We start from the raw sequence: 57671 nt of genomic DNA, 5'->3' as shown, positions 1-57671 counted from the left end.
GAACTGGGCATCGTTCACCCACGTCATGTTGTCGAACGCGGCTACGCGGAAGTTCGCCGGCACGATACCAAGTGCGCGCGGGTTGATGTCCCAGCCCGTCATCGTGACCGTCATGTCGCGCGAACCTTCGCCGATTTCCTTCATCACCGCGGAGGTTCCGCCCGGGTAATAGGGAACGCACTCGTTCAGTTGCTTGAGGAACGCCCACGTCTTGTCCCAGCCCTTGTCCGGGTCCTGAGGATCCTTGTCGCCGAGCAGATACGGCAACCCCATCAGCCAGGCACGGCCCGGCCCCGAATTCGCAGGGCGCGCATAGATCAGCTTGCCCGGATGCGCCTTGCACCACGAGAGCAACTGGTCGGGCGTCTTCGGCACTTCGTTCGGCTTCACGTGATCCGGGTTGTATTCGAGCAGCGGGCCGGCCGGCGAGTAGACCACTTCGAGACCATAGCCTTGCGCGAGATCCTGCATCTTGCGCGGACCCGGTGCGTAACTGTCGAGCACGCCGGGGAAGTGCGCGGCTTGATCGGGCAAGAGCTTCACCCAGAGCTTCTGCTCGATGCCCGCTGCCAGCGCATCGGTGCCCGTCAGCACGAGATCGATATCAGAGCGGCCCGCCGCCTGCATCGCCTTGATCTTGCCCGGCAACTGCGGCGCCGGTGCGTTCGTGTACGTGATGTTGCCGACCAGATCCGGATACTTCGCCTTGAACGCCTCGAAGCCGGCTTTCGTCAGCGCTAGATTGCCCGCCACGTCGACGATGTTCAGCGATACCGGCGCGGCGAAGCTCGCCGTCGCCGCCACCGACAAACTGAGCGCCGCAGCGATGCAGCCGATACGACGCGCGATAGTTGAACCTGCCATGTCTCCTCCAAAGGTTATCGGGATGTCCCGTTTCGTAGATTCGTGTTGCTGCCTGCCTGCTTGCTTGCCTCTGCCTGCTTGCATCGCGTTGCTTCCCTCCTTGCCCGCCCGCTATGCCCCGCCCGCCCGCGTCGCATCGCTCGGAAGCCGCAGCATGGGCTCGGGCAATCCTTCGACGCCGGCATCGAGGGCGAACGTCGCGCCCGACAGCGCGTCGCCTTCGACGCGGATCGACGTGACGAACAGCGTGTCCATCTGCGCGCCGCCGAACGCGCACATCGCCGGCTTGGCGACCGGCACCGCAATGCTGCGATCGAGCTTGCCCGACGGCGTGAAGCGATGCACGAGGCCCGCGTCGTTGCCGCAGATCCAATAGCATCCTTGCGCGTCGACCGCCGCGCCGTCGGGGCGGCCCAGGTGCGACGACGCGGGCATCTCGACGAATACGCGCCGGCCGTGCGGCACGCCGTCGTCGACGTCGTAATCGAACGACCAGATCACGCGCCGGCTCGGATGCGAGTCGGACAAATACATCGTGCGGCCGTCGGGGCTGAACGCCAGGCCGTTCGGCACGATCAGGTCGTCGCAAAGCACATGCAGCTTGCGCCGCCCCGCGTCGAGCCGATACAGACGCCCCGCCGAGCTGGCGAGCGCCATATCGCGCACCATCGTCCCGCCGATGAAGCGTCCTTGCCGGTCGCAGCGCCCGTCGTTGAAGCGCATGTCGTCCGCCGCGTGCACGACCATCGCCAAACAGCCGCCGCTCGTCATCGGCTCGTCGGGCGTGGGCTGTGCCATCAGATAGACGCCGGTCTCCATCGCCAGCGCGATCCCGCCTTGCTCGACCAACGCGAACGAGCCCGCCATCTCGGGCAGCGCCCACGCGTGCGTATGGCCCGTGCAAGCGTCCCAGCGCCATAGCCTGCGCCCGACGATGTCGGTCCAATAGAGCGCGCGCTCGGCCCGATGCCAGATCGGGCTCTCGCCGACACTGCAGTGCATCTCGCCGATTCGTTCGATCGATGTCGTCGCTGCCATGGCGGTCAGTCTCCGAACGGCCCGGCCGTCACGAACGAGCCTCCCTGGAACAGGCGAACGGGGTCGTCGTCGGGAAGCGGCGGCTGCTCGCGTTCGATGCGCTCGCGCCACGGCTCGCTCGACTGGGTCGGCACGTAACCGAGCAGTGCGGCTTGTGCGTTGTCCCACCAGCCATCGCGATTGGCCGATACGCCATAGACGATCGTGCATGCCACGTTCGGCACGAACATGGCGCGCCGCACGAGCTGTTCGAGATCGTCGTAGCCGAGCCAGGTGCACAGCATGCGGCGATCCTTCGGCTCGGGGAACGAGGAGCCGATCCGCACGCACACGCTTTCGATGCCGTAACGGTCGAAGTAGAAACGCGCGAGCTGCTCGCCGAACGCCTTGCTCAAGCCGTAGTAGCTATCGGGTCGCGGTGCGGCCGTCGCATCGATCACTTCCCCTTGCCGATAAAAACCGGTCACATGGTTCGAGCTTGCGAATACGACGCGACGTACGCCATGGCGGCGCGCAGCTTCGTACAAGTTGTAAGCGCCTTGGATATTGGCCGGCAGCACTTCTTCGAATGGGCGCTCGACCGACACGCCGCCCAGATGCACGATCGCGTCCACGCCTGCCACGAGCGCATCGACGGCAGCGGCATCGGCTAGATCGCAGACGAGCGCTTCCTCGCCCTCGCGCGGCTCGCCGAGCGGTGCGATATCGGAGATGCGCAGCACGTCGGCATAACGCCGCAACCGCTCGCGCAATACGCGGCCAAGCCCGCCCGCCGCGCCCGTCAACAAGATGCGGCCGCAGTGCGTGCGAATGCCGTCCAAGGGATCGGCGATGTGAGACGCTTGCGTCATGTCAGGTCACCGGCGCGGGGTTGAACAGCACGAGATCGTTGTGCAGGCCGAGCTTGTCGGCACACACCTGGCGGCGGCCGCTCGCCACTTCCAGAATCATATGGAAGAGCTCCCAGCCGACATCGGCAATGCTCGCCTCGCCCGTCGCGATGCGGCCCGCGTCGAGGTCGATGAGGTCGTACCAACGCTCGGACAGCGACTTGCGCGTCGACACCTTGATCACGGGCGCCATCGCCAAGCCGTAAGGCGTGCCGCGGCCCGTCGTGAAGACCTGCAAGTTGATGCCGGAAGCCAGTTGCAGCGTGCCGCAGACGAAGTCGCTAGCGGGCGTCGCCGCAAAGATGAGGCCTTTGCGCCGCATTCTTTCGCCGGGGCCGAGGACGTCCACGATCGGGCTCGTGCCCGATTTGACGATCGAGCCGAGCGCTTTCTCGACCACGTTCGAGAGCCCGCCGCGCTTGTTGCCCGGCGACGGGTTCGCGCTGCGATCGGCGCGGCCGCCGCTCAAGTAATCGTCGTACCAGGCCATCTCGCGCAAGAGCGCACGGCCCACCTCTTCGTCCACTGCGCGAGGCGTCAGCAGATGGATGGCGTCGCGCACTTCGGTCACTTCCGAGAACATCACCGTGCCGCCCGCGCGCACGATCAGATCGGCCGCGAAGCCGACGGCGGGGTTGGCCGTCACGCCGGAAAACGCATCGCTGCCGCCGCACTGCACGCCGATCACGAGATCCGATGCGGGGCACGTCTCGCGGCGACGCTCGTTCAAGCGCGCGAGCCGCTCGTCGGCCATCTCGAGAATCGCATCGACCATCTCGCCGAAGCCCTCGTACGCCTCGTCCTGCAGCGACAGCACGGGCGATTGCGGCTTACCCGCCACTTCGATCGGAATGCGTCCGCCCGGCGCGAGCTTGGCGGGCACGAGCCGCTCGGGCACGAGCTTTTCGCAGCCCAAGCCGATCACCATCACCTCGCCGCCGAAGTTCGGGTTGACGGCGAGGTTCTGCAGCGTGCGGATCGGCACGATCGCTGCCGGCGCGTTGATCGCGACGCCGCAGCCGTAGGTATGCGTGAGCGCCACCACGTCGTCGACGTTCGGATAGCGCGGAAGCAACTCGCGCTTGATGCGCCCGACCACGTACTCGGTCACGCCCGCCACGCACTGCACGCTCGTCATGATGCCGAGCACGTTCTTCGTGCCGACGGTGCCGTCGGCGTTGCGGTAGCCTTCGAACGTATAGCCTTCGAGCTTGGGCAGCTCCGGCGCTTTGCGCGTGGCGAGCGGCAAGGCGTCGAGCGCCGGCGGCTGCGGCAATTGCACCGCGTTTTCGTCGACCCAGCTGCCGCGTGCGAGCGTCTTGGTCGCGTAACCGATGATCTCGCCGTAGCGCACGATCGCATCGCCTTGCGCCAAGTCGGCCAGCGAAACTTTATGGCCTTGCGGCACGGCCTGCGCGAGCACGGTGCCATCGTCGAGCACCGCCCCCGCCGCAAGACCGCGCGCATTCACGACGATCGCGACGTTGTCGCGCTCGTCCAAGCGAATCGTGAGCGCGCGTTCGGCGGCCGGTTCGGGCGCGGAAGTTGAAGCAGACATTGCAAAAGACCTCATCGTTTAACGTGCTGTCAGCGCACCAGGCACGGACGCTTGTTGTCGAACGTCCAGCCGGGAATCAAATACTGCATCGCGGCCGCGTCGTCGCGGCTGCCGAGGCCATGTTCGAGATAAAGCGCATGCGCACCGGCAAGCGCCTCTTCGTCGAGCTCGATCCCCAGCCCCCCGCGCGCGGGCACGGCAACGCGTCCTTGCTCGATCGTGAAAGGCTCGCGCGTGATGCGCTGGCCGTCCTGCCAAATCCAATGCGTGTCGATCGCCGTGATCTCGCCCGGCGCTGCCGCCGCGACATGCGTGAACATCGCGAGCGAAATATCGAAGTGATTGTTAGAATGCGAGCCCCAGGTCAGGCCCCACTCGGCGCAAAGCTGCGCGACGCGCACCGAACCGCGCATCGTCCAGAAGTGCGGATCGGCGAGCGGAATGTCGACCGCGCCGAGCGTCACGGCATGGCCGAGTTGACGCCAATCGGTCGCGATCATGTTCGTCGCCGTGCGCAAGCCCGTCGCGCGCCGGAATTCGGCCATGACCTCGCGCCCCGAATAGCCGTTCTCCGCGCCGCACGGGTCCTCGGCGTAGGCTAGCACCTCGTCCTTGCCGCGGCACAGGCGAACCGCCTCCGCGAGCGACCACGCGCCGTTCGGATCGAGCGTGATGCGCGCGTCGGGGAATCGCTCGGCAAGTGCGGTCACCGCCGCGATTTCCTCTTCGCCGGGCAGCACGCCGCCTTTGAGCTTGAAGTCTTGGAACCCGTAGCGTTCGTGCGCGGCCACGGCCAGCCGCACGACCGCCTCGGGCGTGAGCGCCGGCTCATTGCGCAGATGGAACCACGGATCGGCCGCATCGGTTTCGCTGCGATAGTTCAGCGGCGTGCGCGTGCGCTCGCCGACGTAGAACAAGTAGCCCAGCATCGGCACATGCGTGCGCTGCTGCCCCTCGCCGAGCAACGCGGCGACGGGCACCTCCAAGTGTTGCCCCAACAAATCGAGCAGCGCCGCCTCGATGGCCGTCACCGCATGCACGGTCACGCGCAGGTCGAACGTCTGTGTGCCGCGGCCGCCCGCATCGCGATCGGCAAAGCGCCGGCGCACCTGGTTCAGCACGTCCTGCCAGCGGCCGAGCGATGCGCCGACCACGAGCGCGCCCGCCTCTTCCAAGGTGCGCCGAATCGACTCGCCGCCGGGCACCTCACCCAGGCCCGTGCGCCCGTCGCTATCTTCGAGAATGACGATGTTGCGGGTAAAGAAGGGGCCATGCGCGCCGCTTAGATTGAGCAGCATGCTGTCGCGCCCGGCCACGGGCACCACGCGCATGCGCGTCACCACCGGGGTCGACTGCGTCGGAGAATGCATCGTCGGATTCGTCATTGCGTCTTGCTCATCGATTTCAAGGTCTAGCCGCTTCGAAGCGGGTTTTCATCGAAGCGAATTCAATGCCGTCGAACGCGGCCGTCAGCGGCGAGCATTCGCGCCGCCGCCACGCACTGCTTTGCCGAAGCTCGGCCGTTTCGGGTCGTAGGTCCAGCCTGGCACGAGATAGCGCATCGCCGCCGCGTCGTCGCGTGCGCCATTGCCGAGCGTGCGATAAAGCGCATGCGCCTGCTCGACGCGATCGAGGTCGATCTCGATGCCCAGTCCCGGCCGGGCCGGCACCGACACTTGTCCCGCTTCGATCGCAAACGGCTCGCGCGTGAGGCGCTCGGCGCCTTCTTGCCAAATCCAGTGCGTGTCGATCGCGGTGATCGGCCCGGGCGCCGCGGCAGCGACGTGCGTGAACATGGCGAGCGACACATCGAAATGATTGTTCGAATGCGAGCCCCACGTGAGGCCGAACTCGCTGCACAACTGCGCCACGCGCACCGAGCCCTGCATCGTCCAGAAATGCGGATCGGCAAGCGGAATGTCGATCGCGCCGAGCACGAACGCATGGCCCAACTGACGCCAATCGGTGGCGATCATGTTCGTTGCCGTCTGAATGCCGGTCGCGCGCCGGAACTCGGCCATCGTCTCGCGGCCCGAGTAGCCATGCTCGGGTCCGCAGGGATCTTCCGCGTAGGCGAGCAAGTGACCTTGCCCGCGGCACAGAGCGATCGCCTCGTCGAGCGACCATGCGCCGTTCGGATCGAGCGTCGCGCGTGCGTGCGGAAAGCGCGCCTTGAGCGCCGCAATCGCTTCCATTTCCTCGGCGCCGTCCATTACGCCGCCCTTCAACTTGAAATCGACGAACCCGTAGCGCTCGGTCGCCGCTTCGGCCAGGCGCGCGATCGCGGCGGGCGTGAGCGCCGCCTCGTGACGCAAGCGCAGCCAGTCGTCGCGCTCGCCGCTACCGTCGACGTACGGCAGGTCCGTCTTCGCGCGATCGCCGACATAGAACAGATAGGCGAGCATCGGCACGCGCTCGCGTTGCTGGCCGCCGCCGAGCAGGTGCGCGACAGGCACGCCCAGGCACTGACCGAGCAAATCGAGCAACGCCGCTTCGACGGCGGTCAGCACGTTGTCCATGCGCAAGTTGATTTCGTGCGGCTGACGCAGCACGGCCGACTCCGCTTCCGAACCGACCTCGTACACGGTGCCCCGATGCGCCTCGCCGCTGCCGCCGGCCAGCGCGCGGCGTATCGCATTGAGCGTGCCGTTCATGCGCCCGAGCTCACTGCCGATCACGAGCGGGGCGATGCGTTCGAGCGCCCCGCGAATGCCCTCGCCCCCGGGCACTTCGCCCGCGCCCATGCGCCCAGCCGAGTCCGTCAACAACACGAGGTTGCGCGTGAAGAACGGGGCATGCGCGCCGCACAGATTGAGCAGCATGCTGTCGCGGCCCGCCACGGGGATCACGCGCATGCTCGTCACGCGCGGCGTGCCGCTTTGCGTGAGGGAATCGGTCGTTTGCCCGTCCACCTTGGTGCTTCTCCTTTTCGATTCGATGCGTTCGATCAGTTCGACGAAGGGATCGATCCGAGCTTCACGCGCTCGATCTTCCCAACCACGAACAGATAGCAGACGCAGGCGACGAGGCCGTGCAGGCCGACGAACACGAGCGCGCCATTGAACGAGCCCGTGTGGCCGACGATATAGCCGACGGCGATCGGCGTCGTGATGCTCGACAAGTTGCCGAACGTATTCATCAAGGCGCCGCTCAGGCCCGCGATCTCCTTGGGCGCGGTGTCCGAGTTGACGGCCCAGCCGAGGGCGCCCAGGCCCTTACCGAAGAATGCCAGCGCCATGACGGCCACGATGATGGCCTGCGCGTCGACGTAATTGCAGATCACCATGCTCATCGACAGCAGCATGCCGAGGACGATCGGCAGCTTGCGTGCGAGCGAGAGCGATGCGCCGCGTCGCAGCAACGCATCGGAAATGATGCCCCCGAGCACGCCGCCCAAGAAGCCCGCGATGGCGGGGACCGATGCAACGAAGCCCGCCTTCAGGATCGACATGCCCCGCGCCTGCACGAGATAGACCGGAAACCAAGAGATGAAGAAATACGTCAGCGCATTGATGCAGTACTGTGCGAGATAAATGCCCATCAGCATGCGGCTGCGCAGCAACTGCTTGATGTGGCGCAGATCGGGGCCTTGCTTGCGCGCACCGCGCACGCCGCGATCCAGATCGACGAGTCCGCCGCCCGCCTCGATGTATTCGATCTCGGCGCGATTCACGCGCGGATGATCCTTCGGGTCTTTCATGAACAAGCGCCACGCAAGGGCCATGGCCATCCCGAGCACGCCCATCACGACGAACACCGAATGCCAGCCGAACGAATGCACGAGCCAGCCCATCAACGGCGCGAAGATGACGGTGGCCGCATACTGCGCAGAATTGAAGATGGCCGATGCCGTGCCGCGCTCATTGGCCGGAAACCATGCGGCCACGATGCGGCTGTTGGCCGGAAAGGAAGGCGCTTCGGAGAAACCCACGAGAAAGCGCAACGCAAACATCGCCGCGATCGCGGCCCCGCCTGCGAGAAAACCGATGGTGCCCTGAAACAGGGTGAACAGCGACCACAGGAAAATGCTGACGCCATAGACGCGGCGCGAGCCGAACCGGTCGAGCAACCAGCCGCCCGGCAACTGCGCGATCACGTACGACCAGCCGAACGCCGAGAAGATATAGCCGAGCGACACGGCGCTGATGCCGAAGTCTTTTTGCATCGCCGAGCCGGCGATCGAAATGCTCGCGCGGTCGGCGTAATTGATCGTCGTCGCAATGAACAGCATCGCGAGAACGAGGTAGCGCACGCGCGTGGCGCGCAAGGCCTGCGGCACAGCCGTCGCGCCCGCTGTCGTGGTTTTGGTTTGCATCGTCCCCTCCTTCGCGCAAGCGCCTTTGATATGCGCCGCGGATGAGTCTTGCGTCCAGGCTCGACGGCCCGGGTTCTATTCATCGGCGCACGCCGGGCGCGCGCCGGTCACGTGAGCCAACGCCTACGCGATGCGAGCGATGAGCGTCTTCAGCTCGGCCTGCTCCGCTTCGGTCAAATCGGTCAGCGGTGCGCGCACCGGACCGGCGCTGCGGCCGATTGCCTTCATGCCGGCCTTCACGATCGACACCGCATAGCCGCGCTTGCGGTTGCGCAGCGCGATGTAGGGCAACACGAATTTGTTCAGGTCGGCATAGACCTTCGCGTGATTGCCCGCGCGCACGGCCGTATAGAAATCGAGCGCGAACTCGGGCACGAAATTGAAAATCGCGGACGAGTACGTGGTCACGCCCAGCGTCAGATACGGCAGCGCGAACGTCTCGGCCGTCGGCAAGCCGCCGACGTAGGTGAAGCGATCGCCCAAACGCGCGTGAATGCGCGTCATCAGTTCGAGGTCGCCCACGCCGTCCTTAAAGCCGACGAGGTTCGGGCACCGCTCGGCCAAACGCTCGAGCGCCACTTCGTCTAGCACTTGGTTGGCGCGGTTGTAGACGATCACGCCCAGGCGCGTCGATTTGCACACTTGTTCGACGTGCGCCGCCAGGCCGTCGGCGGGCGCTTCCGTCAGATACGGCGGCAGCAGCAAGATACCGTCGGCGCCGGCCGCCTCGGCCGAAGCGCACAGTTGCGTTGCGATCGCCGTGCCGTAGCCGGCCGGTGCGATCACGGGCACGCGCCCGCCCGTCTGCTCGACCGCCGCGCGCACGACGCGCTCGACTTCGTCCAGCGTCAGCGAGAAGAATTCGCCTGTGCCGCCCGCGGCGAAAAGGCCCGCGGCCGGATGGCTGAACAACCAATCCAGATTCGCGCGATAAGCGGCATTGTCGAACGAGAAGTCGTCCTTGAAATGGGTGACGGGAAACGAAAGCAGACCGGTGCCGATCTGGCGGGCGAATTCGGTGGGCGTGTAACGTGACATGGCGGGTGGCGCAACGAAGCGCAAGAAAGCGTTGAGTGATGTAATGCAATGCGACGATTCTTGCACCGCGAACGATTCACGTCCAAGATAACGAATGTTTCGATTGATTCATGTTTTGTATCGATGTTCGAACTGAGCCACCTCCGCTGCTTCGTCGCCGTCGCCGAAGAACTGCATTTCGGCCGCGCCGCCGAGCGGCTTCATATGACACAGCCGCCGCTGTCGCGGCAGATCCGGCTGCTCGAGCATCAGGTCGGCACCGAACTGGTCGCTCGCTCGAGCCGCTCGGTCAAGCTCACGGCCGCGGGCCGCAGCTTTTTGCCCGATGCCGCGCGCATCTTGCGCCTGGCCGACGAGGCCGCGGCCACCGCACGCCGCGTGGCGGCGGGCTCTTCGGGCACGCTGGCGATCGGCTTTACCGCATCGGTCGGCTACGGTGTGCTGCCGGCGCTCGTGAGCGCGGTGCGGGCGGCCTCGCCGGGCGTGCGGCTCACGCTCAAAGAGATGGTGAGCGGCGCGCAGTTGGAGGCCTTGGATTCGCGCGAAATAGACTTCGGACTGCTGCGGCCGCCCGTCGAGCACGGCGAGCTCGTCGATCGGCCCTGCCCGAACGATGCGCTCGTGCTGGCGTTACCGGCGGCGGCGGCAAAAGAGTGGCCTGCGCGGCCCACGCTCACCGATTGTGAAGGGCGGCCTTTGTTGATGTATTCACCGTATGAGGCGCGCTACTTTCATCAGCTCGTGAGCGGGCTGCTCGAACGCGCCGGGGTGTTGCCCGACATCGTGGAATACGTGAGCCAGATCCATTCGATGCTCGCGCTCGTGCGAGCCGGCATCGGGGTGGCGTTGATCCCCGCGGCGGCGGCCATGCTCCATTTCAAGGGGGTCGCGTACAGGCCGGTGCGCACGACGCCGCTCAAGCCTGTCGAGTTGCGCTTCGTCTATCGCAAGGACAACGACAACCCGGTCTTCGACGCCTTGAAGGACGATTTGCAGAAGGCCGTGGCGCGTGCGCGGTAAGGTGCGGCGTCGGTCCGCTGCTGCGATGGTGGCGGCAGCGGCGCAGCGTACAATCGCGGCCATTGTGGACCGACGCATGCCATGGACCTCGAAAGCATTCTTTTCACTCAAGGCTTCGGCTCGCGGCGCCAATGCCGCGCTTTGATCGCGCAAGGACGTGTGGCGGTGGCAGGCGGCATCTGCCTAGATGCCGACGCCGATTTCGCGGTGGAGGAATTTACGTTTGAGGTCGATCGCGCCCCGTGGCGTTATCGCGAGCGCGCCTATGCGATGCTCAACAAACCGGCCGGATACGAATGTTCGCGCGAGCCGCAGCATCACAATAGCGTGTTCAGCTTGTTGCCCCCGCAACTCGCGGCACGCGGCGTGCAATGCGTCGGCCGCCTCGACGAAGACACCACGGGCTTGCTGTTGCTGTCCGACGACGGCCAATTCGTCCACACCTACACCTCGCCCAAGCGCAAGGTTCCGAAGACGTATCTAGCGACCACGCGGCACCCGCTCGACGAGCGTCAGTTGCAAGCGCTGCGCGAAGGCGTCCTGCTCCATGGCGAAAAAACGCCGATCGCGGCCGCCGCCGTAGCGATGCGTGACGAAAGGCAACTCGAAATCACCGTCAACGAAGGCAAATACCACCAAGTCAAGCGCATGATCGCGGCGGCCGGCAATCGTTGCGAGGCGTTGCACCGGGAGCGGATCGGCGCGCTCGCGCTCCCTCGAGACCTTGCCCCCGGTGCGTGGCAATGGCTCGACGACGCGCAACTGCAAGCGTTGCGCGGCGCATCGAGCCCAACGCCGGCGTAACGCGCGCCTTCGCCCAGAAGCGTTGCAGGCGCCATGAGTGCCCATAGGCGCCGTATAGGCATCCGAACGCCAACCTAGCGATGCCCCGCACCGAGCTCGAGACGCACGCGCCAAAGGTGCGTCAACGCACGGACCAACGCAAAAGCCCGGCCATATCGGGTCCGCCCCCTATGGGGCGGCGCAGGCGGCCCGCCTATACTGGCCTCAAACGCGGTAGACCGACGCCGGCGCGGGTGGTCTGCCGACAATGAGCTTTGCAGGGGAGGCTGCCGTGGTCATCAACGGTACGTTCGAGATTTCGTACGTCGTACTTGCGTTTGCCGCGCTGGGTGCGATTCTCATCGGCGCGCTGCTGACCGTCATGCATGTTCGGCGCCGGTACGATCCGAACCTCATCGGCGCGTTGATCGGCGCGCTGTTTTGCTTTCTGCTGCTAGAAGCGTTGCCCGCGCTCATTTAGCCTCAGACGTACCCTCGTCCCGACCAACGCCACTCAAAAAATCGTCGACGCTCGGGTAGCGCAGCGCGATGCGCAACTCGCGCCTCAAGCGCGCGTTGGACAAACGCCGAGATTCACGCATGAAAGAGAGCGCCATCGGATCGAGCGTGCGCTCGGCCGCCTCGCGCGAAATGCGCGGCACACGCGGCAAGCCGAACGCATCGGCGACGCGATCGAAATAAGCGCCCATTTTCAGCACGGTATCGTCCGACGCATGAACGACGCGTCCGATGCGCCCGTGCGTCGCCACGCGCAGCATGATCGCAGCGAGATCGTCGGCGTGGATGTGGTTCGTATAGACATCGTCCGCTTCGTTCAATGCGGGTTTGCCTTGCTCTATGCGCGCGAGCGGTAGCCGGTCGCGCGCATAGATGCCGGGAATGCGAACGATGCTCGCAGCCATCGCGCCGCGCACGTTGGCTTGCCGCAACCGCCGCTCGGCCGCCACGCGCCGCTTCGCGCGCGCGCTGGCTGGGCGCACCGGCCGCGTTTCGTCGATCAGCGCGCCCGCGCAATCGCCATAGACCCCAGTCGTGCTCGCATAGACGAGACGGATGGGCGGGCGCAAGTCGGCCGCCCGAAGTGCCTCGGGTACAATACCCCGGATGTGCGGCAAAGGCATGCCGAGCGCCGAGCGCCGCGATGCTGGCCCGCGCGATGCTGCACTACGTTTGAGCAACGGCCTCACGGCAGGCGCGGCGGGAACCGCCGCCCGGTGGCGCTTGCGAGCGCCGAGGGCCGCGATCAACGCGCGTGTGCGCGGATCGTCGGCGCCGCTCGAAGGCGGCGGTGCGAGATGCAGTACGGTGCGTGCAAGTCCCGCCAAGCGGCGCAGGCTGCGCGGCGCGTCGAGATCGCCCACGATCGGCGTGAGCCCATGTGCGCGGAGGGCCGCAGTGCGGTCCGGGCGAGTGGTGAGCGCGAATACGCGCGCTTGCCCGGCGTGCGCGAGCAAGTGCGCTGCGCATCGCAGTCCGACATCGCCGCACCCGACGATCAGCAAGCGGGGCCGGCGCAAGATTCGTGTGGCGTTCATGTGCGCGCATTGTAGCGGTCAACCGTGCCACGCGCCTGCGCCCAAGGTTTTTCGTTTTTTGTTTCGATCGAGCTATGGCATACAACGTGACGATCCGGCAAAGCGGCCGGCAATTTCAAGTGGAACCCGACGAACCCGTGCTCACCGCGGCCTTGCGCCAAGGCGTCGGGGTTCCGTACGGCTGCAAAAACGGCGCCTGCGGCTCGTGCAAAGGCTCGGTCGTCTCGGGTGAAATCGAGCAAGGCTCGCACTCGTCGTCGGCGCTTTCGAACGATGAGAAAACGCGCGGGATGGCCCTGTTTTGCTGCGCCACGGCCCAATCGGACCTCGTCATCGACGTGCGCGAAATTGCAGGCGTGGGCGACGTCCAAGTCAAGAAGCTGCCTTGCCGCGTCAACGCGATCGAGCGCCGCGCCGACGATGTCATCGTGCTCAAGCTGCAATTGCCGGCGAACGAGCGGTTGCAATACCTCGCGGGGCAGTACATCGAGTTCATCCTGAAGGACGGCAAGCGCCGCAGCTATTCGATGGCGAGCGCCCCCAGTCAAGAAGGCCCGATCGAGTTGCACATCCGTCATATGCCGGGCGGCGTGTTCACCGATCACGTCTTCAACACGATGAAGGAGCGCGACATCCTGCGCTTCGAAGGCCCGCTCGGCACGTTCTTCCTGCGGGAAGACTCCGACAAACCGATCGTCCTGCTCGCCTCCGGCACGGGCTTCGCCCCGATCAAGGCGATCGCCGAACACGCGTTCTTCAAGAACGTCGAACGCCCGATCACGCTCTACTGGGGCGCGCGCCGCAAGAAAGATCTCTACATGCTCGAGCTTGCCGAAGGCTGGGCCAAGGATCACCCGAATTTCAAGTTCGTCCCGGTGCTGTCCGAACCCGATCCGAGCGACAACTGGACCGGGCGCACCGGCTTCGTGCATCGCGCCGTCGTGGATGATCTGCCCGATCTGTCGGGCTATCAGGTCTATGCGTGCGGCGCGCCGGTGATGGTCGAATCGGCCCAGCGCGATTTCACCGCACATCACAACCTGCCGGCCGACGAGTTCTACGCCGATTCGTTCACGAGCGAGGCCGATCTCGTCAATGCCGTTTGATGAGGAAAAAATACGACAGCGCAAACGTGGCTGCGATTGCATCTAGGTACACGCTGTCGTATTCTTGCGCCCATGACCTGCCACCTGCCCGCCCTCCGACGTCGCCGCTCGCTCCCGCCAAGGGAAGCCGTCGGCTCGTAGCGGACGCGCGCCTCGCCAGCAGCAAGCGAGCAGGCGCCACCGGTCAAACCGCGAAAGCCACGGACTACCGTGGCTTTTTTCATTTCTCCTTCACTCTTTCTTCATTTTTCGCGGAGCCGTGCCATGCAATCGACAGAGAACGCGACGCAGTCGCTGATGTACATCACCAACCGGCCGGACATCGTATTCACGCGCGGCGCGGGTTCGTGGATCTTCGATAGCGAAGGCAAGCGCTACCTCGACTTCATTCAAGGTTGGGCCGTCAATTGCCTCGGTCACTGCCATCCGGCGATGATCGAAGCGCTGGAAACGCAGGCGCGGCAACTCATCAATCCCTCGCCGGCGTTCTACAACGAGCCGATGGCCAACCTCGCCTCGCTGCTGACCGAGCATAGCGTGTTCGATAAGGTCTTCTTCGCGAACAGCGGCGCGGAAGCAAACGAAGGCGCGATCAAGCTCGCACGCAAGTGGGGCAAGAAATTCAAGAACGGCGCTTACGAAATCATCACGTTCGATCACAGCTTTCACGGCCGCACGATCGCGACGATGTCGGCGAGCGGCAAAGCCGGCTGGGACACCATGTATGCGCCGCAGGTGCCGGGCTTCCCGAAAGCCGAGTTGAACGACATCGCATCGGTGGAGAAGCTGATCGGGGATAAAACCGTGGCCGTCATGCTGGAGCCGATTCAAGGCGAAGGCGGTGTCATTCCGGCTACGCGCGAATTCATGCGCGAACTGCGTGAGCTAACGAAGCGTCACGGCCTGCTGCTCATCGTCGACGAAGTGCAAAGCGGATGCGGGCGCGCCGGCACGCTGTTCGCCTATGAGCTCTCCGGCATCGAGCCCGATATCATGACGCTCGGCAAAGGCATCGGCGGCGGCGTGCCGCTCGCGGCGTTGCTGTCAAAAGCCGAGGTCGCCGTCTTCGAAGCGGGCGAGCAAGGCGGCACCTACAATGGCAATCCGTTGATGACGGCCGTCGGATACGCGGTCATCAAGACGCTCACCGCACCGGGCTTTCTCGAAGGCGTGCGCGCACGCGGCGAGTATCTGCGCGCGCAGCTGCTCGAGCTGTCGGCCGAGCGCGGCTTCGAGGGCGAACGCGGCGAAGGGTTGCTGCGGGCGCTGATGCTCGGCAAGGACATCGGACCGCAGATCGTCGAGAAGGCGCGCGAGCTGCAACCCACCGGCGTGCTGCTCAACGCCGCTCGGCCGAATTTGCTGCGCTTCATGCCGGCGTTGAATGTGACGGACGATGAAATCGATCAGATGATGGCGATGCTGCGCACGGTGCTCGATTCGCTGTAAGAAGGCGTCGCCAGACGGCCGGTTCAACGGTAAAAAAGCCGCATGCGCTCTCGCGCATGCGGCTTTTTACATCGAACCGCTCATCTACATCGATGGCTTACATCGAGACCTTGTTGATGAAGGTCCGCTTGCCTTCCTTGTAGCCGTAGATCGAGATCACGCCGTGCTTCAGGTCGCCCTTCGCATCGAACGTCGTCTCGCCGATCACGCCCTTGTGATCGGTCGTAGGCATCGCGGCAAGGATCTTCGCCGGGTCGACCGAATTCGCACGCTTCATCGCATCGACGACGATATACACGGCATCGTACGTGTACGGCGAATACAACACGACGTCCTGGTTGTAACGCTTCTTGTACTTGGCCGCGAAATCCGAGCCGCCCTTCATCTGGTCGAGGCCGATACCGGCTTGCGAGCAAACGATGTTGTCGGCGGCAGGGCCGGCCAGGTCGACGATGTTAGCCGTGCAAACGCCATCGCCCGCGAGGATCTTCGCGCGCAGGCCCAACTGCTTGGCTTGCTTGGCGAAGGGGCCACCCGTCGCGTCCATCGCACCCACCATGATGGCGTCGGGGTTCTCGCCCTTGATCTTCGTCAGAATCGCGCGGAAGTCGACGGCCTTGTCGTTCGTCGCATCGTGCGACACGACGTTCAAGCCGGCAGCCTTCGCGGCCTTCTCGAACTCCTGCGCGAGACCTTGGCCGTACGCCGTCGAATCGTCGACGATCGCAACCTTCTTCACGTGCAGGTCCTTCGCGGCATAGTTCGCCAGCGCCGGGCCTTGCTGCGCATCGGTCGCGACGACGCGGTAGGTCGTCTTGAAGCCCTGCAGCGTGTACTTCGGATTCGTGGCCGACGGCGAGATTTGGACGATGCCCGCATCGCTGTAGATCTTCGAAGCGGGAATCGACGTGCCCGACGTTTCATGGCCGACAACGGCAACGACCTTGTCATCGACCAGCTTTTGCGCAACTTGCGTGGCTTGACGCGGGTCGCCCGCGTCGTCTTGCGGGTCGAGCGCCAGCGTGACCTTCTGACCGCCGATCACGAGGCCCTTCGCATTGATCTCTTCGATCGCGAGACGAGCGCCGTTTTCGTTGTCCTTGCCCTGGTGAGCCGAGCCGCCCGTGAGCGGCGCGACGTGGCCGATTTTGACGATCGTATCGGCTTGAGCGGAATTGCAAAGCGCGAAAGAAAGCGCGGCTGCTGCTGCGCAGCCGGTGAGAAGCGACTTATTCACTGTTGTAGTTCCCTTTTTTTAGATCGGGTTTTAAAACGATGCTGCTGCGGGCCGTGGCGGCCCTTTGACGGCGCCCGTGCTGGAATGCACGGGCGCGCGAGAGAGTGGCGTTATTCGCCGAGATAAGCGGCCCGCACCTTCGGATCGTCGAGCATTTGCTTTGCATCGCCCGACATCGTGACCATACCAGAATCCATCACGTAACCGCGGTTAGCCGCCTGCAGCGCAAGGCGTGCATTCTGCTCGACGAGCAGCACGGTCAAGCCTTCCTTCGAGATGTCGCGCACGACTTCGAAGATCTTCTCGACCATGATCGGCGACAGGCCCATCGACGGCTCGTCCAAGAGCAGCAGCTTCGGACGGCTGATGATGGCCCGCGCCATCGCCAGCATCTGCTGCTCGCCGCCCGAGAGCGTCCCGGCCAATTGCTTCGCGCGCTCCTTCAAACGCGGGAAGTAGCCGAACATGCGATCGACGTCCTTTTGGATACCGTCGTTATCGCTGCGCAAATACGCGCCCATTTGCATGTTCTCGATGATCGACATGCGCGCGAAAATGCCGCGGCCTTCCGGCACCATCGCCAAGCCGCGCTTGAGCAGTTCATGCGCCGGCACGCCCTTGATCGACTGGCCCATGTACTCGATGTCGCCCGCCGAATACGGCTTCAGACCGGTGATGGCCTTCATCGTCGTGGTCTTGCCCGCGCCGTTGGCGCCGATCAACGTGACCAGCTCGCCTTGCGCGACTTCCATGTCGACGCCCTTGACTGCCTGAATGCCGCCGTAATTGACTTGCAGGCCCTTGATTTTCAACATTGCCGTAGCCATCAGTGGACCCCCGCGCCCAGATATGCCTCAATCACCTTCGGGTCCTTCTGCACGTCTTGCGGCAGACCCTCGGCGATCACCTTGCCGTAATCGAGCACCGTCATGCGATTGCACAGGTGCATCACGAGCTTCACGTCGTGCTCGATCAGCAGAATCGTCCTGCCGTCGTCGCGGATCTTCTCCAGCAAGCGCGTAAGCTCGACCTTTTCCGTCGCGTTCATACCCGCAGCCGGCTCGTCCAATGCCAAGAGCTTGGGATCCGTTGCGAGCGCGCGGGCGATTTCCAAGCGGCGCTGGTGCCCGTACGAGAGATTGCGCGCCGTGTAATCGGCGTACTGCAGCACCCCCACGTATTCGAGCAGTTCGAGCGCGCGCTCCTTGATCTCGCGCTCTTCCTTACGCTCGGCCGGCGTTTGCAGCACCGCGCCGATCAGCCCGTGCTTGGTCCGCACGTGGCGGCCCACCATCACGTTCTCGAGGGCAGTCATGCCGCCGAACAGGCGAATGTTTTGGAACGTCCGGGCGATGCCGGCTTGAGCCACTTGGTGCACGGCGGTGGGCGTGTAGTTCTCGCCATCGAGCTTGAACTCGCCCGAATCGGGCGTGTACAGGCCAGTGATCACGTTGAAGAACGTGGTCTTGCCGGCGCCGTTCGGGCCGATGAGGCCATAGATCGTGCCTTCTTCGATTTGAAGGCCCACGTCCGACAGCGCTTGCAAGCCGCCGAAGCGCTTGTTCACGCCCGTCACGGACAAACGAATGCTTTTGTTGCTCATTTTGCGTGTTCCTCCGCTCTTTACGCGCGCACAGGTTTCTTGGCGCTGCGCTTGGCCAATTTTGCGATCTTGTCCTCATGCTTCGGCGCGGGCCACAGGCCTTCCGAGCGATACAGCATGATGAGAACCATCGCCAGGCCGTAAAGCAGCTGACGAATCACTTCCGTGTCCAGAATCTGGTGGCCGAAGATCCAATGTTGCAGCGGACCCATCGTCGAGCGCAGGAATTCCGGGAAGATGGCGAGCAGCACCGCGCCGAGAATCACGCCGGGAATGTGACCCATACCGCCGAGCACCACGCAAGCAAGCACGACGACCGATTCCCAGAAGGTGAACGACTCGGGCGACACGAAGCCTTGGAAGCCGCCGAACATCGCACCGGAGAGGCCGCCGAACGACGCCCCCATCGCAAAGGCGAGCAGCTTCACGTTGCGCGTGTTGATGCCCATGGCCTTGGCTGCGATTTCGTCTTCGCGGATCGCCGCCCAGGCGCGACCGATACGCGAATGCTGCAAACGGGTGCACACCCAGATCACGAGCAACGAGCAAAGCACGAACAGGTAGTAATAGAGATAGACCGAGGGCAGTTGCACGCCGAAGATCGTGTGCGTTTGCGCGAGACTGAAGCCTGCGACATGCACCGGATCCACGCCGGTAATGCCTTGCGGCCCGTTCGTGATGTTGACCGGACGGTCCAGGTTGTTCATGAAGATCCGCACGATTTCACCGAAGCCGAGCGTCACGATAGCCAGGTAATCGCCGCGCAGACGCAGCGTCGGCGCGCCCAGTAGCACCCCAAACAGTGCCGCGAGACCCATTGCGATCGGCACGACCAGGAAGTACGACAGATGCAGGCCGTTGGGCCAAATGTTGTGGATCCACTCGAACTGGGTGGACAGATGTGGCGAGGTCAACAGGGCCGCCGTGTAGGCGCCGACCGCGTAGAACGCGATGTAACCCAAGTCGAGCAGACCGGCGAAGCCCACCACCACGTTCAGGCCAAGGGCCAGCATGACGTAGAGCATCGCGAAGTCGAGCACGCGAACCCAGTAGTTGCCGCCAGCGGCGCCGATGATCATGGGCGCCGCGATGACGAAGATGGCGGTCAGCACGCCGACGACGAGCGTCTTGGTGGCGTTTTTCTCGGGAATGAGCGTCGTGGACGGCTCGATCGGTTGAATTGAAGTCATTTTCTAGCTCCTTGCCCTTACGCGCGGTCCGCCACACGTTCGCCGAGCAAGCCCGACGGACGGAAGACCAAGACGATGATCAGCACGATGAATGCGAACACGTCCTGATAGTTGCTGCCGAACACGCCACCGGTCAGATTGCCGATGTAGCCCGCGCCCAGCTGTTCGATCAGACCCAGCACCACGCCGCCGACCATCGCGCCGCCGAGGTTGCCGATCCCGCCGAGCACGGCCGCGGTGAACGCTTTCATGCCGGGAATGAAGCCCATGTAGAAGTGGACGTTGCCATATTCGGAGGCGATCATCACGCCGGCCAACGCGGCCAGGGCCGAGCCGATCATGAAGGTCGCGGAGATCACGAAGTTCGGGTTCACGCCCATCAGGCTCGCGACGTTCGGATTCTCGGCGATCGCACGCATCGCGCGGCCCAGCTTGGTCTTATGCACGAGCAAGAGCAGGCCGGCCATCACGAGGAACGCGACGGCGATGATCGTGATTTCCGTGGCCGAGATCACGGCGCCCACGCTCGTGTCGGTCGCCTTGATCACGTTGAGCGGATCGGTGGAAATCAACTGCGGGAACGGCAGCGGATTGCGCGACCAAATCATCATGGCCAGCGTTTCGAGCAGGATCGACACGCCGATCGCGGTGATCAGCGGCGCCAAGCGCGGCGCGCGGCGCAGCGGCCTGTAGGCAGCCCGCTCGATCACGTAGCCCACGATCGCGCAGACGATCGCCGCAACGATCAAACCAATGATGAGCGTCGGGATGTTGCCTAGCCCGGGGAAGTGATTGTGCAGCACGTTGATGGTCGATAGCGCGACCATCGCACCCACCATCAAGACGTCGCCGTGAGCAAAGTTGATGATGCCCAAGATGCCGTACACCATCGTATAGCCGAGCGCAATGATGGCGTAGACGCTACCAAGCACCAGACCGTTGAGGATCTGCTGGATGAAGATATCCATTTAAAGCTCCTTAGCCCGTGCGACTGGATTTTCGCTTCGCGCCGGTTGTAACGCGGACGGTCGACGAAAACCGCAACGGCACTGCGGGTACTGATAAAAAAACCGGTAAGGGTTGGCCGCCTCACGGATACCGCTGAAGCCGTGATTCGGCGGCAGACCCAGTGAGGCGGATGCAAAAACGGCACCGTCGGGTATCCGGTGCCGTCGCGTTCCATGCTCCGTCACTACACTTGCACGACGTCGAGGACCGCGCGTGCGCCGTCCTTGAAGTCGTGAAGCGTAATGGCGCTTTTCTGCGAACCGCCGTCGCCGCCAAATGCGATGGCGCCCCGTCGCTCGCTTGCGCGCGCGGTGGACATCGCCTTTTGCATCTTGGGCGTTTCGCTCGAGTCAGCGCACTTCTTCGCGCTCGATGCCGCGCTAGCGGCATCGAACGCTAACGGCGCCGCTACCGACGCCAATATGCGGGTGCTCGCTTCGCCATGCCGCACGAAGTCCGCATCCGGCCGCCGGCACGCAGCGGCCGAGGCCGCCTGCAAACCGGCGCGACGCAACGGCGCATCGAGCGCCGGCGACGTCACCTTGCGGGCACGCACACCGCCTGCAAGGATTGTTGCTCCGATTTCGAGCGTGGCCTGCGCTGCAGGCAACACACTCGCCGAAAAAATTCTGCCATACCTGCGTGCGCTGGGCCGGGCGCGTCCGATGCGGGTGGGTAGAAGCGCCGGCGCCCTCGCACGCGACATGCTGCGCCGGCAAGGCGGCCGTGCGCGTCGATCCGACCGCGATGCCGCCCGCAGTTTATTTTTTTTCTCCTGAACGAAAGGCGCGGACTCGACCGCCCACCCCTGGATGCTTTCCAAGGTGGCAATAGCCGCCGTCTCACTCGTCGGCGCCGCGACGGCCCGTGCCGCGTCACCGATGCTCGCCTCGCCGCCTCTCGTCTTGCTCGATGCGGCGTAAGCAAACTTGACTTGCATTAACTAGGTCTCCCGCGCCTTACTCAATACCGGTGCCAAAAGGCCCAGGGACCTTGAGGACGCGCGCATTGTAACTCCAATTGCCGAGCGGCCAATATGCTGAATCGCCAGGGTTTTCCTGCATTGCAACCTTTTTTTGGGACCCTTATTTGGTGCACGTCGCAACCTAGTTGCGACATTTCCTCGTTTATTGGGAGCAACCTTCGGATTTACGCGCTTGCGGAAAATAAAAAAGCGCACCGCAAGGGGCGCGCTTTTTTGGGAAAAACACGGTAATCAGGGGAAACCCCAACGCCCGCAACGAGGTTCCCACGCGGCGCACATTCGCCCGCGTGCACGTCAGTTCGGGAGCGAGAGCCCGCGCGGCAATGGAAAAGCAATGTTCTCCTCGATGCCTTCGAGCGCGCGCACGTTGCGCACACCGAGTTCGCGCAGCCGCCCGATGACCGCTTGGGCGAGCACCTCCGGCGCCGAGGCGCCAGCCGTCACGCCGATGCGCTGCTTGCCTTCCACCCAGGCCGGATCGATTTGATCGGGCGAGTCCACCATATAGGCGGGGACGCCGCGCTTCTCGGCCACTTCGCGCAACCGGTTGGAATTGGAACTATTGGGACTGCCGACCACGATGACGACATCGCATTGCGGCGCCATGAACTTGACGGCGTCTTGCCGGTTCTGCGTGGCGTAGCAAATGTCCTGCTTCTTCGGTTCCCGGATGTGCGGAAAGCGCGCCTTGAGCGCGGCGATGATGTCCGCGGCGTCATCCACCGACAAGGTCGTCTGGGTGACGAATGCAATGCGCGACGAATCGGATAGTTCTAGCGCATCGACGTCTTCTGCGCTCTCGACGAGATACATGCCCTCGCCCGACTGCCCCATGGTGCCCTCGACCTCGGGATGCCCTTTGTGCCCGATCATCACGATATCGAGTCCCTCTTGGCGCATCTTCGCCACTTCCATGTGAACTTTCGTCACGAGCGGACAGGTAGCGTCGTAGATGCGCAGCCCGCGCGCCTCGGCCTCTTCCCGCACGGCTTTGGACACCCCATGCGCGCTGAAGATGACGGTGCTGCCCGCCGGGAGGTCGTCGAGCTGCTCGACGAAGACAGCGCCCTTCTTGCGCAAATCTTCGACGACATAGGCGTTGTGAACGATCTCGTGGCGCACGTAAATGGGCGCGCCGAACAGCTTGATGGCGCGCTCGACGATCTCGATAGCACGGTCCACCCCCGCGCAGAAGCCGCGCGGCTGGGCGAGCAAGACTTCCGCCTCGACAGCGGCGATGGAGGTATCCGACGGACTCATGTTTACAGAATTCCGATGATTTGCACTTCGAACGTCAGCGCCTGACCCGCGAGCGGATGGTTGAAGTCGAACAGCGCTGACGTTTCGCCGACTTCCTTGAGCACGCCGGCGTACCGTCCGCCGCTCGGCGCATTGAATTCGATCAGGTCGCCGGGCGCGAAGTCCTCGCCCACCATGCCGTTTTCTCGCAGGGTGGCGAGCGACACGCGCTGAATCAACTCGGGATTGCGCGGACCGAACGCTTGCCCTTCGCCTAGCCGGAAAGTCGAATGGTCGCCGGCCTTCATCCCTATCAGAATGTCTTCCAGCGGCTCGGCGAGTTGGCCCGCGCCGAGCAGCAGGGTCGCCGGCTTATCGCCGAAAGTGTTCACGATGTCGGCGCCGTCGGCGAGTGCCAGCCGGTAGTGAAGCGTCACATGCGAACCCGCTTTCACTTCTGAAATATCGATGATGCTCATGGGATAGCTCGTAGGACGAACGCGACATGCGCGTTGCGATTGGGCCGCGTTGCGGCGGGCTTGGCGCGCACGCTGCGCGTTTCGGCGCCCGGCCTACGGGCGCCCGCACAAAGGCTCCATTGTAAGCCACCTCGCGCCGGGCAGCGCGCGCCTAATGCGCGCACAGTCCGTGCCCAACCCATCAAACGCTTCTATGAGAGATGCATATGCCGGTTAGTTCCGACCTGCTTGGCCCCTTGAAAGCGCTAGCGCCGCGCCGCCCGCGCGGGGCGGCGGCGCGCGACATGCCGCGCGAGCGGCTGTTCGGGCGCGGGGCCGCCTCGCTGTCCGACACGGAACTCGTTGCAATTTTTTTAGGCTCGGGGCTGCCCGGGCACAACGTGTTCGACCTCGCGCGCTCGCTTCTGGCTCGCTTCGGCTCGCTGCGCGGTATCCTCGACGCCACCCCGCGCGACTTCGACGGCGTGCACGGCATCGGGCCGGCAAAGACCGCGGTGCTGCTGGCCGTCATCGAGATGGCGCGCCGCGCCCTGGCCGAGCGGGCGCGCGAGCAGCCGCTCGTCGATTCGACCGAAGCGGTTCACGACTACGTACGCCTTTTGATCGGCGCGCGCCCGTACGAAGTGTTTCTCTGTCTGTATCTAGACGCTCGGCATCGACTGATCGACAGCGAGGAAATCTCGCGCGGCTCGTTGACGCGCCTGGCCGTCTATCCGCGCGAAATCGTGCGCCGCGCGCTCGAGGCCAATGCCGCCAGCCTCGTCGTCGCGCACAATCATCCGTCTGGGGCGGTCAAACCCAGCGCGAGCGACCGTCAGCTCACGCACGTGTTGCGCGATGCGCTCGCGCTGATCGACGTGCGGCTCGTCGACCATCTCGTGGTGGGGCGCCACGACGTCTTCTCGTTCGCCCGCGCCGGCTGGCTGTAGGGTCCGGCTGCCGTTTGTTCGCCGGCAAAATCGCCTGTCCGCAAATTCGGTTTGATTTTTCGGCGCTTTTTCTGCTAGAATCGCCGTCTGCCTGTTTCCAACCTCGTTCAGAAGCTTGGGGGAGGTCGCCGCACTCAGTTGCTGAGCGGCTTCCTTGTGCCCTTTCCTGTTAGGCCCCGACCAGGCTTGAACCCCGAATTTAAGCGTTTTAGGAGTGCTCTCATATGGCACGCGTATGCCAAGTAACTGGGAAAGCGCCGATGAGCGGCAACAACGTTTCCCACGCCAACAACAAGACGAAGCGGCGTTTCTTGCCGAATCTGCAATCCCGCCGTTTCTGGGTGGAAAGCGAAAACCGTTTCGTGCGTCTGCGCGTTTCGAACGCCGGTCTGCGCTTGATCGATAAGAACGGCATCGACACCGTGCTGGCCGATCTGCGCTCGCGCGGCGAAATCTAAGGAGTCCAGTCATGGCCAAAGGCGCACGCGACAAGATCAAGCTGGAGTCGACCGCAGGTACGGGTCACTTCTATACCACGACGAAGAACAAGCGCAACATGCCGGAAAAGATGGAGATCATGAAGTTCGATCCCGTCGCCCGCAAGCATGTCGCGTACAAGGAAACGAAGATCAAGTAATCGGTCTCGTTCGAGCCGAATACAACCAAAAGCCCCGCCACGCGCGGGGCTTTTGCTTTGGTGCGCCCCCATTGCGTCGCGCGCCGCGGTATCCTCCCAAGCTTACCCACGCGATTTTCACACGGCTGCACTCTGCTGCGCGTACGCGCGGGGGATCGGGGACAAGGGAAACACAGATGAATTTCGACGTCGTAATCGTAGGCAGCGGCCTGGCGGGCCTGACCGTTGCGCTGAATCTCGCCGAGAAGCGGCGCGTGGCCGTCATCGCCAAACGGTCGATGACGGAAGGCGCGAGCGACTGGGCGCAAGGCGGAATCGCCGCCGTGCTGGACTCGGCCGATAGCGTCGAAAACCACGTCAACGATACGCTCGTCGCAGGCGCAGGGCTGTGCGACGAAGGCGCCACACGGTTCATCGTCGAACATGGCCGCACGTCCATCGAGTGGCTGATCGATCAGGGCGTGCCGTTCACGCGCGACGATGCGGCCGAGCTGGGCTTTCATCTGACGCGCGAGGGCGGCCACAGCCATCGCCGCATCATTCATGCGGCGGACGCCACCGGGCACGCGGTCGTAGCCACGTTGTCCGAACGCGTACGCCAGCACCCGAATATCACGCTGCTCGAGGATCATTACGCGATCGATCTCATCACATCCGATCGCCTCGGTCTGCCGGGCCGCCGCTGCCATGGCCTCTATGCACTCGACATCGATAGCGGCCGAACGGTCACGCTGGAGGCGCCCCATACGATCCTCGCAACGGGCGGCGCGGGCAAGGTCTATTTGTATACGACGAATCCCGATACGGCCACGGGCGACGGCATTGCAATGGCGTGGCGAGCCGGGTGCCGGGTGTCGAACATGGAGTTCATCCAATTCCACCCGACCTGCCTCTTTCACCCTTACGCGAAGTCGTTTTTGATCACGGAAGCCGTGCGCGGCGAAGGCGGCAAGTTGCTGCTGCCCGACGGCACGCGCTTTATGCCCGCTCACGATGAGCGGGCCGAGCTCGCTCCACGCGACATCGTCGCGCGCGCGATCGATTTCGAGATCAAGAAGCGCGGTATCGACTGTGTCTATCTCGACATCAGCCATCAGCCCGCCGCCTTCTTGCACGAGCATTTCCCGACGATTCTCGCGCGCTGCCTCGAGTTCGGTATCGACATCACGAAAGATCCGATCCCCGTCGTGCCCGCGGCGCACTACACCTGTGGCGGCGTCGTCACCGATTTGGCGGGACGCACCGACCTCGCCGGCTTGTATGCCGTGGGCGAAACTTCGTACACAGGCTTGCATGGCGCAAACCGGCTCGCCAGCAACTCGCTGCTCGAATGCCTCGTCATCGGCCGTTCCGCCGCGGACGCGATCGAGCGCGAAGGCTTCGACGCAGCCGCTCATGCCCCGCTGCCCGACTGGGACGAAAGCCGCGTCTCCGATCCCGACGAGGAAGTCGTCGTCGCCCACAACTGGGACGAGCTGCGCCGGTTGATGTGGAACTACGTGGGGATCGTGAGGACGGACAAGCGCTTGGCCCGCGCCAAGCACCGCCTCGCGCTGCTGCGAGACGAGATTCAGGAATACTACGCAAACTTCAAAGTGAGCCGCGACCTGCTGGAGCTGCGCAATCTGGTCGATGTCGCTTCGTTGATCGTCGACAGCGCACGCTCACGGCGGGAAAGTCGCGGCTTGCACTTCTCGCGCGATTGGCCGTCCGCCCTGCCCAAAGCATTGCCGACCGTGCTCGCGCCCGAGCGCGTTCCGAACCGGCAAGTGTGAGCCGCACACCGTGCGAGGCGGATCGCGCGAAACGCTACCCGCCACACATACCCTATCGGAACCCGTCCTCTGTCAAGCACGGCGGCAGCGGCGGGCGGGGGCACACGCCTCTTTAGCGCCAGAGCCTGTTCACGCCAATTCCAGTTCTTGCGAACGCGCGTTGCCTGGCGTGAAGAGGGCTAAAGAGGCCTAAAGCAACCGCATCGAGAAATCGGTCGCGCGCACGTCTTTGGTCAGCGCGCCGATCGAGATCCGATCGACGCCCGTCTCTGCAATCGCGCGCACGGTGTCGAAATTGACGCCGCCCGATACTTCGAGCAGTGCGCGTCCAGCGGTGAGCTTGACGGCGGCGCGCATCGCCTCGAACGAAAAGTTGTCGAGCAGGATCGACTCGGCCCGGTGCGCGAGCGCCGATTCGAGCTGCTCGAGCGTTTCGACTTCGATTTGAATCGAAACCCCGGCGTTCAATGCGTACGCGGCCTCCAACGCCGGCCCGACACCACCCGCCGCGGCGATGTGATTTTCTTTGATCAGGATGCCGTCGTACAGCGCGAGGCGCTGATTCGCACCGCCGCCCACGCGCACGGCGTACTTCTGCGCGAGGCGCAGCCCAGGCAACGTCTTGCGCGTGTCGAGAATATGGGCGCGCGTGCCCTCGATCGCATCGACATACCGGCGCGTGGCGGTGGCCACACCCGAGAGCAATTGCAGAAAGTTCAAGCCGTTGCGCTCCGCCGTGAGCAATGCGCGCGCCGGCCCGCGCAGAAAGCACACCGCAGAATCGGCCGCCATCCGCTCACCCTCGCGATAGCGCCAATCGATTTCGATCGACGGATCGACCTGTTCCATCACGGCGACGAACCACGGCACGCCGCACAGCACAGCCTCTTCGCGCACCAGAATGCGCGCATCGCGAATCGAGTCGGCCGGCACGAGCCGCCCCGTCAAATCGCCCTCACCCACGTCTTCCGATAGCGCGTCCGCGACATTGCGCGCGAGCGCGGCATCGAACGCGGCGCCGTACTGCGCGTGAATCTCCGCAAAAAGCGGCGATATGACGTCACGGGCCGCCGTAGCTTGTTGCACGGTCATATGATCAATAGTCCTTTGCGCCGCAGCTGGCCGCACCGGCCGCCGCGACATGCGAATGTCGAACGAAGGGATGCGGACGCAAGCCGCGTCACGCTGCGCCGACGTTGGCAAACAGCGACGTGTCGCGCGCGAGGTCGCCGCTTGCTTGCACGCGCTTCTTGTGAGCCGCCGCGAACGCCAACATCCGATCGATCGGCACGCGGGCGCGCTCGCCGACGGATGGATCGATGAAGATCTCGTTGTGGCCGCGCTCGAGCACGTCGACCAAGTTCGCAAGCCCGTTCATCGCCATCCACGGACAATGCGCGCAGCTCTTGCAAGTCGCACTATTGCCGGCCGTCGGTGCTGCGATGAAGGTCTTGCCCGGCGCCGCGAGCTGCATCTTGTGCAAAATGCCGAGGTCGGTCGCAACGATGAAGTGCGTCGCATCGAGGCGCTTGGCGGCGTCGATCAACTGCGTCGTCGAACCGACGACATCGGCCTGCGCCACCACGCTCGCGGGCGATTCAGGGTGCACGAGCACCTTTGCCTGCGGATGCTCGGCCTTCAACAAATCGAGCTCGATGCCTTTGAACTCGTCATGTACGAGACACGATCCTTGCCATAACAGCATATCGGCGCCCGTCTGCTTCCGAATGTAATCGCCCAGATGGCGATCGGGCGCCCAAAGAATTTTCTCTCCGCGCGCGTGCAGATGCGAGACGATCTCGAGGCCGATCGAGGATGTCACCATCCAATCGGCGCGCGCCTTCACGGCGGCGCTGGTGTTCGCATACACGACGACGGTGCGATCTGGATGCGCATCGCAGAACGCCGAGAACTCGTCGGCCGGGCAGCCGAGATCGAGCGAGCATGTCGCATCGAGATCGGGCATCAGAATGCGCTTGCCGGGACTCAGGATCTTCGCGGTCTCGCCCATGAAACGTACGCCCGCCACGACGAGCGTTTGCGCTTCGTGATCGCGCCCGAAGCGCGCCATCTCGAGCGAGTCGGCCACGCAGCCGCCGGTTTCGTCGGCTAGTTCCTGCAACTCCGCGTCGACGTAGTAGTGCGCGACGAGCACGGCCTTTTCACGCTCGAGCAACTCACGCACGCGCGCCTTCAGTTGCCGCTTCTCTTCCGGCGACGGCGCCGGCGGCACTTTCGCCCAAGCGTGGCCGACGCCGCAAACGGCGCCTGCGATCGGCTTGTCGAATTCGACGGTCTTGATGGCCGAGTCCATCCTGTTCTCCACTATCGCGCCTGACGGCCGAGCCGAGCCGAGCGCAAAACAGGCCCCGAACATACGAGGCCCAAAAAGCAACACCCCGCCAAAGCGGGGTGTCGATGACGTACCGAAATTTTAATGGATTTCGCGTGAGCAGGCGCTCAGGCGTAGCGGCGCAGGCGCATCGCGAATTCCTGCAATGCTTGGATGCCGCTTTGCTCGGCCCGATGACACCAGTCCTGCAACTGGGCCAGCAATTGCTCACGAGAAGCGTTCGAGCGCTCCCAGATCGCGCTCAGATCCTTACGCAACTCGATGAACGTGCGCAGGGTTTGGCTGTCGGCGAAGATTTCCGGCAGTTGACGCTTTTGCGGCTCGTCGAGTCCAGCTTCTTCCTTGTGGAACCACTCGCGCGCGCCACGCATCAATTGATACTTTTCGCGCGCGCCGATTTCCTTGAGCCGCGCGAGCTCCTGGCGATAGGCCCGCTTGACGGTCTTGGCATAGCGCGCCATGACCTCGTAGCGATTCGTCAACACCGCCTGCAGCGTGTCCTGGTCGAGCACGGGCTTGCTGGCCGTCAGACGCGGCGTGGGCGCGATCTTCTTGACCTTGGCGAGGCCAACGGCCGACATCAAGCGAATGTAGAGCCAACCAATGTCGAACTCGAACCATTTGTTCGAAAGCTTGGCCGAGGTGGCGTACGTGTGGTGATTGTTGTGGAGTTCCTCGCCGCCGATCAGGATGCCCCAGGGGAAAATGTTCGTGCTCGCGTCGGCCGAATTGAAGTTACGGTAGCCCCAGAAGTGAGCGAGACCGTTCACGACGCCGGCTGCCCAGAACGGAATCCAGATCATCTGCACCGCCCACACGCTTAGGCCGACGATGCCAAACAGCGCGACGTCGATCACCATCATGAGGCTGACGCCAAGGATGGGATAGCGCGTGTAGACATTGCGCTCGATCCAGTCGTTGGGCGTGCCGTGGCCGAAGCGCCGCAGCGTCTCTTCGTTCTTGGCTTCCGCGCGATACAGTTCCGCGCCCTCGAGCAACACCTTCCAGATGCCGCGCGTTTGCGGGCTATGCGGATCCTCTTCGGTTTCGCATTTCGCATGATGCTTGCGATGGATCGACGCCCACTGGCCCGTGAGCATGCCCGTCGTCATCCACAGCCACAGGCGGAAGAAATGGCTCGCGATCGGATGCAGATCGAGCGCCCGGTGCGCCTGGCAGCGGTGCAGATAGACGGTGACGCCGATGATCGTGACGTGCGTGACGGCGAGCGCGAACAGCACAATCTGCCACCACGAAAAACGAAGCAAGCCGTGCGCGAGAAAATCGAGAAGGGTGTTCAGCAAGGTGTTTACCTGTATTACGACGACGCCCGCGACCAAAAGCGGATGCCGAGAGATGAAAGCTAGCTTTCGATAGCTGTCGGCATTTTACTGCAATCGACGCAAGTATTTGTAACAAAAAAGAATTTTTGCGATGCAACAGCCCGCGTGACCGCCATTTTTACCGATTTACGCGGGTTGATCCGCTTCCGGGGCGCGCGGCATATCGCCGCAGCGACAATCAAGCGCCCGTTGCCGCATCTCGAGCGAGCGGCGTGCCCGGTTCGCGCATCTCGTTCGCGCCAGCGCCGATGGACGGATCCTGAGCCAGCTCGACCGCACCGTTCAGCACGGCCGGCAAAGCGCCGACGAGATGGATATCGCGTCGCGCATAGGGAATCGAAATGCCGTGCTCCCCGAACAGCCGCCAAATGTTGCGGTTGACGCTCGAGCGGGTGGCGGCCGTGCCCTTGGCCGCTTCTTCGATCCAGTAGCCGAGCTCCAGATTGATGCCGTCGGCGCCGAAGCCCACGAGATAGGCGGCGGGCGCCGGATCCTCCAGCACCCGCTCGACGCCGTGCGCCGCCTCGACGAGCAAGGCCATCGCTTGGTCGACGTCGGACGTATAGGCGATCTGCACGGCAGCCTTCGCATAGCCGCGCGTCAAATAAGAGGAGTGGTTTTGCACCACGTCCGTCACGAGCTTTTCATTGGGGATGAGAGTCTCGATGCCGTCCAACCCCCGCACCGTGGTGTAACGCGTCGTGATGTGCGTCACCATGCCCTGCAGACCCGCGACGTTGATCGTATCGCCCAGCCGCAGCGAGCGGTCGATCAAGATGATGAACCCCGAGACGTAGTTGCTCGCGATCTTTTGCAAGCTCAGACCGAGGCCCACGCCGAGCGCGCCGCCGAACACGCCAAGCACGGTAATGTCGATGCCTACCAGCGAAAAGCTGACCAGCACGGCCGCCAGCAGCAACAGCGCACGCCCGACGCGCGACAGCACGACACGCAAATTGGCGTCGACCGAATGCGCGCGCATGACGCGGTCTTCGTAGACCGAGCCGAGCCAGAGCGCAAACACGACGGTGGCACACACCCACATCAGCCCTGTCGTGAACGAGAGCAAGGTCATATGCGCATTGCCGACCCGGAACCGGACCGACGCCATCCAGCGCAGCACCTCGTCCTGAATGCCGAGCACGGTGATGCCCATGCCGATCCACACCAGCACGGACACGAGCTTTTCGGCGATGGAGAGCCAAGCGTGGGCGTGGCCGGTGCGCCCGAACACGCGGCGCGCGATGAAAAAGACGAGGTAGATGAGCGCGATCCCAAACAGCGGGACGAGCGCAAGCTCCAGCAGGGAGGTCGACATGGACTCGGCGAGCGCGGTCTGCGCCCCCCAGACGAGCACGCCGCCAAGCAGCGGAAACAACGCTTTGCGCAGGCTTTCCGCGCCGAAACGCACCGCTTCCTGCCGGGCGCGCCGGCGCGATTCCAGAGCGCGGGCGACGAGCCGTGCGAGCCCCCATGCAACGAGCAACGCGGCGAGCAGCGTCGACGCCTGCCAGATCATGACGGGCTGGCCGTAATCGCGCGCGATGTCGGCCAGCATATGGGAGAGGATTCGGTTCTGTGTCATCACGATGAGAGGCCGGCCGCACGCACGGCCGGCCTCGTGCTAACGATCACGCACGGCGTTCGAGCACCGCGGCGAAAAAGCCGTCGGTCGCATGCCGATGCGGCCAGAGCGAAAGGAAATCGCCCATTTCGAGTTCGATGCGTTGCTCGGCGAGCACCTTGCCCGCCGGTACGAGCGAGAAATCCGGGTGATCGGCGAGAAACTGCGTGACGATCGCTTCGTTTTCCGCTTCGAGCACGCTGCAGGTCGCATAGACGAGCCGCCCGCCGGGTTTCACGAGGCGCGCGGCGCTGGCGAGGATCGACGCCTGCTTGGGCGCGAGTTCCTCGACCGAGCCCGGGCTCTGGCGCCATTTCAAATCGGGATTGCGCCGCAAGGTGCCCAAGCCGCTGCACGGCGCATCGACGAGCACACGGTCGATCTTGCCCGCCAAGCGCTTGATCTTGGCATCGTGCTCGCTGTCGATCAACACCGGATGCACGTTCGACAGGCCGCTGCGCGCAAGACGCGGTTTCAGCTTGGCGAGCCGCCGGTCGGAGACGTCGAACGCATAGAGGCGCCCCGTGGAGCGCATGGCCGCTCCGAGTGCGAGCGTCTTGCCGCCCGCACCGGCGCAAAAGTCGACGATCATTTCGCCGCGACGCGGGGCGACGAGCGCGCACAGCAACTGACTGCCCTCGTCCTGCACCTCGATCCAGCCATCCTCGAACGGCTTGAGCTTGGTCAGCGCAGGCTTGCCGACGACGCGCACGCCTAACGGCGCAAACGGCGACGCCCCCGCTTCCACGCCGGCGCTTTTCAGCGCTTCGATGACTTGCTCGCGATTCGCCTTGATCGGATTGACGCGCAGATCGAGCGGCGCCGGGTAATTGAGCGCGGCGGCCAACTGCGCCAGCTCCTGCGCGTCGAACCGCTTGGCCAGCGCTTCTGCGATCCAATCGGGCAAGTTCGTCCGCACGCGCAGCGGCAAGCTGGCCGGATCGATCTTCGAAACGTGCTCGAGCCATGCGCCTTCGGCGTCCGACACGTAAGGCGCGAGCGCGGCGCGGCCGGCCGTCTGCATCAAACCGAGCAGCGCGAGGCGCCGCGTGGGACTGCCGCTGCCGCTCTCCGCCAAGTGGGCGAACTCCATGCGCCGGCGCAGCACCGCGAACACGGCCTCTGCGATCACGCCGCGCTCGGCATGGCCGAGCTTGGGATGGGCGCGAAAGAAACGGCTCGTCGTCGCATCGGCCGGGCCGGCGAACTTGAGGACATCGGCCAGCAGCGTTTCGGTCTGGCCGATCAGGAACCCATGCAGCACCGAATCTCGCTTGCCGCCCGCGCGTGCGGGACCGTGCGCGCCCTTTTCTTTTTTCTTCGTGTGCTTCATACGGCCGCCTCTTGCGTGTCGGAGAAATACCATTGCGGTTCGGGCGGCGTGACGGCCACGCGCAGCCCCGAGAGCGTCAAGCGATCTTCGACGAACCAGCGCACCGCGCGCGGATAGATCACATGCTCGACCGCGAGCAGGCGCTGCGCGAGCGAGCGGGCATCGTCGCCGGCCGTGACCGGAATCGCGCCTTGCGCGACGATCGGGCCGTGATCGAGTTGCGGCGTCACGAAATGCACCGTTGCGCCGTGCAGCGCCACGCCCGCTTCGAGCGCCCGCTCGTGCGTGCGCAGCCCGGGAAAGCTCGGCAGCAAGGACGGATGAACGTTGAGCATGCGGCCGGCGTAACGTTCGACGAAGCCCGACGTGAGCACGCGCATGAAGCCGGCCAGCACGACGAGGTCGGGCGAGAAGCGATCGACGGTCTGCGCTAGCGCTGCGTCGAAGGCTTCGCGATCGGGGTAGCCGCCGTGCTCGACGACGGCCGTGGCGATGCCCTGGGAGGCCGCGAACGCAAGCCCGGCGGCATCGGCCCGGTTCGACACGACGGCCGCGATGCGCGCTGGCCAGCGCTCCTCGCTACAAGCGCGTACGATCGCTTGCATGTTGCTGCCGCGCCCGGAAATCAGAATTACGATATTTTTCATCCGGCGATTTTATCACCCGAGGCCTCGCGCAAATCCGCGCGCGAGCCGGGCCGAGCGCCGAGCGTTTATAATCTTCTGCTTTGCGGCATCCGCCGCCCGTTCATCGATGATCGGCTTCGCGGCAATGCGCCGCCCACCCCAACGGCTATCGTGAGAGTCTTCCGCGGTCTTCCCAACGCCGAAAGCCGCGCGCCCTGCGCGCTGACGATCGGCAACTTCGACGGTGTCCACCGCGGCCACCAGGCGCTGCTCGCCCGCGTGAGCGAAGCGGCGCGCGCGCGCGGCTTGCCCGTGTGCGTCATGACTTTCGAGCCGCACCCGCGCGAGTTCTTCAATCCGGCCGGTGCGCCGCCGCGCATCGCGATGCTGCGCGACAAGCTCGAAGCGCTGCGCACCAACGGCGTCGATCGCGTGGTGGTGGAACACTTCAATCACACGTTCGCGAGCCAGTCGCCCGACGCCTTCGTCAAGCGCATTCTCGTGGACGGCTTGCACGCGCGCTGGGTGTTGATCGGCGACGATTTCCGCTACGGCGCCAAGCGCGCCGGCGATTTCGCCTCCCTCAAAGCGGCCGGGGAACGATACGGGTTCGAGGTCGAACAGATGCAAACGGTCGCCGATCCGAGCGGTGCGCGCATTTCGAGCTCGGGCGTGCGCGCCGCGCTGATTGCGGGCGATCTCGACGCCGCCCGCGCGGCGCTCGGCCGCCCTTATGCCATCAGCGGCCATGTCGTGCATGGGCTCAAGCTCGGCCGCGACCTGGGCTTTCCCACCCTGAATCTGCCGATCGCCCATAAGCGCCCCGCGCTGGCGGGCATCTTCATCGTCCGCGTCCACGGCGTCGAAGCGGCGCCGCTGCCCGGCGTCGCGAGCCTGGGGCTGCGCCCGACCGTCGACGATTCGGGGCGCGTGCTGCTCGAAGTGCATCTGCTCGACTGGCATGGCGACGCCTATGGCAAACTCGTGCGCGTCGAATTTCTGAAGAAGTTGCGCGACGAGGAAAAGTACGCCGATCTCGAGACGCTGACGGCCGCCATCGCGCGCGATGTCGTCGGCGCGCGCGCCTATTTCACGGCGCTCGAGGGTGCGCAAGCGGCCGCCGAAGGCGCGCCCGGCAGCCGCGCGACGGGGTTTTCGACCTCGGCAACCGACCGAATTCGCTAGCCGCCGAACCGGCGCACGGCGCAAGGCGCAGCGCCTGTCCGTGCGGTCATCACTTATTCAATACCGAAGCGCCCACGGCTCGGGCGCCCACCGATTTCAGCGATAGCACTATGAGCGACAAGAAAGCCGATTCGAAACCGCAGGCCAAATATCCGGTCAACCTGCTCGACACGCCGTTCCCCATGAGGGGCGATCTGCCCAAGCGCGAGCCCCAATGGGTCAAGGCATGGCAAGAAAACGGCATCTACGAAAAGATCCGCGCCGCCAGCAAGGGCCGTCCGCTCTTCGTGCTGCACGACGGCCCGCCGTATGCGAACGGCGACATCCACCTGGGCCACGCGGTCAACAAGATCCTCAAGGACATCATCGTGAAGTCGCGCAACATGGCCGGCTTCGACGCACCGTATGTGCCGGGCTGGGACTGTCACGGCATGCCGATCGAAATCCAGATCGAAAAGCAGTTCGGCAAGTCGCTGCCCGCGGCTCAAGTGCAGCAAAAGGCGCGCGCCTACGCGGGCGAGCAGATCGAGACACAGAAGGCCGGGTTCAAGCGGCTCGGCGTGCTCGGGGATTGGGACAACCCGTATAAGACGATGAACTTTTCGAACGAGGCGGGCGAGATTCGCGCGCTCGCCAAGATTCTCGAAAAGGGCTACGTGTTCCGCGGCTTGAAGCCCGTGAATTGGTGTTTCGACTGCGGCTCCGCGCTCGCCGAGGCCGAGGTCGAGTATAAGGACCGCGTCGACCCGTCGATCAGCGTGCTGTTCCCGTTCGCCGAACCCGAGAAAACGGCGCATGCGTTCGGCCTCGCTTCGCTGCCGCGCAGCGAAGGCGGCATCGTCATCTGGACCACCACGCCGTGGACGATCCCGGCCAACCAGGCGCTGAACGTGCACCCCGAGCTCGACTACGCGCTCGTGGACACCGAGCGCGGCCTGCTCGTGCTCGCGCAAGAGCGCGTGCAAGCATCGCTCGAGGAGTTCGGCCTGACGGGCAACGTCATCGCCACCGCATCGGGCGCGAAGCTCGTCAACCTGCGCTTTCACCATCCGCTCTCGTCGGCGCACCTGGGCTATAAGCGCACTTCGCCGGTCTACTTGGGCGAATACGTCACGATCGATTCGGGCACGGGCATCGTTCACACGTCGCCGGCCTACGGCGTGGAAGATTTCGAGTCCTGCAAGTCGCACGGCATGGCCGATTCGGACATCATCAACCCGGTGATGGGCGATGGCCGCTACATCGAATCGCTGCCGCTATTCGGCGGGCTCAGCATTTGGGCCGCGAATCCGAAGGTGGTCGAGGCGCTCGCCGCGGCCGGCACGCTGCTGCATGCGGAAAAGTACTCGCACAGCTACATGCACTGCTGGCGCCACAAGACGCCGATCATCTATCGCGCCACCTCGCAATGGTTCGCGGGCATGGACCTCACGCCGAACGACGGCGCGGCCACGCTGCGGGAAACGGCATTGGCCGGCGTGGAAGCCACCGCGTTCTTCCCGTCTTGGGGCAAGCAGCGTCTTTACAGCATGATCGCGAATCGCCCCGACTGGACGCTCTCGCGTCAGCGCCAATGGGGCGTGCCGATGGCGTTTTTCGTCCACAAGGAAACGGGCGAGCTGCATCCGCGCACGATCGAGTTGCTCGAGGCCGTCGCTCAGCGCGTCGAGCAAGGCGGCATCGAAGCATGGCAGACGCTGGACGCGCGCGAGTTGATCGGCGAGGACGCCAACCTCTATGAGAAGAATCGCGACACGCTCGACGTCTGGTTCGACTCGGGCACGACGCACTGGCACGTGCTGCGCGGTTCTCATCGAGCCGCCTCGCACTTCCCTGCCGATCTTTACCTCGAAGGCTCGGACCAACACCGCGGCTGGTTCCACTCGTCGCTGTTGACGGCGTCCATGCTCGACGGCCGCGCGCCGTATCGCGCACTGCTGACGCACGGCTTCACCGTGGACGGCGAAGGCCGCAAGATGAGCAAGTCGCTCGGCAACGGCGTCGACCCGCACGAAGTCGCGAACCGCCTGGGCGCCGAGATCATCCGCTTGTGGATCGCCTCCACCGACTACTCGGGCGAGCTTGCGATCTCCGAAGAGATTCTCAAGCGGGTGACCGAAAGCTATCGCCGCATTCGCAACACGCTGCGATTCTTGCTCGCCAATCTGTCCGACTTCGATTTCGCCCAGCACGCGCAGCCGGTCGCGCACTGGCTCGAGATCGATCGCTACGCCGTCGCGCTCGCCGCCGAACTGCAACAGGACATCCTCGCGCACTACGAGAAGTACGAATTCCACCCCGTCGTCGCGAAGCTGCAGACGTTCTGCTCGGAAGATCTCGGCGGCTTCTACCTAGACGTGCTGAAGGACCGCCTCTACACGAGCGCGCCCGATTCGCAGGCCCGACGTTCGGCGCAAACGGTGCTCTATCACATCGCCCAAGGTTTGCTGCGGGTGATGGCGCCGTTCCTTTCGTTCACGGCGGAAGAAGCCTGGAAGGTGTTTCAACCGGGCAACGACACGATCTTCACGGAAACGTATTACGGCTACCCGGAGATCCCGGGCGCCGAAGCGCTGCGCTCGAAATGGGCATTGCTGCGCGCGGTGCGCGGCAACGTGACGAAGGCGTTGGAAGAGGCGCGCGCGGCCGAGCAAATCGGATCGTCCCTGCAAGCCGAAGTCACGATCCGTGCGACGGGGGCCGCCTACGATGCGCTCGCTAGCTTGGGCGGCGACTTGAAGTTCGTGCTGATCACCTCCGATGCGAAGATTGTGAAGGTCGATGCCGACTCCGAGGAAGGCGTCGATGTGGTCGCCTCGAAGTATCTGAAGTGCGAGCGCTGCTGGCACTATCGCGCCGACGTCGGCGCGAAGGCGGAACATCCGACACTTTGCGGCCGCTGCTTCAGCAACCTGTTCGGCGAAGGCGAAAAACGGAGCGCGGCATAATGGCGAAATCGCGTTCGATGCAGGCGAGCGGCGCTTCCCTCGCCCCATGGCTCGGTATCTCGTTGATCGTCATCTTGTTCGACCAGTTGACGAAGATCGCCGTCACCAAAGTATTTGCCTATGCCACGCCGCACGCGGTCACACCGTTCTTCAACTTCCTGCTGATTTTCAATCGCGGGGCGGCGTTCAGCTTTCTGTCCAGCGCAAGCGGCTGGCAGCGCTGGGCGTTCACGGGGCTGGGCGTGATCGCCGCATGCGTCATCGTCTATTTGCTCAAGCGCCACGGCAATCAGCGCTTGTTTTGCACGGCGCTCGCGCTGATCATGGGGGGCGCGCTAGGCAATGTCATCGATCGCCTGGTGCACGGGCGAGTGATCGACTTCCTCGATTTCCACGTGGGCAATTGGCACTGGCCGGCATTCAACCTCGCGGACAGTGCGATCGTCATTGGCGCCGCGCTGCTCGTGATCGACGAGTTGCGGCGCGTGCGCGGCGCGCGCTGACGTGCTTCGGAGGCAAAGCTTGGCAACCGCGGAACTCGCAGGCAAACATCTGCTGCTCGGCATGACGGGCGGCATCGCTAGCTACAAGATCGCAGAACTGACGCGCTTGATGACCAAGGCCGGCGCGACCGTCCAGGTCGCGATGACGGACGCGGCGACGCAGTTCATCACGCCGGTCACGATGCAAGCGCTCTCGGGCAGGCCCGTGTTCACGAGCCAATGGGATGCGCGCATCGACAACAACATGCCGCACATCGATCTATCGCGCGCGGCGCACGCGATCGTGATCGCACCGGCATCGGCCGACTTCCTGGCCAAGCTCGCCCACGGGCGGGCCGACGATCTGCTCTCGATCCTTTGCCTCGCCCGCGAGTGCCCGCTGCTCGTCGTGCCCGCGATGAACCGGCAGATGTGGGCGCATCCCGCCACCCAACGCAACGTCGCGCAATTGCGCGCCGACGGCGTCGTCATTCTCGGTCCCGACGCCGGGTCGCAAGCCTGCGGCGAGGTGGGCGAAGGCCGCATGATCGAACCGGAAGACGCCTTCGAGGCGCTCGTCTCGTTCTTCCGGCCGAAACTGCTCGCGGGCCGGCGTGTGCTTGTTACGGCCGGGCCGACGTTCGAACCGATCGACCCCGTGCGCGGCATCACGAATCGGTCGAGCGGCAAGATGGGCTTCGCACTTGCCCGCGCTGCGCAGCAAGCCGGCGCCGAAGTGCGTTTGATCGCTGGTCCCGTGGCGCTGTCGACCCCATGGGGCGTCGAGCGCGAGGACGTCGAAACCGCGCAGCAGATGTACGACGCCGTCATGCAATCGGTCGCGGATTCGGACGTATTCATCGCCGTGGCGGCGGTAGCCGACTGGCGCGTGACCCAAACGAGTCCGCACAAGATCAAGAAAACGGCGGGGCAAGCCGTTCCGACGCTTTCGTTCGTCGAAAATCCCGATATTCTCGCGACCGTTGCGAAACTGCCCAATGCGCCATACTGCGTCGGCTTCGCGGCCGAAAGCGGGGATTTGGCCGCCAACGGCGAACAAAAACGCCTGAAGAAGAACGTCCCGCTCATCGTCGGCAATCTCGGACCGGCCACGTTCGGCCGCGACGATAACGAGGTGATCTTGTTCGATGCCACGGGTGCGAAGCATTTGCCCCGCGCCGACAAGGACACGCTTGCGAGCGTGCTGATCGCCGAGATCGCGCGACGGCTACCCGATACGAGTCTCATTTCGTGATGGCCAAGCGCGCCGAGCCCGCGGCCCAATGAGTGCTCGGCGCGGATCCGCGCCGATGGCACCGGACCTTACCTTGCGGCTTTTATGCCTGTTCATTCATCTATGAAACTCGACCTGAAAATCCTCGACGCGCGCATGCGCGATTACCTCCCCGCCTATGCCACAACGGGCAGCGCGGGCCTGGACTTGCGCGCCGCGATCGAGGCGTCGATCACCCTCGAACCGGGGCAAACGGCGCTCGTGCCGACCGGTCTTGCGATCCATGTCGGCGATCCTGGCTATGCGGCGTTGATCCTGCCGCGCTCGGGCTTGGGCCACAAGCATGGGATCGTGCTCGGCAATCTGGTCGGCTTGATCGATTCCGATTACCAGGGAGAGCTGATGATCTCGACTTGGAACCGCGGCCATACGACGTTCACGTTGAATCCCATGGAGCGCCTCGCGCAACTCGTCATCGTGCCCGTCGTGCAGGCCCAGTTCAATATTGTCGACGAATTCCCCGCGAGCGAACGCGGCGCGGGCGGGTTCGGCAGCACAGGCAAGCATTGATCGATCGCTAGCGTCACGGCACGCGCAAAAACGAAAACGGCGCTTCGAACTGCGAAGCGCCGTTTTCTTTGGCGAACCCCGATCCGCCAGTGCTACCCGTTTACTCGACTTCGACCGCTTCCGGGCTCGCATTGCGCGGCGCGGCATTCTCGTCGAACGTCAACTTCACCTTGTCGCTATCATCGACATCGACCGTCACGCGCCCGCCGCTCATGAGTTTGCCGAACAGCAACTCGTCGGCAAGTGCGCGGCGGATCGTGTCTTGGATCAAGCGCTGCATCGGGCGCGCGCCCATGAGCGGATCGAAGCCGTGCTTGGCCAAGTGCTTGCGCAGCGCGTCGGTGAAGAGCGCGTCGACCTTCTTCTCGTGCAACTGATCTTCGAGTTGCATGAGGAACTTGTCGACCACGCGCATGATGATTTCCTCATCGAGCGAACGGAAGCTGATGACTGCGTCCAGACGGTTGCGGAACTCGGGCGTGAACATCCGCTTGATGTCGGCCATCTCGTCGCCGGTTTCGCGACGCGACGTGAACCCGATCGTGCCTTTCTGCATCGACTCGGCGCCAGCATTGGTCGTCATGATGATGATGACGTTGCGGAAATCGGCCTTGCGACCGTTGTTGTCCGTCAGCGTGCCGTGATCCATCACCTGCAGCAACACGTTGAAGATATCCGGGTGCGCCTTCTCGATTTCGTCGAGCAACAGCACGCAGTGCGGTTTCTTCGTCACGGCCTCGGTCAACAGCCCGCCCTGATCGAAGCCGACGTATCCCGGCGGCGCACCGATCAAGCGGCTGACGGCGTGGCGCTCCATGTACTCCGACATATCGAAGCGAATCAGCTCGATGCCGAGCGTGAACGCCAACTGGCGCGCAACCTCGGTCTTGCCGACGCCCGTCGGACCGGAGAACAGGAACGCGCCGATCGGCTTATCGGTCTTGCCGAGCCCCGCCCGCGCCATCTTGATGGCGGCGGCCAGCGCATCGATGGCCGGATCCTGACCGAACACGACCGATTTCAAATCGCGATCGAGCGTCTGCAGCTTGCTGCGGTCGTCCTGCGACACGCTTTGCGCCGGCACGCGCGCGATCTTGGAAATGATTTCCTCGATCTCGCCCTTGCCGATCGTCTTCTTCTGCTTGGACTTGGGCAAAATGCGCTGGGCTGCCCCGGCTTCGTCGATCACGTCGATCGCCTTGTCGGGCAAATGCCGGTCGGTGATGAAGCGGGCCGACAATTCGGCAGCGGCCGACAGCGCACCCGACGAATACTTGACGCCGTGATGCTCCTCGAAGCGCGACTTGAGCCCGCGCAGGATTGCGACCGTTTGCTCGACGGTGGGCTCGGTCACGTCGATCTTCTGGAACCGCCGCGACAGCGCCGCATCCTTCTCGAAGATGCCGCGATATTCGGTGAAGGTCGTCGCACCGATGCACTTGAGCGTACCCGAGGACAGCGCCGGCTTGAGCAGGTTCGATGCGTCGAGCGTCCCGCCCGATGCGGCGCCCGCGCCGATCAGCGTGTGGATTTCGTCGATGAACAGAATGGCGTGCGGACGCTCTTTGAGCTCTTTGAGCACGGTCTTCAAGCGCTGCTCGAAATCGCCGCGATACTTCGTGCCTGCCAAGAGCGCACCCATGTCGAGCGAATACACCTGCGCATCGGCCAGGATGTCGGGAACTTCCCCGCGCGTGATGCGCCAGGCGAGCCCCTCGGCGATCGCCGTCTTGCCAACGCCGGCTTCGCCCACGAGCAGCGGGTTGTTCTTGCGACGGCGGCAAAGCACCTGCACGACACGCTCGACCTCGGACTCGCGCCCGATCAGCGGATCGATGCGCCCGTCCTTGGCCATCTGATTGAGATTCTGCGTGAACTGCGCCAGCGGCGTTTCCTTCTGCGAAGCGGCGTCTTCCGACTCGGCGTTGGCGTCGCCCGCCTTGGCCGGATCGCTGCTGCTCGTCTTCGCAATGCCGTGCGAAATGAAGTTCACGACATCGAGCCGCGTCACGCCCTGCTGTTGCAGATAGTAGACGGCGTGCGAATCCTTCTCGCCGAAGATGGCGACCAGCACGTTCGCACCCGTGACTTCCTTCTTGCCATTCGACGTCGACTGCACATGCATGATCGCGCGCTGAATCACGCGCTGAAAGCCTAGCGTGGGCTGCGTGTCGACATCGTCGGTGCCAGGCACCGTCGGCGTATTGTCGTGGATGAAATTGCGTAGGTTTTGGCGCAAATCTTCGATGTTGGCCGCGCACGCGCGCAACACTTCGGCGGCCGTCGGATTGTCCAGCAACGCCAGCAACAGATGTTCGACCGTGATGAACTCATGCCGCGCCTGGCGTGCTTCCATGAACGCCATGTGCAGGCTGACTTCCAGTTCCTGGGCAATCATGCTTCCTCCATCACGCACTGCAGCGGATGCCCTGCTTGCCGTGCGTGGGTAACTACTTGCTCGACCTTGGTCGACGCGATGTCCCGCGTATAGACCCCACATACCCCCCGCCCTTCGCGATGCACCTTCAGCATGATCTGCGTAGCGGTCTCTCTATCTTTGTTGAAATATTCCTGCACGATCATCACGACAAATTCCATTGGCGTGAAATCGTCATTGAGCAAGACAACCTTGTACATGGACGGCGGTTTCAGCGCTTTTTCCTGCCGCTCCAGTACGGTGCCATCCTGCTTGTCCGGGATAATCGCCATACACCCATTCTAAACAACTCGGACGGGCTCGCAATGCTGCCAAGACCCGACCGACCGGTTGGTGGACCGGGCCGCCGCCGCCGCGCGCCCACTCGCGCGCCGATCGCCGCCGCTTCCCGCATCATGCGCCTATTCGCGCCGCCGCCATGCTCGCCGCCGCGGCTTCCCGCCGCAGCGATCGTAGCGACCGCATCGAGTATCGCACAGAGCGTGCCGAGCTTCTCGACGCCCACCCCGGCCGCCGGCCGCGCTTCGCGGCATCGGGCACCGGACACATCTGAGTCGATTATGCGACTTTTCAAGAGCCGCCGCTTGCGCTAGCGCACAAACTCTACGCGGGAGAAACCCTGAAAATCGGTGCTCGAAGCAATGCTCCATCGAACATCTCAAAATTCACTTGACACCTGCTTAAAGAGATCCAACAATCAAGCTGGCACTTTTTTCAGCTAGCCAAGAAGTGGACGTACGAAAAAAAATGCCGAGGTGAGCTAGTGCGGAGGGGGCGGCTGCATCATGCGGCTGTCGAGCTTTTCGAGCAGGCTCGTGGGACATGAGTTACAGGGGAAGTTGGTATGGCAACTGGTACGGTCAAATGGTTCAATGACGCGAAAGGCTTCGGATTCATCACGCCCGATGAAGGCGGCGAGGATCTGTTTGCGCACTTCTCGGCCATCCAAATGAACGGTTTCAAAACGCTCAAGGAAGGTCAGAAGGTGAGCTTTGAGGTCGTCCAAGGACCGAAGGGCAAGCAGGCGTCGAACATTCAGTCTGCAGCTTAAGACTGCCTCGACGGCAGCGCCTATGAAAGCCCGGCTTCGGCCGGGTTTTTTTCGCCGGAAAGGAGGCCGCGCCTAGGCCTTGCACCTGCGAGCCGCACCACGGCGCCCCTTTCGTGCAGCATCAACGCACCGCCAGCGTGTAAGTGAAAAACACCTCGTCGCGGCGCCATCCCATCGATTCGTACAACGCCTGCGCCGTCACGTTCGTCTTGGCGGTGGTCAAATCCATTCTAACCTTGCCGTCCGCTAGAGCGCGGGTGTGTGCGGCTGCGAGCAAGGCCCGCGCGACGCCCAAGCGCCGCGCCCGCCGTTCGACGAACAAGTCGTACAGCACGTAGATCGGGGCCGCCGCCACCGAGCAAAACGACGGGTAAAGCTGACAGAATCCCGCGAGCGTGCCCTCACCGTCGTCGGCGACCAGCACGACCGAGTCGCCATTTTCCGTGCGCGCGCGAATGAATCGCTCGGCGTGCATCAAATCGGGGCGCTGTTCATAGAATTGTCGATATAAATCGAACAATCGCGCTGTTTCGGATAAATCGCGCGGCTCGAATGAGCGAATCGAAATCGAAGCGTTCACTGGGCAATATCCAAAAAGGTCGGAACTATTGCATGCGATGCGTTATCGCACCATCGAAAGAAAAACCCCGGCGGGCAAGAAGCATCCGCCGGGGTTCGCAGCAGCCTACGCAAGACTGCCGTGCGTGTCACATATTCTCGACCAACACTTACATATTCTCGATCAGCACCTGACCGAAGCCCGAGCAGGAAACCTGCGTCGCGCCTTCCATCAAACGCGCGAAGTCGTACGTCACGCGCTTTTGCAGGATCGACTTCTCCATCGAGGAGATGATCACATCGGCCGCTTCCGTCCAACCCATATGACGCAGCATCATTTCGGCCGACAGGATCTCCGAGCCCGGGTTCACATAGTCCTTACCCGCGTACTTGGGCGCCGTGCCGTGCGTGGCTTCGAACATGGCCACCGAATCGGACATATTCGCGCCCGGGGCGATGCCGATGCCACCAACTTGCGCGGCCAGTGCGTCCGAGATGTAGTCGCCGTTCAGGTTCAGCGTGGCGATGACGTCGTATTCCGCCGGGCGCAGCAAGATTTGCTGCAGGAATGCGTCGGCGATCACGTCCTTCACGACGATATCGTTGCCCGTCTTCGGGTTCTTGAACTTCATCCACGGGCCGCCGTCGATCAGTTCCGCACCGAACTCCTTCTGAGCCAGCGCATAGCCCGCATCGCGGAATGCGCCTTCGGTGAACTTCATGATGTTGCCCTTGTGCACGAGCGTGACCGAGCGGCGATCGTTGTCGATCGCGTATTGGATCGCCTTGCGCACCAAACGCTCCGTGCCTTCACGCGAAACCGGCTTGATGCCGATGCCCGACGTTTCGGGGAAGCGAATCTTCTTCACACCCATTTCTTCGCGCAGGAACTTGATGACCTTCTTGGCCTGTTCCGATTCCGCCGCCCATTCGATGCCGGCGTAGATGTCTTCCGAATTCTCGCGGAAGATCACCATGTGGGTCTTCTCCGGCTCGCGCACCGGCGAAGGAACACCCTTGAAATATTGCACCGGGCGCAAGCAGACATACAGGTCTAGCTCTTGGCGCAACGCGACGTTCAACGAACGGATGCCGCCGCCGACGGGCGTCGTGAGCGGCCCCTTGATCGAAACGACGTACTCTTTGAGCACTTGCAGCGTTTCTTCGGGCAGCCAGACGTCCGGGCCGTAGATCTTGGTCGCCTTCTCGCCCGCGTAGATTTCCATCCAGTGGATCTTGCGCTTGCCGCCGTACGCCTTTTCGACCGCCGCGTCGACCACCTTGATCATCACGGGCGTGATGTCGAAGCCCGTGCCGTCACCCTCGATGTACGGAATGATCGGCTGATCGGAAACGTTGAGCGAAAAGTCCGCGTTGACGGTGATCTTGTCACCGCCCGTCGGAACCTTGATGTGCTGATACGGCATGATCGACTCCAGTGTTGGCTGTGCGGGTGGAAAGCAGCGATGCGCGGCCACGCGCAACGGGACGTTCATCTCCCGTGCGCCGACGCGCAGCACTTGCCCAATTTTCGGTTCGGCGCTCGATGCGGCCGCGCCAATGCGGCTGGATGGCTATTCTAGCCCACGTCGAATCGACGGCGGCGCAAGCATGAGCGTGCGCCCGGCGCCAGCGCAGTGGCCCGGCAAGCGAGGCGGTCGGTCTTGGGTCTTATATAAGACAAAAGACTTAGGCGTTCCGTATTATGCATTAAGATTCCGCCATTTGCCATAGACGCGCCTGGCAACGCTGCGGCAAGCGCGCTGCAGCATGGAGGCCGCGCTGCGCGCGGCTCGTTCGTTTCGGCGAGTGCGCGCCTCGGCACCTGCTTCTTCACTCAGTCACATGCGCCTCATCGCCCTCAACAAACCGTACGGCACGATCTGCCAGTTCTCGCCACACGAGCGCCATGCCTCGCTGGGCGACTGGGTGGACGTTCCCGGCGTCTATCCCGCCGGCCGGCTCGACGCCGACAGCGAAGGGCTGCTGCTGCTCACCGACGACGGCGCCTTGCAGGCGCGCATCGCCGAACCGCGTCACAAGCTCCTCAAGCGTTATTGGGCGCAAGTGGAAGGCGAGCCCGACCGGGCGGCGCTCGACAAGTTGGCGGCCGGCGTCGACCTCGGCGATTACACGACGCGTCCGTGTCACGCACGCGTCATCGAAGCGCCTGCGGCGCTCTGGCCTCGCGTTCCGCCCATCCGTTACCGCGCAGCAATCCCCACTACATGGATCGAGCTCGAAATCACCGAGGGCAAGAATCGTCAGGTGCGGCGCATGACCGCGGCCGTCGGCTTTCCCACGCTGCGCCTCGTGCGCGCCGGCATCGGTGCCCTCGATCTGATGAAGCTGGGCCTCGCCCCGGGCCAATGGTGCGAATTGCCGCACCGCGCACCGTGGGAGGGCATGGCTGCGCGCAAACGCGCCAAACGGACGGCCGATTGAGCGAGAATCACTAACGTGTCGCACCAGCAAGGTTTCTTGCTTTTCGCCGTGCTGGCGGGCATGCAGGCCGCGCCTCGCCCAGGCCACCTTCGATGCGGCTGCCGCAGGTTCGACAATTTCGCGTCAACCGCCAGTGCGCGTCGCGCGTTATCCGACGCAGATGCCGCTAGAAAGCTATCCGGCATTCGCGTTCGGCCCCGCCGCCCCGTGTTGCTTTCACCAAGCGGAACGTCGACCGAAGCGCTCGCAGACGCGTCGGCAATTTTGTTTGATGCGGCTGTCAACCGAAAGGTGGATGGCACGTTTACCGACATGACTCATTGACCGGGTCATTTGGTTAATTAACTAAAGCTGAGGATTTACAAATGAGCAAACTGATCGCCGCTCTGGTCGCTGGCCTGTTCGCAACGGCTGCTTTCGCACAAGCTTCGGCTCCGGAAGCCTCGGCTCCGGCCGCTGCTACGGCCCCCGCCAAGAAGCACGTCAAGAAGCACGTCAAGAAGCACGCGAAGAAGGCCGCCAAGGCAGAAGCCGCTTCGGGCGCTTCGGAGTAAGTTTGTCGTAACAACGCAGTCAAGAACCAGCAGTACTGCCGTTCTTTACGGCGTTGCAAGGCAGGCGGCCGCAAGGCGCCTGCCTTTTTCTTTTCTTTTTTGTTTCGGCGCATGCACTTTGCTCGGCTCGCGCCCGCTCGCGTAACATGCGCGGGTTCTCGTCGTCCAAAAGGAGTGTTCTCGTGCGATTCTCGATTCGCTCGTGGCAGGCGCGTTTCGCCGCCGTCGCTTTGTCCGCCTTCGCGCTCGCGGCCGTGCAACTCGCGCCCGGCCAGGCCTTTGCCCAAGCCTTGCCCGCCGGTGCCAAGCCGCCCGAGGCGTTCCCGCACGTGAAATTGACCGCCGGCATGTTCGTGATCGATGCGGCCGTCGCCGCCAACGATCCCGATCGCGAGCAAGGGCTCATGTATCGGACGCAACTCGCGCCTAACGAAGGCATGCTGTTCGTCTTCGGTGAAAACGCCGTTCACTGCTTTTGGATGAAGAACACGCTGATCCCGCTATCGATCGCCTTCATGCGAGCCGACGGCACGATCACCGATATCGACGAAATGCAGGCCGAGACCACCAACAATCACTGTCCGCGCAACAACGGCGTCTACGCCCTCGAAATGTCCAAAGGCTGGTTCGCCGCGAAAGGCATCAAACCCGGGATGAAGATCGACGGGCTGCCGCGGCCGCAGTAGCCCCCGCGGCTGACGTGCGCGCGGCGCCTCGCTTGGGCGTGCACGGCGAGGACACACCGTTCTTTGCAAGCCGTTCATCACGCCGCTCCTTTTCGCGGTCCTTTATTAGGCATTGCCGCCGACCCGCAGCGAGCCGTCCTTTTCGTTCGCGCATGCTTCCTGCAAAAGGCTTGGGCAGGCGCTATGCTTGTAAGTCTGCAACACCGCACGCGCCGCGTCCCGGCGGGATCCGATCCCGCCTGTCGCGGCGCCCACATTCCAAGGAGATCGACGTGCCCCGCAAGACTCCCATCGAGCGCTATCGAAATATCGGCATCAGCGCTCACATCGATGCCGGCAAGACCACGACCACCGAACGCATCCTGTTCTACACCGGCGTGAGCCATAAGATCGGCGAGGTTCACGAGGGCGCGGCGGTGATGGACTGGATGGAGCAGGAGCAGGAACGCGGCATCACGATCACGTCGGCCGCGACGACGGCGTTTTGGAAAGGCATGGCCGGCAACTACCCCGAGCACCGGATCAACATCATCGATACGCCCGGACACGTCGACTTTACAATCGAAGTGGAACGCTCGATGCGCGTGCTCGACGGCGCCTGCATGGTGTACGACTCGGTCGGCGGCGTACAGCCGCAGTCGGAAACGGTCTGGCGCCAGGCCAATAAGTACAAGGTGCCGCGCATCGCATTCGTCAACAAGATGGATCGCGTCGGCGCCGACTTCTTTCGCGTCCAGCGGCAAATCGGCGAACGGCTCAAGGGCGTTGCGGTGCCGATTCAGATCCCCGTGGGGGCCGAGGAACATTTCCAAGGCGTGATCGATCTCGTCAAGATGAAAGCGATCATCTGGGACGAGGAAAGCCAAGGTGTGAAGTTCGAGTACCGCGACATTCCGGAGAACCTGCGCGCGAGCGCCGAAGAATGGCGCGAGAAGATGGTCGAGGCCGCCGCCGAGGCAAGCGAAGATCTGCTCGAAAAGTACCTCGAGGATCACACGTCGTTGACCGAAGCGGAGATCAAGGGCGGCCTGCGCAAGCGCACGATCGCCAACGAAATCGTGCCGATGCTGTGCGGCAGCGCCTTCAAGAACAAGGGCGTGCAGGCGATGCTCGATGCCGTGATCGATTACCTGCCCTCGCCCATCGACGTGCCCGCGATTCTCGGCCACGACGAGGACGACAAGGAAGCCGAGCGCCACCCCAGCGACGAAGAGCCGTTCTCCGCGCTCGCGTTCAAAATCATGACCGATCCGTTCGTCGGCCAGTTGATCTTCTTCCGCGTGTACTCGGGCATCGTCAACTCCGGCGACACCGTCCTGAATTCGACCAAGAACAAGCGGGAGCGCGTCGGGCGAATTTTACAGATGCACGCGAACGACCGCAAAGAGATCAAAGAGGTCTATGCGGGCGACATCGCGGCCGCCGTCGGCTTGAAGGAAGCCACGACGGGCGACACGCTGTGCGACCCCGCAAATCCGATCATCCTCGAGCGCATGATTTTCCCCGAGCCCGTGATCTCGCAAGCGGTCGAGCCGAAGACGAAAGCCGACCAGGAAAAGATGGGGATCGCGCTCAATCGCCTGGCGCAGGAAGATCCTTCCTTCCGCGTGCAAACCGACGAGGAATCGGGGCAAACGATCATCTCGGGCATGGGCGAATTGCACCTCGAAATTCTCGTCGACCGGATGAGACGCGAGTTCGGCGTGGAGGCGACGGTCGGTAAGCCGCAAGTGGCATACCGCGAAACGGTTCGCACCAGCGCCGAAGACGTCGAAGGCAAATTCGTCAAGCAATCGGGCGGGCGCGGTCAGTATGGGCACGTCGTCATCAAGCTCGAGCCGCAGCCGCCGGGCAAAGGCTACGAGTTTGTCGACGCGATCAAAGGCGGCGTCGTGCCGCGCGAGTACATCCCCGCGGTCGACAAGGGCATTCAGGAAACGCTCAAGAGCGGCGTGCTGGCGGGCTACCCGGTCGTGGACGTCAAAGTGACGCTCACGTTCGGTTCGTACCACGATGTGGACTCGAACGAAAACGCTTTCCGCATGGCGGGCTCGATGGCGTTCAAGGACGGCATGCGGCGCGCCAAGCCCGTCTTGCTCGAACCGATGATGGCCGTCGAAGTCGAAACGCCGGAGGACTTCATGGGCAACGTCATGGGCGATCTGTCCGGCCGTCGTGGCATCGTGCAAGGCATGGACGACATTGCGGGCGGCGGCGGAAAGGTGATTCGCGCCGAGGTGCCGCTTGCGGAAATGTTCGGCTATTCGACTTCGCTGCGCTCGCTGACGCAAGGCCGCGCAACCTATACGATGGAGTTCAAGCATTACGCCGAAACGCCCGCGAATGTATCGGAAGCCATCGTCAATTCCAAAGGAAAGTAGCGCCTCACAGCAGGCTCCGGCCAACGCCGGAGCCTCGCTCGGAGGCTGCGGGAATTGTCGAGCCCGCCGGGGCGCCGCGCGCCCGGCGGGTTTTTTTCGTTAAACTGCAAACGCATTCGTCGTCGCCGTACCGCTCGTCAACGCCGCGATGCTCCTAGCGAGCGCGCCTCCCACACGAACCGGAACCCCATCGATGAAGAACCCCACAGCGCTTGATCTGTCTCTGGCTGCGGCTCGCCGCGATGCCGACGAACTCGGCAATCACGCCATCGACGAATTCCTCGCTCACCGCCTCTCCCGGCGCGATTTGCTTCGCTATGCAAGCGTGCTGGGCTACTCGAGCGTCGTATTGGCGGCAAGCGGCCTGGCGGCGCCGCTGCGCGCGCACGCGCAAGCGGCCGGCGCGGGCGCGAGCGGCGCCACCATACGCGTTGCGCATTTGACGCCCGCGGGGCGCGTCGACCCGCTGACCGTGGCCGATGCGGCCGGGCTCGCGCTGATCGCGCAAACGGGCGAGTTTCTGATCGACGACGTGGGCGGCGCCGCACCGCTCAAGCCCGCGTTGGCCTTGTCGTGGCGCACGAACGAGAAGGGCGACGTCTGGACCTTCAAACTGCGGCAAAACGTCAAATTTCACGACGGCAAACCCTTCGGGGCCAAGGATGTCGCCGCCACCTTCGACAAGCTCGCCGATACGGCAAGCGGCTCGGCCGCGCTCTCCGTCTTCAAGGGCGTCCTGTCCAAGGGCGGCGCGCGCGTGGTCGACGGCCATACGGTCGAGTTTCACCTCGATGCGCCGAACGGCAACTTCCCCTACTACGTCTCGTCGGACAATTACAACGCGGTCATCCTGCCCGCCGATTTCAAAGGCGACTACGAAACGAGCTTCATCGGCACGGGGCCGTTCAAGCTGGAGCGGTACGAGGCCAAGCGCGCCGCATCGTTCGTGCGCAATTCCGATTATTGGGGCGACAAAGCGCTGCCCGAGCGCGTGCAGTTCGTCTTCTACGCCGATAGCCAAGCACAGATTCTCGCGTTGCAAGGACGGCAAGCCGATGTGATGGGCGATCTCACCGTGCAGGGCGGACTGGGCATCCTGAACAATCCCGAATTCGTCGTGCAAGGCGTCAAGTCGAGCGCGCATCGGCAGATTCACATGCGGTGCGACACGGCGCCCTTCAACGATAAGCGCGTGCGGCAAGCGCTCGCCCTCGCCGTCGATCGGGACGTGCTCGTGCGCGGCCTGTTCAAAGGGCGGGCCGTCGTGGGCAACGACAGCCCGTTCGCGCCGATCTTTGCGTCGACCAATCCGTCCGTGCCGCAACGCCGCCACGACGTTGCCGCGGCAAAGAAATTGCTGGCGCAGGCGGGGCATCCCAACGGGTTCGCCGCGACTTTGACGACCGAGAAGTTCATGGAGATTCCCGATCTCGCTGTCGTCCTGCAAAACGCCCTGAAGGCGATCGGCGTTACGCTCACCTTGAAGGTGGAAAGCCAAGGCCAGTACTACGGCAAGGGAAGCTTCGGCAGTTCCAATTGGCTCGACGCGCCGCTCGGCATCACCGACTACGGTCACCGCGGCGTGCCCAATCTGTTCTTGAATGCGCCGCTCGTCAGCAGTGGCGCATGGAACGCGGCCCACTTCAAGGACCCGGATTACGACAAGCTGGTCGGCCAATTCGTCGGCGCGATCGACGTCGCATCGCAAAAGCGCATCGCCGGTGAAATCGAAACGTTGTTGCTCGATCGAACGCCCTTGATCATTCCGTACTTCTTCGATCAGCTCATCGCCACGCGTAAGAACGTGACCGGGGTGCGCTTCACGGCCATTTCGCAACTCTATTTCGACCGCGCCCAAGTGAAGGCATGACGAGGCTGCGTGCGCAGGCAGACCAATAGTTAGCATCCGTAACCGACCAACCGGCCCGACTACGCCCGCAACGATGTCCGATACCGCTTTTCCGCCGCGCCGTCATGCTGCCCGCGGCAGCGCCGAGCGCATCGCTCGCTTTCTCGCGGGCCGGTTCGCGCTGTCGCTGGTGACGCTGTGGCTGCTGTCGATGATCGTCTTCGCGCTCGGTCAACTGTTGCCCGGCGATATCGGCCGAGCGATTCTGGGTCCGCTCGCCGACGCGCGGGCCGTCGCGGCGCTCGATCATCAGCTCGGCGCCGATCGGCCCGTGCTCATGCAATACGCGCATTGGATCGGGCATTTCTTGCGCGGCGACATGGGCAACTCATACGCGTATCGCTCGCCCGTCGCGCCGTTCGTCGCGCACGCCCTGCTCAACTCGGCCAAGCTCGGCGCACTGGCGTTCGTCATCGTCGTTCCGCTCGCGATCGCCGCCGGCGTCTGGGCCGCCCTGCACGAGGGCCGGTGGCTCGACCGCACGATCATGATCGTCGGCTTGTCGGCCACCGTCGTACCCGAGTTCGTCTCGTCGATCGCGCTCATCCTCGTCTTCGCGATTTGGCTGCGCTGGCTGCCCAGTGAAGCCGGATATCCAAACGATGCAAGTGCGCTGACCGTACTGCGGCATTTGATCCTGCCCGCCATGCCGCTCGTTTTCGTTTTCTTCGGGTATATCGCAAAGATGGCGCGCGCAGGCACGGTGGAAGCGATCGATGCCGATTACACACGCACGGCCGTGCTCAAGGGGTTGCCCGGGCGCGTCGTCCTCGTTCGCCATGTGCTGCCCAATGCGCTGATGCCGACGATCACCGTCGCCGCCACGCAGCTCGGCTATATGGTGGGCGGGCTCGTCGTGGTCGAGACGCTGTTCCACTACCAAGGGATCGGTTCGCTGATCTACAACGCCGCGATGGCTAAAGACTTTCCGATGCTCGAAGCAGGCGTGCTCGCGGTCGGCGTCGTCTATATGGCCGCCAATCTCGTCGCCGACGCGCTGATCGCCGTGCTCGATCCGCGCATTCGCCTTGGAGGCGCGCAATGACCGGCGCAGTCCAGCCCGCCGAAGCGCAGGCGGCAAGCGAGCGTGCGCTGCAGGCGGCGCGCTTCGAAACGTTGCGCGCGCTCGTGCGCTCGCCGACCTTCCTCGCGGGCACGGCAATCCTGCTCTTCTGGGTCGTTTGCGCCATCTTCGGCCCGCTGCTCGCGCCGCTCGATCCGTATGCCTCCGATCCGCTCAATTCGCTCTTGCCGCCCGATCGCGTGCACTGGTTCGGCACCGACCAGCTCGGCCGCGACATATTTTCACGCGTCATCGTGGGGGCGCGCGACATCTTGACGATCGCACCGCTCGCAACGCTCGTCGGCACGGTGGCGGGCACGACGCTGGGCCTGTTGATCGGCTATTTCGGCGGGTGGCTCGACAATGCCTTGGGCCGTCTGATCGATGCGCTGCTGGCCCTGCCGCTCGTCGTGCTCGCGCTTGCGGCGCTGGCCGCGCTCGGCGCATCGAATGCGACCGTCGTGCTCGTGATCGGGCTGACCTTCACGCCGATCACGGCGCGCACCGTGCGCGCGGCCGTATTGGCCGAGCGCCATCTCGATTATGTCGATGCGGCCCAATTGCGAGGCGAGCGTGCGCCTTACATCATGTTCGCCGAGATCTTGCCGAACGTGCTGCCGCCTGTCATCGTCGAAGCCACGGTGCGCCTGGGCTACGCGATCTTCGCCGTCGCGACGCTCTCGTTTCTCGGCTTCGGCATTCAGCCGCCGTCGGCCGACTGGGGTTTGGCCTTGTCCGAATCGTATGCGCTGATGACGGGCGGGGCATGGTGGACCGTCGCATTCGATGCGGGGGCCATTGCAACACTCGTCGTCGGAGTCAATCTCGTCGCCGACAGCGTGCAGGGAGTATTCGACCGGTGAGCGCCGCGCCCCGTGCCTATCCCGCCTTCGACACCGCGGTGAGCGGCGAGGACGATGCGCTCGCCGTCGTGGGCCTGAGCGTCGCCTATCGCGTGCGCGGCCGCGAGCGCGAGGTCCTGCACGACGTGACGTTCCGCGTGCGCCGTGGCGAGGCGTATGGCTTGGTCGGCGAATCGGGCTGCGGCAAGTCCACGGTAGCGCTCACGGCGCTCGCTTATCTACCGCGCAACGGCAGAATCACCGCGGGCCGCATCTCGATCGCGGGACGCGATGTCGCATCGCTTCCGGCCGGCGCTTTGCGCTCGATGCGCGCACACACGGTGTCGATGGTCTATCAAGATCCTTCGCGCGCGCTCAACCCATCACTGACGATCGGCCGTCAGGTGTCCGAAGCATTCGAAGCGGCGGGCGCCACGCGCGCCGACGCCTTCGCGCGCGCGCTCGAGATGCTGCGCCACGTGCGCATCGCCGCGCCGGAACGCGTGATGACGAGCTACCCGCATCAACTCTCGGGCGGCATGCAGCAACGGGTCGTGATCGCGATGGCGTTGGCGTCCAAGCCGGCGCTGCTGATTCTCGACGAGCCGACGACGGGCCTGGACGCAACCGTGGAGGCCGAGGTGCTCGACCTCGTCGCGAAGCTGCGCGAGGAGTTCGGCACTGCGGTGCTCTTCATCAGCCACAATCTGGCCGTGATCGGCCGCATGTGCAGTCGCGTGGGCGTGCTGTATGCGGGCCGTCTCGTCGAAGAAGGCGCGACTGCGGACGTGTTCGGCGCGCCGAGCCATCCGTATACGGTCGGCCTGCTGCGGTGCTTGCCTAGCGAAGGACGCAGCAAAGACGGGGAACCGCTCGACACGATAGCAGGCAGCCTGCCGCCGCCCGGCGCCGCGATCGCCGGCTGCGCCTTCGCGCCGCGTTGCCCGTTGGCCGACGAGCGCTGCCGGCGCGAGACCCCGCCGCCGCAGCGATTTCATGCCGAGCACGGAACGCAGATGTCGCGTTGCCATTACTACGAGCAAGCCAGCGCGCTTGCCCACGCGGTGACGCCGCCCGCCCGCACCGACGCCGCCTCCGATGGGCCGGCGCACGCGCCGCTTGCATTGCATGCGGCGCATTTGTCGAAGACGTTCGACGCATCGGGCAAGCCGATGCGCGCAGTCGACGACGTATCGCTCGATCTCGCCGCCGGCGAGACGCTCGGGCTCGTGGGCGAATCGGGCAGCGGCAAAACGACGCTCGCCAAGCTGCTCGTGGGCTTGCTCGCGCCGGACCCCGGCGCCACGCTGGAACTCGACGGCAAACCGCTGTCCGCGCACGTGGCGGGTCGCGACGACGAGCAGGTCAAGTCACTGCAAATCGTGTTTCAGAACCCAGACTCGGCGCTCAATCGCGCTCATTCGGTCAAACGGCTGATAGGGCGCGCGCTATCCAAGCTCGGCGCGCTGCGGGGACGCGCACATGGCGCGCGGCTTGCCACGCTTGCACACGCGGTGCGGCTGCCTACCCGGTACCTCGACGCGCGAACGCGGCAACTCTCGGGCGGGCTGAAGCAGCGTGTCGCCATCGCGCGGGCGTTCGCCGGCGATCCTCGCGTGGTCGTATGCGATGAGCCTACCTCGGCGCTCGACGTCTCCGTGCAAGCGGCGATCTTGAATCTGTTGACCGATTTGCAGCGCGAACGGGGTGTCAGCTACGTATTCATTTCTCACGATTTACACGTGGTGCGCTACGTGTCTGATCGCATCGCTGTGCTCTACCTCGGCAAACTGCTCGAGATCGGGCCGGCGCACGCGGTCTTCGAAGGACCACATCATCCTTATACCGAAGCATTGCTCTCGGCGATGCCCAGCTTCGACCCGCCGAACGTGCGATCGAACACGCGCATCCGTTTGGCCGGCGATCCGCCAAGCGGAGTAGCGCCCCCTTCAGGCTGCGTATTTCATCCGCGCTGCCCGCGCAAGCTCGGGGCCATCTGCGAGGAACGCGACCCGCCGTTCACCGATGCCGGCGAGGGTCATCGAATTCGCTGCCACATTCGCGTGCACGATCTGCGCGCGCTGCAACGCGAAACACAAAGCGCGTAAGCACGGCGCTATACGTCGCTTCCCGCACCGCCGTTTGCCTCACCGCTTCGCGCTGTCCCACGCCTTCGTCTGCAATCGCTCATAAGAGGAGCGATGTCGCGTTTCACGCGTGAAACGCTTTGAGCCGAATTTCGCTCCCCGATGTTGAAGCGCCGCCCGTGCGCCCAGATGCGGCGCGGCCCAGAGCGCGATGGCACGGTTATCGCGAGACGCCTCGCGTAGCCGCCTAACCGATGTGTACGCCATCGCACAGTTCGCGCATCGTAGTTGGGCCGCTACTTCCACCCTTCGGGGGATGGGAGTACGACGACACTCGAGCGTCGTTCCCAGCGGGGAGATGGCGATGAAGACCAAATCAATTAATAAGGACTCCTATGTATTTCACGGGATCCAGAAGGCGACAGCCGGTGCGGTGCTCGCGCTACTGGCAAGCGGGGCGCAGGCAGGCGGGTTCATCGACGTGATGGGCCGGTGGATGATCGAGACCAGTGCCACGATGCAGGCGGCGACTGCTCATTCCAGTGAATCGGGCTCGCCGACGACGACGCAGCTTCAGAGCGCTGCGCCAATCGACGCCGCGTCGTTGGCGGCCGACTCCAATACCGCGGAGGGAGGCAACCCCTCGGCATCGGCCGACGACAGATGCCGCGATGCGACTGGACGTTGGACATGCGCCGTCGAGCCCGACGACACTGCGGTGACGAACGATGTCGGCGGTACCGGCGATGGAACTTCGGCAAGCGGCGAGGGCAGCGGTGCCGCGCCGGGCGGCGCATTCGGCGGCGGGCGCGGCGACAATGGCGGCGCGGCAGCGCCCGGGCGAGGAGGACCGTCAGGCGGCACGGGTAGTAGCGGCGGCGGCCATGGCGACGGCGGCACCGGGAGTTCGAGCGGGTCCGGCGGCGGTTCGGGTGGCTCGAGCGGTGGATCTGGTGGTGGCTCTGGTGGCGGCTCGGGCGGTTCCGGTGGTGGCTCGGGCGGTTCTGGTGGCGGCTCGGGCGGTTCCGGTGGCGGCTCGGGCGGTTCTGGTGGCGGCTCGGGCGGTTCCGGTGGTGGCTCGGGCGGTTCTGGTGGCGGCTCGGGCGGTTCTGGTGGCGGCTCGGGCGGTTCTGGTGGCGGCTCGGGCGGTTCCGGTGGCGGCTCGGGCGGTTCTGGTGGCGGCTCGGGCGGTTCCGGTGGCGGCTCGGGCGGTTCCGGTGGCGGCTCGGGCGGTTCCGGTGGCGGTTCCGGTGGCGGTTCC

General features: G+C 64.1%; 50 protein-coding genes and 1 pseudogene (1 of these 51 running past the window's edge). 24 read left to right on the top strand and 27 right to left on the bottom strand.

Going from position 1 to position 57671, the window contains the following annotated elements; all coding sequences use genetic code 11:
• From MMB74_RS25160 to kdgD, 8 genes are all read right to left on the bottom strand, one after another.
• Positions 1-864, bottom strand: the 5' portion of a protein-coding gene (locus MMB74_RS25160) for an extracellular solute-binding protein (RefSeq protein ID WP_277431380.1). It extends 309 nt beyond the left edge of the window; the window shows 864 of its 1173 coding nt (coding positions 1-864); its start codon is at positions 862-864; its stop codon lies beyond the left edge, outside the window.
• A gap of 111 nt (positions 865-975) precedes the next feature.
• Positions 976-1902, bottom strand: a complete 927-nt coding sequence (locus MMB74_RS25155; RefSeq protein ID WP_277431379.1) for an SMP-30/gluconolactonase/LRE family protein — start codon at positions 1900-1902, stop codon at positions 976-978.
• 5 nt (positions 1903-1907) lie between these two features.
• Complete coding sequence (locus tag MMB74_RS25150) at positions 1908-2753, bottom strand: NAD(P)-dependent oxidoreductase (RefSeq protein ID WP_277431378.1); 846 nt, start codon at positions 2751-2753, stop codon at positions 1908-1910.
• 1 nt (position 2754) lies between these two features.
• Complete coding sequence (gene garD, locus MMB74_RS25145; RefSeq protein ID WP_277431377.1) at positions 2755-4350, bottom strand: galactarate dehydratase; 1596 nt, start codon at positions 4348-4350, stop codon at positions 2755-2757.
• 29 nt (positions 4351-4379) lie between these two features.
• Positions 4380-5720: a glucarate dehydratase gene (gene gudD, locus MMB74_RS25140; RefSeq protein WP_277431376.1), complete on the bottom strand. Its 1341-nt coding sequence runs from the start codon at positions 5718-5720 to the stop codon at positions 4380-4382.
• Between the two features lie 99 nt (positions 5721-5819).
• The gene (locus tag MMB74_RS25135) at positions 5820-7262 is read right to left on the bottom strand and encodes an enolase C-terminal domain-like protein (RefSeq protein WP_277431375.1); all 1443 of its coding nucleotides are present in this window, start codon (positions 7260-7262) and stop codon (positions 5820-5822) included.
• Positions 7263-7297: 35 nt separating this feature from the next.
• Positions 7298-8665: an MFS transporter gene (locus tag MMB74_RS25130; RefSeq protein WP_277431374.1), complete on the bottom strand. Its 1368-nt coding sequence runs from the start codon at positions 8663-8665 to the stop codon at positions 7298-7300.
• A gap of 123 nt (positions 8666-8788) precedes the next feature.
• On the bottom strand, positions 8789-9703 hold the full coding sequence (kdgD, locus tag MMB74_RS25125) for a 5-dehydro-4-deoxyglucarate dehydratase (RefSeq protein ID WP_277431373.1): 915 nt from the start codon (positions 9701-9703) through the stop codon (positions 8789-8791).
• 123 nt (positions 9704-9826) lie between these two features.
• On the opposite strand from kdgD, the gene MMB74_RS25120 reads away from it, so the two are divergent.
• The 3 genes from MMB74_RS25120 (at position 9827) to MMB74_RS25110 (ending at position 11987) form a co-directional block, all read left to right on the top strand.
• On the top strand, positions 9827-10723 hold the full coding sequence (locus tag MMB74_RS25120; RefSeq protein WP_277431372.1) for a LysR family transcriptional regulator: 897 nt from the start codon (positions 9827-9829) through the stop codon (positions 10721-10723).
• Positions 10724-10804: 81 nt separating this feature from the next.
• The gene (locus MMB74_RS25115) at positions 10805-11527 is read left to right on the top strand and encodes a 16S rRNA pseudouridine(516) synthase (RefSeq protein ID WP_277431371.1); all 723 of its coding nucleotides are present in this window, start codon (positions 10805-10807) and stop codon (positions 11525-11527) included.
• A gap of 247 nt (positions 11528-11774) precedes the next feature.
• Positions 11775-11987 carry a hypothetical protein gene (locus MMB74_RS25110; protein ID WP_277431370.1) on the top strand — a complete coding sequence of 71 codons (213 nt, stop codon included), beginning with the start codon at positions 11775-11777 and terminating at the stop codon, positions 11985-11987.
• On the opposite strand, the gene MMB74_RS25105 is transcribed toward MMB74_RS25110, so the two are convergent.
• Positions 11980-13062, bottom strand: coding sequence for an NAD-dependent epimerase/dehydratase family protein (locus tag MMB74_RS25105; protein WP_277431369.1), 1083 nt, complete (start codon positions 13060-13062; stop codon positions 11980-11982). The two genes, MMB74_RS25110 and MMB74_RS25105, sit on opposite strands and share 8 nt — an antisense overlap.
• A gap of 74 nt (positions 13063-13136) precedes the next feature.
• Here MMB74_RS25105 and MMB74_RS25100 point away from each other — a divergent pair, with 74 nt between their 5' ends.
• Complete coding sequence (locus MMB74_RS25100; RefSeq protein WP_277431368.1) at positions 13137-14168, top strand: CDP-6-deoxy-delta-3,4-glucoseen reductase; 1032 nt, start codon at positions 13137-13139, stop codon at positions 14166-14168.
• 264 nt (positions 14169-14432) lie between these two features.
• Positions 14433-15617, top strand: coding sequence for an acetylornithine transaminase (locus MMB74_RS25095; protein WP_277431367.1), 1185 nt, complete (start codon positions 14433-14435; stop codon positions 15615-15617).
• A 97-nt stretch (positions 15618-15714) separates the two neighbouring features.
• Here MMB74_RS25095 and MMB74_RS25090 read toward each other — a convergent pair whose 3' ends face one another.
• The 8 genes from MMB74_RS25090 to MMB74_RS25055 all read right to left on the bottom strand — a co-directional run bounded on the left by MMB74_RS25090 (position 15715) and on the right by MMB74_RS25055 (position 23358).
• Positions 15715-16854, bottom strand: a complete 1140-nt coding sequence (locus MMB74_RS25090) for a branched-chain amino acid ABC transporter substrate-binding protein (RefSeq protein WP_277431366.1) — start codon at positions 16852-16854, stop codon at positions 15715-15717.
• A gap of 110 nt (positions 16855-16964) precedes the next feature.
• Complete coding sequence (locus MMB74_RS25085; protein ID WP_277431365.1) at positions 16965-17681, bottom strand: ABC transporter ATP-binding protein; 717 nt, start codon at positions 17679-17681, stop codon at positions 16965-16967.
• The gene (locus MMB74_RS25080; RefSeq protein ID WP_277431364.1) at positions 17681-18457 is read right to left on the bottom strand and encodes an ABC transporter ATP-binding protein; all 777 of its coding nucleotides are present in this window, start codon (positions 18455-18457) and stop codon (positions 17681-17683) included. Before MMB74_RS25080 ends, MMB74_RS25085 begins: the two co-directional genes overlap by 1 nt.
• 20 nt (positions 18458-18477) lie before the next feature.
• Positions 18478-19647, bottom strand: a complete 1170-nt coding sequence (locus MMB74_RS25075; protein ID WP_277431363.1) for an ABC transporter ATP-binding protein — start codon at positions 19645-19647, stop codon at positions 18478-18480.
• 17 nt (positions 19648-19664) lie between these two features.
• Positions 19665-20615, bottom strand: coding sequence for a branched-chain amino acid ABC transporter permease (locus MMB74_RS25070; RefSeq protein ID WP_277431362.1), 951 nt, complete (start codon positions 20613-20615; stop codon positions 19665-19667).
• Positions 20616-20839: 224 nt separating this feature from the next.
• The gene (locus MMB74_RS25065; RefSeq protein WP_277431361.1) at positions 20840-21265 is read right to left on the bottom strand and encodes a hypothetical protein; all 426 of its coding nucleotides are present in this window, start codon (positions 21263-21265) and stop codon (positions 20840-20842) included.
• A gap of 669 nt (positions 21266-21934) precedes the next feature.
• Entirely contained in the window at positions 21935-22900 is a 966-nt protein-coding gene (ispH, locus tag MMB74_RS25060; protein ID WP_277431360.1) for a 4-hydroxy-3-methylbut-2-enyl diphosphate reductase, read from the bottom strand.
• Positions 22901-22902: 2 nt separating this feature from the next.
• Entirely contained in the window at positions 22903-23358 is a 456-nt protein-coding gene (locus tag MMB74_RS25055) for a peptidylprolyl isomerase (RefSeq protein ID WP_277431359.1), read from the bottom strand.
• Between the two features lie 206 nt (positions 23359-23564).
• Here MMB74_RS25055 and radC point away from each other — a divergent pair, with 206 nt between their 5' ends.
• From radC to nadB, 4 genes are all read left to right on the top strand, one after another.
• Positions 23565-24287: a DNA repair protein RadC gene (gene radC / locus MMB74_RS25050; RefSeq protein ID WP_277431358.1), complete on the top strand. Its 723-nt coding sequence runs from the start codon at positions 23565-23567 to the stop codon at positions 24285-24287.
• A 224-nt stretch (positions 24288-24511) separates the two neighbouring features.
• Complete coding sequence (gene rpmB / locus MMB74_RS25045) at positions 24512-24745, top strand: 50S ribosomal protein L28 (RefSeq protein ID WP_277431357.1); 234 nt, start codon at positions 24512-24514, stop codon at positions 24743-24745.
• Between the two features lie 11 nt (positions 24746-24756).
• Complete coding sequence (gene rpmG, locus MMB74_RS25040; RefSeq protein WP_004185395.1) at positions 24757-24924, top strand: 50S ribosomal protein L33; 168 nt, start codon at positions 24757-24759, stop codon at positions 24922-24924.
• 176 nt (positions 24925-25100) lie between these two features.
• On the top strand, positions 25101-26699 hold the full coding sequence (nadB, locus tag MMB74_RS25035) for an L-aspartate oxidase (protein ID WP_277431356.1): 1599 nt from the start codon (positions 25101-25103) through the stop codon (positions 26697-26699).
• A 189-nt stretch (positions 26700-26888) separates the two neighbouring features.
• Here nadB and nadC read toward each other — a convergent pair whose 3' ends face one another.
• The 6 genes from nadC to purN all read right to left on the bottom strand — a co-directional run bounded on the left by nadC (position 26889) and on the right by purN (position 33999).
• Positions 26889-27791, bottom strand: coding sequence for a carboxylating nicotinate-nucleotide diphosphorylase (gene nadC / locus MMB74_RS25030; protein ID WP_277431355.1), 903 nt, complete (start codon positions 27789-27791; stop codon positions 26889-26891).
• Positions 27792-27879: 88 nt separating this feature from the next.
• A complete protein-coding gene (gene nadA, locus MMB74_RS25025) occupies positions 27880-29013 on the bottom strand; it encodes a quinolinate synthase NadA (RefSeq protein WP_277431354.1) in 1134 nt (377 codons plus the stop codon).
• 146 nt (positions 29014-29159) lie between these two features.
• Positions 29160-30356: an acyl-CoA desaturase gene (locus tag MMB74_RS25020; protein ID WP_277431353.1), complete on the bottom strand. Its 1197-nt coding sequence runs from the start codon at positions 30354-30356 to the stop codon at positions 29160-29162.
• Between the two features lie 217 nt (positions 30357-30573).
• A complete protein-coding gene (locus tag MMB74_RS25015) occupies positions 30574-31980 on the bottom strand; it encodes a mechanosensitive ion channel domain-containing protein (RefSeq protein ID WP_277431352.1) in 1407 nt (468 codons plus the stop codon).
• Between the two features lie 46 nt (positions 31981-32026).
• Complete coding sequence (locus MMB74_RS25010; protein ID WP_277431351.1) at positions 32027-33352, bottom strand: RsmB/NOP family class I SAM-dependent RNA methyltransferase; 1326 nt, start codon at positions 33350-33352, stop codon at positions 32027-32029.
• Positions 33349-33999 (bottom strand): phosphoribosylglycinamide formyltransferase, encoded by a 651-nt coding sequence (gene purN / locus MMB74_RS25005; RefSeq protein ID WP_277431350.1) that lies wholly within the window; start codon positions 33997-33999, stop codon positions 33349-33351. The genes MMB74_RS25010 and purN overlap by 4 nt, the downstream gene beginning before the upstream one ends.
• 150 nt (positions 34000-34149) lie before the next feature.
• Here purN and MMB74_RS25000 point away from each other — a divergent pair, with 150 nt between their 5' ends.
• The 5 genes from MMB74_RS25000 to dut all read left to right on the top strand — a co-directional run bounded on the left by MMB74_RS25000 (position 34150) and on the right by dut (position 40397).
• Positions 34150-35163 carry a bifunctional riboflavin kinase/FAD synthetase gene (locus tag MMB74_RS25000; RefSeq protein ID WP_277431349.1) on the top strand — a complete coding sequence of 338 codons (1014 nt, stop codon included), beginning with the start codon at positions 34150-34152 and terminating at the stop codon, positions 35161-35163.
• Positions 35164-35273: 110 nt separating this feature from the next.
• A complete protein-coding gene (gene ileS, locus MMB74_RS24995) occupies positions 35274-38111 on the top strand; it encodes an isoleucine--tRNA ligase (RefSeq protein WP_277431348.1) in 2838 nt (945 codons plus the stop codon).
• Complete coding sequence (gene lspA / locus MMB74_RS24990) at positions 38111-38614, top strand: signal peptidase II (protein WP_277431347.1); 504 nt, start codon at positions 38111-38113, stop codon at positions 38612-38614. The genes ileS and lspA overlap by 1 nt, the downstream gene beginning before the upstream one ends.
• Before the next feature lie 19 nt (positions 38615-38633).
• Positions 38634-39848 carry a bifunctional phosphopantothenoylcysteine decarboxylase/phosphopantothenate--cysteine ligase CoaBC gene (coaBC, locus tag MMB74_RS24985; RefSeq protein WP_277431346.1) on the top strand — a complete coding sequence of 405 codons (1215 nt, stop codon included), beginning with the start codon at positions 38634-38636 and terminating at the stop codon, positions 39846-39848.
• A 102-nt stretch (positions 39849-39950) separates the two neighbouring features.
• Positions 39951-40397, top strand: coding sequence for a dUTP diphosphatase (gene dut / locus MMB74_RS24980; RefSeq protein ID WP_277431345.1), 447 nt, complete (start codon positions 39951-39953; stop codon positions 40395-40397).
• Between the two features lie 100 nt (positions 40398-40497).
• Here dut and clpA read toward each other — a convergent pair whose 3' ends face one another.
• Both clpA and clpS read right to left on the bottom strand, forming a co-directional pair.
• Complete coding sequence (clpA, locus tag MMB74_RS24975; RefSeq protein WP_277431344.1) at positions 40498-42795, bottom strand: ATP-dependent Clp protease ATP-binding subunit ClpA; 2298 nt, start codon at positions 42793-42795, stop codon at positions 40498-40500.
• Positions 42792-43106, bottom strand: coding sequence for an ATP-dependent Clp protease adapter ClpS (gene clpS / locus MMB74_RS24970; protein ID WP_102612772.1), 315 nt, complete (start codon positions 43104-43106; stop codon positions 42792-42794). The genes clpA and clpS overlap by 4 nt, the downstream gene beginning before the upstream one ends.
• 572 nt (positions 43107-43678) lie before the next feature.
• Between clpS and cspD the strand changes: the two genes are divergently transcribed.
• The gene (cspD, locus tag MMB74_RS24965; protein ID WP_007586257.1) at positions 43679-43885 is read left to right on the top strand and encodes a cold shock domain-containing protein CspD; all 207 of its coding nucleotides are present in this window, start codon (positions 43679-43681) and stop codon (positions 43883-43885) included.
• A gap of 121 nt (positions 43886-44006) precedes the next feature.
• On the opposite strand, the gene MMB74_RS24960 is transcribed toward cspD, so the two are convergent.
• On the bottom strand, positions 44007-44453 hold the full coding sequence (locus MMB74_RS24960; protein WP_277431389.1) for a GNAT family N-acetyltransferase: 447 nt from the start codon (positions 44451-44453) through the stop codon (positions 44007-44009).
• 160 nt (positions 44454-44613) lie between these two features.
• The gene (icd, locus tag MMB74_RS24955; RefSeq protein ID WP_277431343.1) at positions 44614-45870 is read right to left on the bottom strand and encodes an NADP-dependent isocitrate dehydrogenase; all 1257 of its coding nucleotides are present in this window, start codon (positions 45868-45870) and stop codon (positions 44614-44616) included.
• Between the two features lie 418 nt (positions 45871-46288).
• On the opposite strand from icd, the gene MMB74_RS24950 reads away from it, so the two are divergent.
• The 9 genes and pseudogenes from MMB74_RS24950 to MMB74_RS24910 form a co-directional block, all read left to right on the top strand.
• Positions 46289-46888: a pseudouridine synthase gene (locus MMB74_RS24950; protein ID WP_277431342.1), complete on the top strand. Its 600-nt coding sequence runs from the start codon at positions 46289-46291 to the stop codon at positions 46886-46888.
• 365 nt (positions 46889-47253) lie between these two features.
• Positions 47254-47442 carry a hypothetical protein gene (locus tag MMB74_RS24945; RefSeq protein WP_277431341.1) on the top strand — a complete coding sequence of 63 codons (189 nt, stop codon included), beginning with the start codon at positions 47254-47256 and terminating at the stop codon, positions 47440-47442.
• Positions 47443-47624: 182 nt separating this feature from the next.
• Positions 47625-48128: a DUF192 domain-containing protein gene (locus MMB74_RS24940; protein WP_277431340.1), complete on the top strand. Its 504-nt coding sequence runs from the start codon at positions 47625-47627 to the stop codon at positions 48126-48128.
• A 272-nt stretch (positions 48129-48400) separates the two neighbouring features.
• Positions 48401-50509: an elongation factor G gene (gene fusA, locus MMB74_RS24935; protein ID WP_277431339.1), complete on the top strand. Its 2109-nt coding sequence runs from the start codon at positions 48401-48403 to the stop codon at positions 50507-50509.
• A 193-nt stretch (positions 50510-50702) separates the two neighbouring features.
• The gene (locus tag MMB74_RS24930) at positions 50703-52379 is read left to right on the top strand and encodes an ABC transporter substrate-binding protein (RefSeq protein ID WP_277431338.1); all 1677 of its coding nucleotides are present in this window, start codon (positions 50703-50705) and stop codon (positions 52377-52379) included.
• A gap of 73 nt (positions 52380-52452) precedes the next feature.
• Entirely contained in the window at positions 52453-53463 is a 1011-nt protein-coding gene (locus MMB74_RS24925; RefSeq protein WP_277431337.1) for an ABC transporter permease, read from the top strand.
• On the top strand, positions 53460-54344 hold the full coding sequence (locus MMB74_RS24920) for an ABC transporter permease (RefSeq protein WP_277431336.1): 885 nt from the start codon (positions 53460-53462) through the stop codon (positions 54342-54344). Before MMB74_RS24925 ends, MMB74_RS24920 begins: the two co-directional genes overlap by 4 nt.
• Positions 54341-56431: an ABC transporter ATP-binding protein gene (locus MMB74_RS24915; protein WP_277431335.1), complete on the top strand. Its 2091-nt coding sequence runs from the start codon at positions 54341-54343 to the stop codon at positions 56429-56431. Before MMB74_RS24920 ends, MMB74_RS24915 begins: the two co-directional genes overlap by 4 nt.
• Before the next feature lie 343 nt (positions 56432-56774).
• Positions 56775-57671 (top strand): annotated as a pseudogene (locus MMB74_RS24910) (hypothetical protein); the annotation flags it as partial.

Origin of the sequence: Trinickia sp. Y13, assembly GCF_029522115.1 — a bacterium.
GTDB lineage: Bacteria > Pseudomonadota > Gammaproteobacteria > Burkholderiales > Burkholderiaceae > Trinickia.
The sequence above is the reverse complement of the archived record's forward strand: the minus strand, read 5'-3'. Positions and strand labels throughout refer to the sequence as shown.

Bases quoted from the DNA above. Each gene is read 5' to 3' on its own strand.
- MMB74_RS25080 (WP_277431364.1), bottom strand. From the start codon at position 18,457: ATGAGCAACAAAAGCATTCGTTTGTCCGTGACGGGCGTGAACAAGCGC.
- MMB74_RS25070 (WP_277431362.1), bottom strand. From the start codon at position 20,615: ATGGATATCTTCATCCAGCAGATCCTCAACGGTCTGGTGCTTGGTAGC.
- clpA (WP_277431344.1), bottom strand. From the start codon at position 42,795: ATGATTGCCCAGGAACTGGAAGTCAGCCTGCACATGGCGTTCATGGAA.
- purN (WP_277431350.1), bottom strand. From the start codon at position 33,999: ATGAAAAATATCGTAATTCTGATTTCCGGGCGCGGCAGCAACATGCAA.
- MMB74_RS25115 (WP_277431371.1), top strand. From the start codon at position 10,805: ATGGACCTCGAAAGCATTCTTTTCACTCAAGGCTTCGGCTCGCGGCGC.
- icd (WP_277431343.1), bottom strand. From the start codon at position 45,870: ATGCCGTATCAGCACATCAAGGTTCCGACGGGCGGTGACAAGATCACC.
- ispH (WP_277431360.1), bottom strand. From the start codon at position 22,900: ATGAGTCCGTCGGATACCTCCATCGCCGCTGTCGAGGCGGAAGTCTTG.
- lspA (WP_277431347.1), top strand. From the start codon at position 38,111: ATGGCGAAATCGCGTTCGATGCAGGCGAGCGGCGCTTCCCTCGCCCCA.
- MMB74_RS24920 (WP_277431336.1), top strand. From the start codon at position 53,460: ATGACCGGCGCAGTCCAGCCCGCCGAAGCGCAGGCGGCAAGCGAGCGT.
- MMB74_RS25120 (WP_277431372.1), top strand. From the start codon at position 9,827: ATGTTCGAACTGAGCCACCTCCGCTGCTTCGTCGCCGTCGCCGAAGAA.
- nadB (WP_277431356.1), top strand. From the start codon at position 25,101: ATGAATTTCGACGTCGTAATCGTAGGCAGCGGCCTGGCGGGCCTGACC.
- MMB74_RS24925 (WP_277431337.1), top strand. From the start codon at position 52,453: ATGTCCGATACCGCTTTTCCGCCGCGCCGTCATGCTGCCCGCGGCAGC.
- rpmB (WP_277431357.1), top strand. From the start codon at position 24,512: ATGGCACGCGTATGCCAAGTAACTGGGAAAGCGCCGATGAGCGGCAAC.
- MMB74_RS24945 (WP_277431341.1), top strand. From the start codon at position 47,254: ATGAGCAAACTGATCGCCGCTCTGGTCGCTGGCCTGTTCGCAACGGCT.
- nadC (WP_277431355.1), bottom strand. From the start codon at position 27,791: ATGACCGTGCAACAAGCTACGGCGGCCCGTGACGTCATATCGCCGCTT.
- gudD (WP_277431376.1), bottom strand. From the start codon at position 5,720: ATGCATTCTCCGACGCAGTCGACCCCGGTGGTGACGCGCATGCGCGTG.
- kdgD (WP_277431373.1), bottom strand. From the start codon at position 9,703: ATGTCACGTTACACGCCCACCGAATTCGCCCGCCAGATCGGCACCGGT.
- MMB74_RS25150 (WP_277431378.1), bottom strand. From the start codon at position 2,753: ATGACGCAAGCGTCTCACATCGCCGATCCCTTGGACGGCATTCGCACG.
- ileS (WP_277431348.1), top strand. From the start codon at position 35,274: ATGAGCGACAAGAAAGCCGATTCGAAACCGCAGGCCAAATATCCGGTC.
- nadA (WP_277431354.1), bottom strand. From the start codon at position 29,013: ATGGACTCGGCCATCAAGACCGTCGAATTCGACAAGCCGATCGCAGGC.
- MMB74_RS25105 (WP_277431369.1), bottom strand. From the start codon at position 13,062: ATGAACGCCACACGAATCTTGCGCCGGCCCCGCTTGCTGATCGTCGGG.
- MMB74_RS25095 (WP_277431367.1), top strand. From the start codon at position 14,433: ATGCAATCGACAGAGAACGCGACGCAGTCGCTGATGTACATCACCAAC.
- MMB74_RS25085 (WP_277431365.1), bottom strand. From the start codon at position 17,681: ATGGCTACGGCAATGTTGAAAATCAAGGGCCTGCAAGTCAATTACGGC.
- MMB74_RS25055 (WP_277431359.1), bottom strand. From the start codon at position 23,358: ATGAGCATCATCGATATTTCAGAAGTGAAAGCGGGTTCGCATGTGACG.
- dut (WP_277431345.1), top strand. From the start codon at position 39,951: ATGAAACTCGACCTGAAAATCCTCGACGCGCGCATGCGCGATTACCTC.
- MMB74_RS25015 (WP_277431352.1), bottom strand. From the start codon at position 31,980: ATGACACAGAACCGAATCCTCTCCCATATGCTGGCCGACATCGCGCGC.
- MMB74_RS25155 (WP_277431379.1), bottom strand. From the start codon at position 1,902: ATGGCAGCGACGACATCGATCGAACGAATCGGCGAGATGCACTGCAGT.
- rpmG (WP_004185395.1), top strand. From the start codon at position 24,757: ATGGCCAAAGGCGCACGCGACAAGATCAAGCTGGAGTCGACCGCAGGT.
- clpS (WP_102612772.1), bottom strand. From the start codon at position 43,106: ATGGCGATTATCCCGGACAAGCAGGATGGCACCGTACTGGAGCGGCAG.
- cspD (WP_007586257.1), top strand. From the start codon at position 43,679: ATGGCAACTGGTACGGTCAAATGGTTCAATGACGCGAAAGGCTTCGGA.
- radC (WP_277431358.1), top strand. From the start codon at position 23,565: ATGCCGGTTAGTTCCGACCTGCTTGGCCCCTTGAAAGCGCTAGCGCCG.
- MMB74_RS25075 (WP_277431363.1), bottom strand. From the start codon at position 19,647: ATGACTTCAATTCAACCGATCGAGCCGTCCACGACGCTCATTCCCGAG.
- garD (WP_277431377.1), bottom strand. From the start codon at position 4,350: ATGTCTGCTTCAACTTCCGCGCCCGAACCGGCCGCCGAACGCGCGCTC.
- MMB74_RS24930 (WP_277431338.1), top strand. From the start codon at position 50,703: ATGAAGAACCCCACAGCGCTTGATCTGTCTCTGGCTGCGGCTCGCCGC.
- MMB74_RS25100 (WP_277431368.1), top strand. From the start codon at position 13,137: ATGGCATACAACGTGACGATCCGGCAAAGCGGCCGGCAATTTCAAGTG.
- MMB74_RS24950 (WP_277431342.1), top strand. From the start codon at position 46,289: ATGCGCCTCATCGCCCTCAACAAACCGTACGGCACGATCTGCCAGTTC.
- MMB74_RS25130 (WP_277431374.1), bottom strand. From the start codon at position 8,665: ATGCAAACCAAAACCACGACAGCGGGCGCGACGGCTGTGCCGCAGGCC.
- MMB74_RS25010 (WP_277431351.1), bottom strand. From the start codon at position 33,352: ATGAAGCACACGAAGAAAAAAGAAAAGGGCGCGCACGGTCCCGCACGC.
- MMB74_RS25110 (WP_277431370.1), top strand. From the start codon at position 11,775: ATGAGCTTTGCAGGGGAGGCTGCCGTGGTCATCAACGGTACGTTCGAG.